Genomic DNA, 57671 nt, shown 5'->3' with positions numbered 1-57671 from the left:
CCGAACCTGCGTCCTTTCGGAAATCAGCCGAGCAATGATCAGCTGGACATTCCGACATTTTTACGCAATCGTTCACGCAATAATAACAACGATTAATACGCAAATCAATTTATTGGAAACCCGGTACTCCTTATGGAGCGACCGGGTTTTTCTGTTTATTTAGATATCATAGCATACAGCAATGAACAAATTCTGAACAAAGGGCCTGAGCAATTCCGACAAAAAAAGTTGGAACCACACCCCCATGATTAGACAGACTTTGAACAGGGGGCTCCGTATACTTGTGAATATGCTCATGAATATCAGGATATCGGGTACCGGTATTTCGATATGTTGCGCGCAGGCAGGTGAAGACTTTGGTTGTTTATGTGGATCTAATTTTTTTGACAAACCTGTGTATTGACGGTGCACTCATCGGAATGACCGCCTGGATGCGCAAGACAAAGCTGGTGTGGTGGCGATGGTTGCTGTCAGCCATTGTGGGTGCATTATACGTGGTCATGATGTTTGTACCGGAGTTTGATTTTATGTTCACCTTTCTGATCAAGTTCGGGTTCTCGCTGGTCATGCTTACGATTGCTTTTGGTTTTAAAGGTCTGCAGGCTTTTGCGAGGACGCTCGGTACCTTCTATGTGATTAATTTTGTCGCTGCCGGAGGTATTCTGGGTGTGCATTACATGCTTCAGAGCTCCGGTGAGTTGTTTAACGGCATTTGGTTCACGGCTTCTGGCGGTATGTCATTTGATCTGAAAATTGCTTTCTGGTTCACGTTTATCGTATTTTTTTCTATCCTGTTTTTATTCAAAGCTGTGCAGAGCTCAAAACGGAAAACGGATCGCATGACGACCTATTTGGGTAAAGTTGAGGTCTGCATCGATGAGGTAGTCATTTCTTGTACAGGCCTTCTGGATACGGGCAATCAACTCACAGATCCCTTATCGCGCATGCCGGTCATGGTAATGGAGGTTTCGTTATGGCAAGACATGTTACCCGCTTCATGGAAGGGTAGACTCAAGGACGAGGCGCCGGACAACCTTATTCTGGAGCTTGATCAGGAAAGTTTTCAGTGGCAGGATCGACTGCGGCTGGTGCCTTATCGGGGCATTAACAAAGGGACTGCGTTTATGCTGGCAATGAAGCCGGACCGGGTGAAGGTGACGATGGAGGAAACATGTTATGAGACGACAAGGGTACTTATTGGGCTGGATGGAGGTGTTTTGTCGTCGGATGGGAAATACCAGGCCGTGATTCATCCTGAACTTGTGCAAGACGCTGCTTCTGCGCAGTCTACGGCTCTCTCTGCGGGAGCAACAGAAAAGCCGCTGAATGTGGTATAGGAGGAACGTACATGCTTGTGAAATGGAAACTGGTGGCGCAGCTGCAATATTACCGTCTGTTATTTTTATTGGGACTCAAAAGTGAAGAGATTTATTATATTGGGGGAAGTGAGGCACTTCCGCCGCCTTTGACAAGGGAAGAGGAAGAATTTTTGCTGCAAAAATTATCCTCGGGAGACTCGGCCATTCGCGCGATGCTTATTGAGCGCAACCTGCGTCTGGTGGTGTACATTGCACGAAAATTTGAAAACACAGGAATCAATATTGAGGATTTGGTCTCCATTGGAGCGATCGGATTGATCAAGGCAGTTAATACATTTGACCCGGAAAAGAAAATCAAACTGGCAACCTATGCTTCACGTTGTATCGAAAATGAAATTTTAATGTACCTGAGACGTAATAGTAAGATCCGAACTGAAGTTTCTTTTGATGAACCGCTCAACATTGATTGGGATGGAAATGAACTATTATTATCCGATGTATTGGGTACTGAAAACGATACAATCTATCGGAATATTGAAGAGCAGGTAGACCGGAAACTTTTGCACAAGGCACTGGAAAAATTAACGGAGCGCGAGCGAATGATTATGGAGCTTCGTTTTGGCCTGACGGATGGGGAAGAAAAGACACAAAAAGATGTAGCCGATCTTCTCGGAATCTCCCAATCCTACATCTCTCGACTCGAAAAAAGAATCATTAAAAGACTCCGCAAGGAGTTTAATAAAATGGTCTGAAATACATCATTGGTCAGAATGGGTATTACTGGCAAGGGTGCCAAGTACGAATAAAAAAGCCTGCCCCGGAGATAATGTACATTAATGTTTCTCCTTGGGAGGTAAATCACGATGACCCGAAACAAAGTCGAGATTTGTGGCGTGGACACCGCAAAATTGCCTGTCCTCACCAACACTGAAATGCGGGAATTGTTTCATTCCCTTCAGCAACACCATGATCGCTCAGCAAGAGAGAAATTAGTGAATGGCAACCTGCGTCTGGTACTCAGTGTCATTCAGCGTTTTAACAATCGGGGGGAGTTTGTCGATGATCTGTTCCAGGTTGGTTGCATCGGCCTGATGAAAGCCATTGATAATTTTGATTTATCCCAGAATGTCAAATTTTCAACCTACGCGGTGCCGATGATTATCGGTGAAATCCGTCGATACCTGCGTGATAATAACCCAATTCGGGTATCTCGCTCCTTGAGGGACATTGCTTATAAAGCACTTCAGGTCCGTGACAGCCTGACGAATAAAAACTCCCGGGAACCGACGATATTCGAAATTGCGGAAGTACTGAATGTGCCGAAGGAAGATGTTGTTTTTGCATTGGACGCCATTCAGGACCCGGTCTCGCTCTTCGAACCGATTTATCATGATGGTGGAGATCCGATCTATGTTATGGATCAGATCAGCGATGACAGAAACAAAGATGTGTCATGGATCGAGGAAATTGCACTTCGTGAAGCGATGCATCGTCTTGGTCAGCGGGAAAAAATGATTCTGTCGATGCGGTTTTTCGAAGGGAAAACCCAGATGGAAGTGGCTGATGAAATTGGCATTTCCCAGGCTCAGGTATCACGTCTGGAGAAATCAGCGATACAGCAGATGCAAAAACATGTAAAGTCATAACACGATGCAAAGGCAGAAGGACGATCAATCGGGGCAGTGTATACCGTTGGTCGTCTTTTTGTTTTGGACCGTTTCCACATTTGATGAAAAACAGGACATTTTTCGCCCCTGAAACATATATTGTATAGAAGCGTGAAGAACGGGCAGAAGAGGAATAACAGGGGGCGGGAATGAATGAAAGTAAATACGAGCGAAGTAGCGGCACGAGGCATGAAAATCTCGGACTTTCAAACAAAGGATGTCATTAACATTACGGATGGTAAACGCCTCGGTCAGATCAGTGATTTGGAGCTGGATCTGAAGCAGGGACGAATTGAAGCGATTGTTGTGCCGGGGTACAGCCGTTTTATGGGTCTTTTTGGCGGGGGAACGGATCTGGTGATTCCCTGGAGAAACATTGTGAAGATTGGTTCAGATGTGATACTGGTGAAGATGGATGAGGTGAAGGAAAATACGTATGACGAGCGTGATCGCGAAGCGCGCCTGTATGATGAACAGCAGCATAACCGCACAGAGCGAGTGGAACGCATTGAACGGTCGGAACGTAATCAGCGTCGAACGATATAAATGAGACAGAATGTGGCTCATTTGGTACACTGGAAGTGGTGAGGTGAGATAATGGAACCCTTTGTATTGGATAAAGAATTACTTGAACGGACCAAGAACCCAAATTCAGATTTCGGTCCTGATCCGTTATTATTATATGTTGAGCCCTGGACACAGCAATTTGAACAGCTGTCAGTCGGGTTTACGACGAGACATGGTGGAGTTGGAAAAGTTCCGTATGCCACGCTCAATTGTGCTTATCATGTGGGGGATGATCCTGAAGTTGTACTTAACAACCGCAGGCTTGTAACCGAGAAGCTTGGCTTTGCAGCAGAAGCATGGACCTGTGGAGAGCAGGTGCATGGCAAACATGTGGCTGTAATTACCGCTGAAGATCGGAGCAGAGGATTACTTGATCGTCAATCTGCGTTGCAGGATACGGATGGATTGGTCACGAATGTGCCTGGTGTGCTGCTGACTTCTTTCTACGCAGACTGTGTTCCGCTTTATTTCTATGACCCTGTGCAGCAGGCGGTAGGTCTTGCTCATGCCGGCTGGAAAGGTACAGTCGCGGGTATCGCTGTATCCATGGTGGAGACGATGGAACGGGAGTATGGCAGCCGTAGGCAGGACATTCGAGCTGCAATCGGTCCGTCGATTGGGGATTGCTGTTATGAAGTGGATGAGGCGGTCATGCAGCATGTACGGGTTTGGTTTGATGATTCCCCGGTTAATGATAAATACAAGGATTCTGCTTCTAAACAAGCATATCGAGCCGTGAATAACGGTAAAACGATGTTAAACTTGAAAGAATGTAATCGACACATTATGATGAAAGCAGGAATAATGCCGGATCATATCGAATGTACAACATGGTGTACAAGTTGTCATCCCGAACTATTTTTCTCCTATCGGAAGGAAAATGGTGTTACGGGGCGGATGGCGAGCTGGATTGGGCTGGAAGAGAGGTGACCCTCTGTGTCATTGGAGGAGCGTATTCAACAGGTAAATCAGAAGATCGAGGACGCATGTCGGCGCAGTAACCGTCATCGTGATGATGTGAATGTGATTGCGGTCACGAAATATGTCTCACTTGAAACAACGGGATCGGTGCTGGATCATGGTCTTGAGCATATCGGAGAAAACCGGTGGCAGGATGCACAGGCCAAATGGGAAGCTTTTGGTCAGCAGGGTACCTGGCACTTTATCGGTCATTTGCAGACAAACAAGGTGAAAGACGTGATTGGCAAGTTTCGTTACATCCATTCACTGGATCGTTTGTCATTGGCGAAGGAGTTGGATAAAAAAGCAGCTTCACTTGGCATCCAAGTGGAAACGTTTTTGCAGGTGAATATTTCGGGTGAAGAGAGCAAGTATGGCTTACAGCCTGAACAGGCAAGTTCTTTTTTGCGTGATATTCGTTCGTTCAACAATCTCAAGGTCGTTGGCCTGATGACCATGGCACCTCATGAGGAAGATCCGGAGCTGACGCGTCCCGTATTTCGTGGATTGCGTGAGCTGAGAGATCAACTGAATGGACAAGCCCTTACAGCAGAACCATTGACTGAACTGTCGATGGGGATGTCCAATGATTTTGAAGTGGCCATTGAAGAAGGTGCAACCTGGGTACGGCTAGGATCGATTCTCGTAGGAAAAGAGGAGGGTTCACGATGGGCGTAATGAATAAATTTATGAATTTCCTCGGACTTCAGGAAGAGGAAGAGATTGTGGAACGTGAACGAATGGCTGCGCAGGAGGAAAATGAGGCTGAACATCAGGAAGCTGAAACCTCCAGTCTCGATAAACGTAGAAACCAAAGGGGGAATAATGTGGTGAGCATTCATTCCCAGAAAAATGTTAAAGTTGTCCTGTATGAACCGCGTTCTTATGACGAGGCTCAGGAAATTGCCGACCATCTGCGTTCGCATCGTACCGTTGTGGTGAACTTGCAACGAATTCGCCAGGACCAAGCGCTGCGCGTTATTGATTTTTTGAGTGGCACGGTATATGCATTGGGTGGCGGTATTTCCAAAATCGGCGGAAACATTTTTCTCTGTACGCCAGATACGGTTGAAATTCAGGGATCAATTACGGAAATACTGGCTGACAGCGAGCAAGATTATAACAGAATGAGGTGAGCCGTTTTTGGAGTCGTTAGTTAATATTTTGGGTTTTGCATATCAAATTTACTTTTACATGGTCATCGTCTACATATTGATGTCATGGCTTCCCAACGCACGGGAAAGCTTTATCGGTGAATGGCTGGGCAAATTAGTGGAACCATATCTAAGTCCGTTTCGCCGATTTATACCGCCTTTGTTCGGTGTGCTGGATATTTCCCCGATTGTGGCGTTGCTTGTTCTTCGACTTGCGCTTGTTGGGTTGATCTCTATACTTGGATATTTTGCATAATAGGGTAGGGTGACATAGATGAGCGGTGAAATTTACGAACATTTTAGCCATGATGAGCGGGATTTTGTAGATAAGGCTTCGGATTGGGTTGAGCAGGCGGGTAAGTATCATGACATGAAGCTAACTGACTTTCTTGATCCAAGACAGGTTTTTATATTACAGACTCTTGCCAATCGCCGTAACGACGTTCAGATTCGTCTGGATGGTGGTTACGAGGCTGCTGAACGCAAGCGTGCGCTGGTTGCACCTGATTATATGTATCTGGATGATGAGGATATGGGTATGCAGGTGCTCAGTATTACGTCTGATGATCAGAAAATCTCGGAGCTGGAGCATGGGGACTATATGGGTTCCCTGCTCGGGCTTGGGATGAAACGTGGAAAGATCGGGGATATCCAAGTGCTGGAGGACGGTTGCCATACAGTGGTGGCGGCGGAAACCGGCGCTTTTTTATCGCTTCAACTGAATCAGGTGCATCGGTTACATGTGTTCACAGAGTTACTTCCTTTGGATCAGATGCGATGGTCAGAGAGTAAACTGGAGACGATGGACATTACGGTCGCTTCGCTTCGTTTGGATGGAATCTGCGCAGATGTGTATCGGCTTAGTCGCAGTAAAGTGCTGGCTCCGATCAAAGCTGGTCGCTGCCGTGTGAACTGGAAAGTTGAGGAAGATCCCTCCAAATCGCTAAAAGCGGGTGATGTCGTATCCATTCAGGGATTTGGCCGCTTCAAGGTTATGGAACAGGATGGGATGACCAAAAAAGGGCGTTGCCGAGTGAAAATCGGCAAATTTGCCTGAGTCTGTTGCAGGAAAATCCGCTTTCTTGTCGAAATGTTTATCATAAAGGTGTAGAAAATACGCGGTGTATCCGATAAACATTAAGTCAAAGCTTTACATGAACGTTGGAGGATGCAATTCTGATCCTGCATTCCGTATACGTTGCCAAGGTTAGGCATCAACGATACGGCCCCTTGGGTGGTACCCATATGCTGCAAACCTTCTCTGGACGGGAAGGAACTTTAACAGGAGGTGGACAGCATGCCATTAACGCCGCTGGACATACACAACAAGGAATTTTCCCGACGTTTGCGCGGGTATGACGAGGATGAAGTCAATGAATTCCTGGATCAAGTCATCAAAGATTACGAAGGCGTCATTCGCGAGAACAAAGAGCTGAGCAATCAGTTGCTGTCCGTTCAGGAGAAACTGGATCATTTTTCTACAATTGAAGAGACGCTTAGCAAAACGATTATCATTGCGCAGGAAGCTGCTGATGATGTGAAGGGTAATGCGAAGAAAGAAGCGCAGTTGATCGTGAAGGAAGCAGAGAAAAATGCAGACCGGATCGTGAACGAATCGTTGGGCAAATCTCGCAAAATTGCTTTGGAAGTGGAAGAACTGAAAAAGCAGGCCTCGATTTATCGTGCCCGTTTCCGTACGCTTGTTGAAGCGCAGCTTGAACTGTTGACTCAGGATGGTTGGGAAGTGCTGGAGAGCCGGGAGCAGGAAGTGCGTGACCGTGAGCGGGAGATGAAAGAAATTTATTAGTCTTTCGCCTGGTTGACTTTTGTCTGCAAAGAGGCTATAACTATATTCATAATGAATAGTGATTCCATGACGGGTTCAGTACGTTATGATCTCATCCCTCAGAGAGTTGGTGGTTGGTGCAAACCAATGGATGAGTTATAGCCGAATATCTCCCCGGAGAAGTGACGCTGAAGCGGTAATTATGATTGCCGTGTGTAAGCCGAACCGTAAGCCGTACGTTATAACGGCACCCTGCAGTAGTTTAGCGGGGCATAAGCGCTGTTGATGACAGAGCATACTCAGGCTTGCCTGGATGTGGTTTGTGATGAACAGAATTAGGGTGGTAACGCGAGTATAGCCTCGTCCCTTTCCAGGGACGGGGCTTTTTTGTGTCCAAAAAAGGCGAACGTCCATGAGGCTCGAAGGGACCTCAAGGAGAGAGCCACCTGCCGGGGGAGCGAAGCACCCGGCACACGGGTTTTGCCAAGGCGAACGCCCATGAGGTCCGCAGGGACCTCAAGGAGAGAGCCCACCCGCCGGGAAAGCAAAGCGCCCGGCACACGGGTTCGCTAAGGCGAACGTCCCTGAGGCCCGAAAGGACCTCAGGGAGAGAGCCACCTGCCGGGGGAGCGAAGCACCCGGCACACGGGTTTCGCTAAGGCGAACGCCCATGAGGCCCGCAGGGACCTCAAGGAGAGAGCCGCCCGCCGGGAAAGCGAAGCACCCGGCAACACCCGCCTCGCGGTAAGGCCATGTGGCGTTCACGCAGGGAACAGCCGCATAATGGCCGCCACTACGCACATCCACCCCTCGCCCATAACCGCCACCGATCCGCCAACGACAACCCATCCCGGGTGTCCAGAGGGCGGAGCGCCTATGGGGTCCCCCTTGGCAAGGGGGATTTAGGGGGATTGAAACGCTTTTTGTGGACGGTCCACAATCCAACCAAAGAAAGGGAAGATAATGATCATGCAACGAGTTGACGTCAAAGAGAAGGCACGTGCCAGAGAATTACGCGTGTTAGATAAATGGAAAACGGAGAATACATTCAAAAGATCCATCGAAAACCGGGAGGGCAAGCCAAACTTCGTATTTTATGAAGGGCCACCTACAGCGAACGGTAAACCACATATCGGTCACGTACTGGGACGGGTAATCAAGGATTTTGTTGGACGGTATAACACGATGAAGGGTTACCGTGTTGTTCGTAAAGCGGGTTGGGATACACATGGTCTGCCTGTAGAACTGGGTGTACAGAAGAAGCTCGGTATCTCCCACAAGTGGGAAATCGAAGATTACGGCGTGGAGAAATTCATTAACGAATGTAAAGCGAGCGTATTCGAATACGAGCAACAATGGCGTGATCTGACAGAAGGTATCGGATATTGGACGGATATGAATAACCCGTATATCACCCTTGATAACAACTACATCGAGAGTGTATGGAATATCCTGGCGACGATCCACGAGAAAGGACTGCTGTATCGTGGTCATCGTGTGAGCCCGTATTGCCCATCTTGTCAGACAACACTGAGTTCCCATGAAGTTGCACAAGGGTACAAAGACGTCAAAGATCTGAGTGCTACAGCGAAATTCAAACTGAATGACAGCGGAGAATTTGTACTGGCTTGGACGACAACACCTTGGACACTGCCTTCACACGTTGCACTTGCCGTGAATCCGGATATGGACTACTCCCGTGTTCGTCAAGGTGATGAAGTGTACATCATGGCAACCAATCTGGTTGAAAAAGTGATGAAAGATACCAAAGGTGAGTATGAGATCATTGGTGCACTGAAAGGTGCCGATTTGGTTGGCAAAACGTATGATCCTCCGTTCAACTACGTACAGGCTGAGAAAGCCAACATCATTCTGGGTGCAAGCTTTGTAACGGATGCAAGTGGTACGGGTATCGTACACATGGCTCCTGCCCATGGTGAAGATGACTACCGTGTATGCCGTGAGAATGGGATCAGCTTTGTGAACATGGTGGACTTGGAAGGTAAATTTGTCGCTGAGGTTACTGACTTTGCCGGACGTTTTGTGAAGGATTGTGATATTGATATCGTGCGATATCTGTCTGAGCATGGACGTTTGTTCAGCAAAGAAAAATATGAGCACAGCTATCCATTCTGCTGGCGTTGTGATACACCACTTCTGTACTATGCGATGGACAGCTGGTTTATCCAAACGACAGCGATCAAGGACCAATTGATTGCCAACAACAGTGAAGTGGATTGGTACCCAGGTCACGTTCGTGAAGGTCGCTTCGGGAAATTCCTTGAGGATCTGGTGGATTGGAATATCAGCCGTGATCGTTATTGGGGAACTCCGCTGAACATCTGGGTGTGTGAGGAGACTGGCGAACAATTTGCACCACACAGCATTGCAGAATTGCGTGCTCGTGCGGTAGGTGATGTGCCAGAGAATCTTGAATTGCATAAACCATATGTGGATGACGTTAAAGTCATGAGCTCTTGTGGCAAATATGAGATGAAACGTACACCGGAAGTGATCGATGTCTGGTTCGACAGCGGCTCCATGCCGTTTGCCCAGCAGCACTATCCATTTGAAAATAAAGAAGTTTTCGAACAGCAGTACCCTGCGGATATGATCTGTGAAGGGATTGACCAGACACGTGGCTGGTTCTACAGCTTGCTGGCGGTTTCCACCCTTTTGACAGGCAAAGCGCCTTACAAAGCGGTTATGGCTACAGGACACGTTCTTGACGAGAACGGACAGAAGATGTCCAAATCCAAAGGTAACGTTATCGATCCTTGGGAAGTAATTGAAGAATACGGTACAGATGCATTCCGCTGGGCTTTGTTGTCTGACAGTGCACCGTGGAACAGCAAACGTTTCTCCAAAGGTATCGTAGGGGAAGCCAAATCCAAAATGGTGGATACGCTGGTCAACACCCATGCATTCCTGACGCTTTATGCTACAATTGATGGATTTGATCCACAGGAGCACCCGTTTCAACTGTCCGCACACAAGCTGGATCGCTGGATTCTGTCGAGACTGAACAGCCTGATCTTGGTTGTAGAAAAAGCGCTGCTGGTTAACGACTATCTGAACTCTTCCAAAGCGATTGAAGCATTTGTTGATGAGTTGAGTAACTGGTACATCCGTCGTTCCCGTGACCGTTTCTGGGGAAGTGGCCTGACAGACGATAAATTGGACGCTTACCGCACATTGACTGAGGTACTGGTGACTACTGCGAAGTTGGTTGCTCCGTTCACACCGATGCTGGCAGAAGACATCTATCTGAACCTTGCAACAGGTGAGAGTGTGCACATGGAAGACTATCCGGTAGCTAATGAAGCGCTGATTGATGCAGGACTGGAACAGGATATGGAGACGGCTCGCCGCGTGGTTGAACTTGCCCGTAACGTTCGTAACGAAACAGGCATCAAGACACGTCAGCCACTGTCCGAATTGATCGTTTCTTTGGATAAAGGGTTTGACCTGGCAAGTTATGAAGAGATCATCAAGGAAGAGATCAATGTAAAAGGAATCCGTACGGAGCATAATGACGCGGAATTCGTTGACTTTACATTGAAGCTGAACCTGAAGGTCGCAGGTAAGAAATACGGTAAAAACGTAGGGTTCCTGCAAAACTTCTTCAAAGGAATGTCAGCCGATGAGACGCGTAAAGTGGTTTCGGAAGGTGTACTGAACATCGTTTCACCGGAAGGCGAAGAGCTGCAAGTGACGAACGAAGAATTATTGGTTGATAAACAGGCCAAATCAGGTTTTGCTTCTGCATCAGGTTACGGTCTGACGGTTGCACTCAACACCGAAATCACGCCAGCATTGGAACAGGAAGGCTGGGTCCGTGAAGTGGTTCGTGCTGTACAGGATACCCGGAAACGACTGGACCTGCCGATTGAGAAAAGAGTACGTTTGACACTGGATGTGGATGCATCCCTTCAGGAAGCTATTCAGGCATTTGATGATGTGTTGCGTGAAAATGTTCTCGTAACCGAAGTTACATTTGGCTCGAATGAATCCATGGAACGCGTTGAAGCCGGAGGCAAATCGATCGGTATTTACATCGAAGCGTAATTCGGAGCATGTCCCATTCAATTAGGACAGAATATAGAGTATAAACAAACGAGCCGCAGAGGCAGGGACATATTCCCTGGTTCTGGGCTCGTTTGTTTTTTAGGCAATAAGGCAATGATTCTATAGTGCAGTCAATCTATATTGATCAAAGGAACTGACCAAAACATGAGCGAACATGACAAGCAAACCGCATCCACTTCACAACAAACAACATCAGATAATCTGAATTCCCATGACAAAATTGAAGAGTTACATACCCTGACAAACCGTCTGGCGAATGAACTGGAACGTTCACGAATTGCGCAATACACAGAATTGCTGAACAGGCCATGGAAATTGATTGGTCTTAACCTGTTGTCAGGAGCCGCACGAGGTGTGGGGATTGCGATTGGGTTTACCTTTTTCGCAGCAACGATCATTTACGTTTTGCAGCTACTTGGGGCGCTCAATCTTCCCATTGTTGGAGATTACATCGCTGATATTGTGCGCATTGTCCAGCGTCAGCTTGATATGAACACTTACTAAGCGATTAGTAATTAAAGGTGAAAGATATCAAAGTACATTTAGTAAATGTCATCCGTCTCCATATCCGGTTCTAACAGACCCTCGCCCTCACGGTTCTCCAGGTACTGACGATATTGCCTATTGCGCACGATGGAGACGTCATGACCATAGATGTCCGTGGCAACAAAACTTTCGTACGCTTCAACGCAGCCTTCCACTTCATCGGTAGCTTCAATCGCCATAACATCATAGCTGTCGATATCGCGTCCTTCAGCCATGGCTGGTGAGTTCGATGTGCCCCAACTTTCAACAATCTGCCAAGTGTCTTCACCATCGAAGCCATTTTGATCATCACGCTCGTCCAGACTGGTTCGACCAAATGCCGGGGCAAGGAATTCTTCCTCTACAGGGCGGTTCTCAGAGACAACGGTTTCTGGTTGATGTTTTTTGCAGTATTTGGTGTAGGGGACAGCTTCCATGCGTTCATAAGGGATGGGTTGCTGACAGACCGCACACGTACCGTAATGTCCTTCTTCGATGGAGTGCAGTGCAGAATCGATTCGTTCCAATTGGAATTCATCATGTTCCAGCAGGGAAATATCTTTCTCGCGTTCATACACCTCCGTGGCTATGTCACCAGGATGATTATCAATTGGTGATAATTCACCTGTCTGTAGTTTAAGGGAGTCTCCAAGGCCATAATGCTCGTTTTCCGACAGTCTATGTTCAATATCGCGCTTATCGGACATCAGTTGGGAACGTAAAAATTGCAGTTGTTCGTTAGTAAAATGTGACATGATTTTCCCCTTTCTGCTTTCATGCTGGAATCCGGATTTTGACTCTATTGTAGGATGTGCCATTGAGGGCAAGATTACAGAAGGGAAATGTTATCGTTTTTGCCATAAGCATTGCGATGTAGCGCGTCGTGGACGATTTCCAAACAGCTGTGCTACAATAAACAAGTCTGGCGTAAGCCTGGTATCGTTTGGAAAAGACAAGAACGGAGTGACAAACAAACGTGGTGTATTATATCCTCGCTTTTATCGTATTTTTATTGGATCAGGGAACCAAGTATCTGATTGCAACCCGGATGGAACTCAGAGAAGAAATTCCCGTCATTGGCAATTTCTTTGTTATCACATCACATCGTAACTCAGGAGCAGCATTTGGCATTCTGCAAGACCAGCGTTGGTTCTTTATCGTGGTTACGTTGATTGTGGTCGTCGCCTTGATTTGGTATTTGCAAAAGGTAAAAGATACCCCGCACAAATTGCTGCCTGTGGCGCTTAGTTTGGTGCTTGGTGGAGCAATTGGCAACTTCCTTGACCGGGCATTGACCGGAGAAGTTGTAGATTTTGTGCAACTTAATTTTGGAAGTTATACGTTTCCCATTTTTAACATCGCCGATTCGGCAATCTGCATCGGTGTAGGGTTGATCATTGTGGAGACGTTGCTTGAAGGACGGCGCGAAAAAGCAGCCGCGAAGATTGAAGGGAATGAACATCATGAGTAATCCGAATAAGGAACAGATTAACGACGAAGAACTAATGAATGGCAATGAACGTATGGAATGGACCGTTGCCGCTGAACATAAAAAAGAACGAATTGACAAATATATTACGGAAGCCGTGGATAACGTATCTCGCTCCCAGGTTCAATTGTGGATCGGAGACGGAATGGTTACGGTAAATGGTGCTGTAGTCAAAGCCAATGCCAAGTTATCCGAAGGGGATCTGGTTGAGTTACAGATTCCAGAACCAGCTGCTGTGGAGATCGTTGCCGAAGATATTCCGCTGGAAGTGGTATATGAGGACAGCGACCTGATCGTGATCAACAAACAGCGTGGTCTTGTGGTGCACCCGGCACCAGGACACACGTCGGGTACCCTCGTTAATGCACTTATGCATCACTGCAAAGACCTCTCGGGTATTAATGGGGAGTTACGCCCGGGTATTGTGCATCGGATCGATAAGGATACATCCGGCCTGATTATGGCTGCCAAGAACGATCGTGCTCATGCATCACTGGCTGCTCAGTTGAAGGAACATACGGTGAACAGACGGTATATTGCGCTTGTTCATGGTCATCTTAATCATGATCAAGGGACCATTGATGCACCGATTGGCCGGGATACCAATGACCGCAAAATGTATACGGTCACAGAACGTAACAGTAAACATGCCGTTACGCATTTTACCGTTACAGAGCGGATTAATGATTACACCTTGCTGGAATTGAAACTGGAGACAGGACGTACTCACCAGATTCGGGTTCACATGAAATTTATTGGTCACCCACTTGTAGGAGATCCAACTTATGGACGGAATAAAGGCATCAAAATGCAAGGACAGGCTCTTCATGCGGCCATTCTTGGATTTGTGCATCCAACAACGGGAGAATACCTTGAATTTTCAGCTCCGATTCCGCAAGATATGGAAGACGTGCTTGCCTCGCTACGCAGTCGTTAACAGCTCCAAGAAAGTACAAATGTTCGGATACTTTGTCCATGGCTTTGATCACGCAAATGCTTCATATTAAAGTGTAGAAATTTGCGTCAAATGAGGAGATGAACAACGTTATGAGTATCGATAAATACCAAGAAACTTACATTCAGACTAATTTTGCCGACCGTATCGGTGGCTCCAACTATGGTAAAGACACGAACATTTATAAATTCGAGAAAATCAAACGTGCCAAAGCTTCGGCCAAAAAAGATTTTCCCGATGTGGAACTGATTGACCTTGGTGTAGGTGAACCGGACGAAATGGCGGATGCAGGCATTGTAGCTGCACTTGCAGAAGAAGCTTCCAGACCTGAGAACCGTGGTTATGCCGACAATGGTATTCCTGAATTCAAAGCTGCTGCTGCTTCCTACCTGAAAAACGTATTCAACGTAGAAGGTATCGATGCAGATACTGAGATCGTGCACTCCATTGGTTCAAAACCGGCTTTGGCGATGATGCCTTCATGCTTCATCAATCCGGGTGATGTGACGATCATGACCGTTCCAGGTTACCCGGTTATGGGTACACATACGAAGTATCTGGGTGGAGAAGTGTTCAACATCCAGTTGACGAAAGAGAACAACTTCTTGCCTGATCTGACGGCTATCCCGGAAGACATCGCAAAACGTGCGAAGTTGCTCTACCTGAACTATCCGAACAACCCAACAGGCGCAAGCGCGACGGTGGAGTTCTTCACTGAAGTCGTTGAATGGGCTAAGAAATATAATGTTGTGGTTGTACATGATGCTCCATATGCAGCATTGACGTATGATGGCAAAAAACCATTCAGCTTTCTCTCGGTACCTGGTGCGAAGGATGTCGGCGTAGAGCTGCACTCTCTGTCCAAGTCTTACAACATGACAGGTTGGAGAATCGGATTTGTAGCGGGTAACCCGCTTGTAGTCAAAGCATTCAGCGACGTGAAGGACAACAATGACTCCGGTCAGTTCATCGCGATTCAAAAGGCTGCTGCTTATGGATTGAATCACCCTGAAATTACGGAAAAAATTGCAGAGAAATATTCCCGTCGTCATGACATGCTCGTTGCCGCATTGAACGATTTGGGCTTCCAGGCTGAAAAACCTAAAGGTTCATTCTTCCTGTATGTAGAAGCACCAAAAGGTGTGGTTGGCGGACGTCGCTTCGAATCCGGCGAAGATTTCTCCCAATTCCTGATTCGTGAGAAACTGATCTCATCCGTACCTTGGGATGATGCGGGTAACTTTGTTCGTTTCTCTGTAACCTTTGAAGCGAAGGGTGAAGAGGAAGAGAAACGTGTTATTGCTGAGATCAAACGTCGTCTGAGCGACGTACAATTTGAATTTTAATCGCATCACCCAATAGTTAAATCATGTACTAACGAAGAGACCGGAAACGGTCTCTTTTTTTATGCCCATATTAGAATTTTTTCATTTACTCCCTTTACAAAATTATACAAGCAACATATGATTAGATCTTTACGTTATTTGTTATATACAGAAGTTGTTGTTGAAGGGAGTTATTACAATTGTTATCATCACGAACAAGTACGGTGTCCTCACCGGCTACAGGAACAGGCAGTACAGTGTCAGGATTATTCAGATTGTTAAGACCCAAACAGTGGACTAAAAATCTGCTGTTATTTGCTGCGTTACTATTTTCTTTTGAGGAGATTCGGACTGAAACCATTCTTGCGACGTTGCTTGGTTTTATTCTATTTAGCCTTGTTGCAGGCTGTGTGTATATTTTAAATGACTTTGTAGACCGGGACAGGGATCGACAGCATCCGGTGAAAAGGTATCGTCCTATGGCTTCTGGGCAGGTGAATCCGAGTCATGCTTTGTTGTTTGGCATTATTCTATTAATCCTTTCCGTAGGAACGGCCTTCATGATGAACCCTCTATTCGGGGTGTTATGTATCGTCTATTTCCTGTTGAATGTATCGTATTCATTTGTGCTGAAACATCTCGTTATCCTGGATATGATGACCATTGCAGCCGGCTTTGTACTTCGTGCCATTGCAGGTGGTGTGCTGATCCATGTGCCATTCACACCGTGGTTTTTGATCTGTACAATGCTGTTGTCGTTGTTTTTGGCCATTGGAAAACGCAGAAATGAACTCACGTTGCTTGAGGGAAACACGGGATCACATCGTAAGGTTTTAGATAACTACTCCATTACGTTACTGGATCAATTCAATACAATTGTGACGACAGCTACGATTATCAGTTATTCCCTGTTCACATTCACTTCAGATCGAACCATTCATCTCATGTGGACGATTCCATTGGTCATTTACGGCATGTTCCGTTACCTGTATCTGATCCACATGAAAAACCAGGGAGGTTCGCCCGATCGTGTGCTGTTTGAGGACAAGCCTATATTAATTACGGTTATGTTGTATGTGATAAGTGTTGTTACAATCTTTGCAATCTTTGAATAAAGGCTGAGGGGGATCAGGGTGAAAAGCACGAAAGTCGCAATTTTTGATATTGATAAAACGATCATACGCAGTGATTCCATGTTTCAATTTGTGCATTACGGTGTTCGCCGTTACCCGTGGCAGGTATGGAGATTACCTGTCATTGCATTACATACCGTGTTATTCAAGGCAGGCTTCATGACGGTTGAACAAGTCAAACGATCCTACTTTCAAGAAATTGAGCGTATGTCTGAAAAAGATCTCGAACATTTCTTTGATACTCGCTTGCGTACGTCCATTTTTGCCGAGGCCAGTGTAGAGATGCAACATCGCAAAGAAGCAGGGTATCATGTCTTGCTGGTAACTGCATCTCCGCATGCCTATATGAAATACTTTAATAATTTTCCCTGGGTGGATCATGTAATTGGAACTGAACTTGTCCGTCATGAGAATGGTTACACATGCAGAGTTGATGGCAGCAATTGCAAAGGGGAAGAGAAGGTACGCCGAATTCAGGCTTATCTGAGTGAAAAGAATATGGTCATTGATTATGACCAGTCATGTTCCTACTCGGACTCCTTATCCGACCTTCCCGTCATGCAACTTGTGAGTCAACGATACTTTATTAACAAGCGTGTTCCGGACATGGAGGCATTAACGTGGGGGAAATAAAATCGCGTCATACTGGTAAATGGTTAATGCTCGTTTCCGCTTTTCTGACAGCAACGGGTCAATTGTTCTGGAAATGGGGACTAACCGAGTGGATTTACCTGGGTGTAGGTTTTCTGTGTTATGGACTTGGAGCGATTTTGATGATTAAAGCTTTTGCTCTGGAAAAACTCTCAGTTGCTTATCCTCTGATGTGTGCCAGCTATGTATTTGCCTTAATCTATGGGTATTTTTTGCTTGGGGAAGAAATTACGGTGCAGAAGCTGGCAGCAGTTGTGTTGCTTGGAATCGGGGTGACACTAACCAGTGTTGATCGATAGCTGGATGGTTGCCGTATTAATTGTCATGACGTTGTGTGGTGCACTGGGTGGGGCCGGACTGAAAGCTTATGCTTCCAGTCGCAATCGTCTGCATGTACTCATGGGACTTGGATTCTACGGAACGGGCGCGTTGCTGAATATTGTATTGCTGAAGTTTCTTCCATTAACCGTAGTGTTGCCTGCAAACGCATTAACATATGTGTGGACTCTTATCATAGCTCGGCTGATATTTAAAGAGACCGTGGGCCCTTTACGCTGGATAGGCGTGGCATGTATTATGGGTGGCCTATGTTTATTGGTATTTTAGAACTTAATTAATCAGGATGTGAAATGAAAGCATGAACTTTTTAGATTACTTATTTTATAATCGCAGAGCCAACTGGACAGCTTTTTACCTGTTTGCGGGATTTGCTCTGTTCTATGGTTTAATGAACGGCTCGTATGTTCTGTACATTGAAAATAATGCAGAGGTGCTTGGGGCGTATACCCCATTTAATACAACGCTGTTTCCAATCAATTTATTCAACTTTGATCCTTCAATGTATTATGGGGACAACAGTTCTTCAGTGATCCATCCGCTGATTTCCTTTCTCGCTGTCACCCTTGCGGCTGTAGCGAAACTGCTGGGAGGCAACTGGTTCTTTCTAATCCTGCAATCGCTGGTGAATGCGGGTTCGGTGGTGCTGGCGTATCTGTTCCTGAGTCAAAAAGAAGATAAACCGACCATCGTACCGCTACTGTTTGCCTTATTGTTTGGTTTCAGTTCCTACTTAATGTTTACTGCATTGATCCCGGATTCGTATCCTTATGTACAGTTCGTTATTCTGTTGTCGGTGGTTTACATGCAGTATACTCGTGAGCGTCAGGACGTACGTTATGTACCCAATGCATTGCTTACATCGATTAACTTTGGACTAACCTCGACCAATATCGTACCATTTGCTGCTGCCACATTCTTCAATATGCATGCATGGCGCAATAAGGCGAATTTGAAAAAATACATCGGTATCATGGCATTAGCGGTTCTGATCATCGTCGTATTAACTGGCGTCCAGTACGTTGCCTTTGGAGGTCGCAGCTGGGTTAGTAACTGGCTGATGGGCATTCAAAATGGTGGAACCAGCTATGCAACGCCATTCCAGTTCGCTGTTCACTGGAAAGCATTGAACATGTTAACTATTAATCCGATGCTGACACCGAAAATGCATTTACTGGACCCGGGCATGGCGGCCTTTGTTACGGATCTATCCCGTTCCAATCCAATCTATGTGCAGATGACAGGTATCTTTATTTTACTACTGGCATTCATGGGCTTCATTAAGGGCATTCGTGAACGTGAAGTATGGACCCTTGTGCCATATATTCTGTTTGCCTTTTTGCTTCATGTCGTCGTGGGCTTTGGTCTGGCTGTATTTCAATACGATATGTACCTGTATGCGGGGCACTATCTGTTTGTGTTCTTCCTGTTGGGTGGAGGTTTTGTGATCAGCCTTCGTCCGGGATTGGGGAAAAAAGTGGTTATAGGCTTGATCATGTTATGTGTTATCGTCACGGCAAGTAACAACATCTATCGCCATGTAGAAACATTAACAACAATCAAACAATCCTATGATCAGTTGGAACAGGAACGCTCAGTGAATTAATCAAATAGTAAATGTATCGATTCATATAATGAAACGAGAAAAGGCCATTGGATGGAAAGTCCAATGGCCTTTTCTTAATTAGTGTTGAGCAAATGAGTTAAGCAATAATTTTGGTCTTCTTGGCATTCTCGGCTGAACGTTTGGTGAGACTGCTGAGTGGACGTTTCAAAGCGAGAGCAACAATGAGACTCAGCGCGATGAACATACACAACCACAGAATATCCTTGATGGCAGTAGACCACAATATGCCGCCGACCGACTCACGCAGCAGACTGATCGCATACGTGAAGGGCATGAACGGATTCAATGCTTGGAAAAAGGGTGATGTCATGCTGATTGGGAACGTACCGCCGGAGCTGGAGAACTGGAACACCATGAAGATAATGGCGATCCCTTTTCCGATATTTCCAAATACGGACAGCAGGGTGTACGTTATGGTGACAAATACGGCACTCACCAGCATGGCAAACAGGACAAACCACAGTTTATCTGCAACATAGGTACCCAGGATTAAGATATCTCCCAGGGTGACACATATCGCCTGAAGTAACCCAATGGTCAGAAAAGTAGCGAGACGTCCAAGATATAACTCATATCCCCGGAACTTGCCCCCTGGATTTTCAGCTTCGGCACGAAGCAGAGAAATCAACAGTGTTGAGCCAACCCACAAGGACAGCACGCCATAAAATGGTGACATGGCCGATCCATAATTCGGAATTGGGTAAAGCTGTTTTTCCTTAATTTGCACCGGACTTGCAAGGAAAGCACTCTCTTCTTCAATATCGCCGCGCAAAAGTTTGGCGAGCTCCGCAAACTGGTTATTACCTTCGACCTCCCGAAGTTTGTCAGCAGCCTTGCTGATGGCACTTTCCAATGCTGGCAGATCATCACGTACAAGCGTGGCAATACGATGTACTCCTTTTTCGACCTCCGGAAGCTGGTTCTGGACAAAATCGGATGCCTTGCCTATCTGTTTCTCGGCAGTAGGCAGATCATTACGAACAAAATCAGCCGCTTCGTTCAGTTTGTTTCCCAGCTTGGGCAGATCGTTTCGAATTAATGAAGACACTGTGTTCAGAGCTTGGATAAAACCTTCACTTTTGTTCGCGAGTGTTTCTGATATCTCATGGATCTTAGATTGTATTTGAGGCAGTTCGCTCTGGATTTTTGTCAACTCGGCCTGCCCAAACGTAATTCCTTCTTTGGCTGATGCAAGAATGTCCGCAATATCCGGAATACGATCTTTTGCTCTTTGCAGAGTTTCTGCTGAAGTGGAGAGGGTAGACCTGAGCTTATCCGCACCAGCTGCAAGTGCAGGCGATATTTCACTTTCATAGGTGTTTAAGATATTGCCACTCCCGCTGCTGATGTCCTTCGAGAGAGTATTTAACTGAGCGATGACGTCTGTTGGTGGAGTTGTATTACGACGCATGGCATCACTGATGATACCAGCCAAGCGGATCTGCAACTGAAGTTTATCTGAAATGGAGTTCAGTTGTGTAATTTTATTGGCAAGTGGTTGGTCTGGGAGCAAGTTATTGATATTGCCCAGTAGTTCTGCCATACTGTCCACGAGTTTTACCCCAATCCCTAAACGTGAAGCAATCCGGTCGAGATCTTCTACTGTAGGAAGGTTATTAAGATCCGAATTTTGCAATTGTGCAAATACGTCTCCTGCAGCGTTAGTAATCTGCTGCACCAGCAGTAGATTTTGGCGGATCGTCGGGCCAATAGTCTGAAACGCTTCTTCACTGGAATCCACAAACTGATCTAATCCCTCTGCAAGCTCAATCCCGTTGCCGGCGATTTGTGATACTTTGTCCAAATCTTGCTCTGCTGCCGTTACGATAGACAGAGCTTTGTTCTTTTTATCCAGCGCCGTTTGGATGACATCTGATACCTCACCAAAGTTTTCATCCACTTCTCGAATGCGTTCTACCGCTTTTTGTATATCCGGTATCCGCCCTTGAATAGCCAGCACTTCGGAAGCCGCATCATTAATTTGTGGCCAATACTCCTGCACCTTGAGCACATAATGTGCTGCTTGATTGATTTCAGGCAGTTTTTTCTCGATTTCAACGATCTTTTGAGCATTTTTTACAATCTCGGGCATGGCTTTTTCTACTTCCAGAACCTTTTGACCTGCGGCTTGAATAGCCGGAAGATTTTTCTCCAACGTAAAAATGCCATTCTCCATTTTGCGTAATGTTGGAAGCTGGGAATTAATCTCAACCCCGGCTTCATTCAATTTGGTTAGAACGGCCTCACTGACGGCTTCAGTGAAATTTTCATTGATTTGTGTTGTTATAGCAGATACACCAGAGCCTGTGATTTTAGGAGCAATGGCATTCACCTTTTCATTAACGGTATAGATTACCTCTGGACGTTCCAGCTTTCCGTCAACGATACCTGTAATTTTGGACGAAAAGTCTCCGGGAATGAGCAGGCTGGCATAATATTCTCCTGTATGTACCCCCCGACTAGCCTCAGCTCGATCTACAAAAGTCCAGCCCAGCTTTTTGTTATTTTTGAGGCTGGTTACCAGTTCGTCTCCAATATTAACATGAGTTCCTTCAACAGTCGCACCAGCGTCCTCGCTTGTCACTGCAATTTTGATCCCCTGGGTATTACTGTATGGGTCCCAGACGGACTTCACGTTGACCCAGTCATACACCCCGGGAAGTAGAATAATAGCCACAATTAAAAATATACCTGTGGGAACCTTCAGAATATGCAACCAGTCTGTTTTGTAAACGTGCCATATGTGACGCATGACTTCCTCCTAAATGTACATAAATGTAGGGATTAACTTATTTCTATGACTCATATTTGTGAATCGTATGTATATCGGCATTATTGCAGTATCTAATAATGGGTTCATGTTTATAAACTGTACCCATTTCACTTGGTACTAATTCAGAGCCTTCATATATTGCGTAAAATGAAACTCACTGTCTGTTCTAAAAAGAAGTGTTTTATCTCTTTTGAGTACAGTACGAGGTTTATTTTGGTTATATCAAATTTCTCATTTGCCTATGGATAAATATGCAGAAATGTTGTATAATTATGAATAACCAATGAGATGTATTGTGCATGGATGTTTTTCAGCCTAACTGCTGATTCTAAGAAGAACGTAGCAGAGGGTTTTCACCTGCGATGGTGAGGTGTTGACAGGGGGTTGTCTTTCTGTCATAATTCATGAAGACAAACGGACATATTGATTACAGAACCCTGTGAGGTCCTGCAATATGAACGACATGAATAGCACCTTTAAATCAGTCCCGTGAGACTGGCAAGGTAACGTGAACGATACATCGTTTTTTTGCTGCGGCAAATGAAGCGATGCATCCCCGAGAGTAAACTTTCTTCAGAGCGGTCTGAAGTTCGGAGACTCCTTGCCAATAAACACGGCAAGGAGTCTTTTTTTTCTCCTCGTCACGGGGCCATGATGCTGAAGGGAAATCCTGAGGAGGCTGAACGCATGAGCACAGAGACACATGTCATTATGGATGAGACGGCGATCCGCCGCGCATTAACACGGATTGCCCATGAGATATTGGAGAAAAACAAAGGAATCGACGATTGTGTGTTGGTCGGTATCCGTACACGCGGGGTTTACCTTGCAGAACGGATTGCCGCCAAGATTGAAGAAATCGAGGGCGCCAAAGTCCCCTGGGGAGAGCTGGATGTGACTCCTTACCGCGATGACCGCTTGGACGAAAATAAAGCGAATCGCAAGGAAATGTTGATTATGACACCTGAATCACTTTCGATCCATAACAAAAAGGTGATTTTGTTCGATGATGTGCTCTATACCGGACGGACGATTCGCGCAGCGATGGATGCCCTGATGGACTGTGGAAGACCGCAGAACATTCAGCTGGCTGTACTCGCAGACCGCGGACACCGGGAACTTCCAATTCGACCTGATTTTATCGGCAAGAATGTGCCGACTTCCAAATCAGAGGAGATCGAAGTTGCACTCATGGAAACGGACGGACAGGATGAAGTCAAAATCACTCAGAACCGGGGGGAGCAAGCATAATGATTACACAGACAGCATTGAGAGACCGAAGCTTGCTTGGACTGAAGGAACTTAGTCGAGGAGAAATCGAGTCCATTCTGAACAGAGCGGCTCACTGGGAAGCACAGAAAGAGAAACTGGTTCCTGTACTGGAATCACGCTTTGTTGCGAACATGTTCTTCGAGAACAGCACACGTACCCGCTTCTCCTTCGAAATGGCAGAGAAACGCCTGGGCGCACAAGTGCTGAACTTTACGGCAGCCGCATCCAGTGTGGAAAAAGGAGAGTCCATCTACGATACGGTACGAACACTTGAGTCGATGGGCATTGATGCAGGCGTGATCCGGTTGAAACCGGCAGGCGTTCTGCAACAACTGGCTCAGAAAGTGAATGTACCACTCGTAAACGCCGGAGACGGCAACAATGAGCATCCTACACAAGCACTGCTGGACCTCTACACGATGAGGAAAGCATTTGGCGAACTGAAGGGCTTGCGTGTCTCCATCATAGGTGACATTCTGCATAGCCGTGTAGCTCGTTCCAACCTGTGGGCACTGCAAAAGTTTGGTGCAGATGTACACTTCTGTGCACCGCAAACGATGCAGGCACCGGAACTCGCAGAGCATGCTTCTTATGTCGGTCTTGAAGAAGCGCTGGATGCAGATGTAGTCATGATGCTTCGTGTTCAACTGGAACGTCATCAACATGGCTTAATTACTTCAGCTGAGGATTATCGCGAACACTACGGATTGACGGAAGAACGGGCATCACGCCTAAAACCAAGCACCATTATCATGCACCCTGCTCCAGTGAATCGCAACGTCGAGGTAGATGACGCGGTTGTGGAAAGTGAAGCATCGCGGATCTTCCCGCAGATGGCAAACGGCGTTCCAATCCGCATGGCGGTTATGGAACGTGCGATGAAACTGTAACAGGGTCTGGCTGTAGGTCATAGGCTGACGGTACGGTAGTTCTTATAGAGCAATAAGAGAGTACACGATAAAGAAAATCAACCGGCTTGCCTGGTAAGCCGGACAGAACCGAAGCGGAGGGCAATTATGCTACAGATTATAAAAAACGCAAACGTCTTGAACCAACAAGGGGAACTTGAACGGAAAACCATCATTATAGATGAAGGTAAAATTAAAAAGATCGCTGGTCTGGAAGACCAAGCCGTTCTGGATGCCGAAAAGTCAGCGCAAAGTGTGACAGACGCATCAGGCAAACTGGTCATTCCGGGATTGATCGATATGCACGTGCATCTGCGTGAACCTGGATTCGAGCACAAAGAGACGATCGAGACAGGTGCCCGTTCAGCAGCACAAGGTGGTTTTACAACAATCGCTTGCATGCCGAACACGAGACCAGTTACAGATACAGCTGAAGTTGTGAAGCTGGTACTGGATAAAGCCAAAGAAGCTGATCTGGTTAAAGTGTTGCCTTATGCAGCCATTACAAAAAATGAACTGGGTCGTGAACTTACCGATTTTGCCGCATTAAAAGAAGCAGGCGCTATTGGATTCACAGATGACGGTGTAGGCGTACAAAACGCTCAAATGATGAAAGATGCCATGAGCCTCGCAGCAAGAATGGATATGCCAGTGATCGCTCACTGTGAAGATGACTCACTGGTTGTTGGTGGATATGTGACGGAAGGTGAGTTTTCGAAGCGCCACGGCATCAAAGGCATTCCAAATGAATCCGAAGCCATTCACGTTGGCCGTGATATCCTACTGGCAGAAGCAACGGGAGTCCATTATCACGTTTGCCACGTAAGTACAGAGCAATCGGTTCGCTTGATTCGTCTAGCGAAGTCCATCGGCATTAAAGTAACTGCTGAGGTATGTCCACACCATCTGGTGTTGTCGGATGAAGATATCCCAGGCATGGACGCCAACTGGAAAATGAACCCGCCGCTACGCTCACCACGCGATGTGCAGGCTTGTATCGAAGGTTTGCTAGACGGCACGCTGGATATGATCGTAACTGATCACGCGCCACACAGTGAAGAAGAGAAAGCCAAAGGCATGGAGCTGGCACCTTTCGGAATCGTAGGATTCGAAACAGCCTTCCCGCTGCTGTACACCAAGTTTGTGGAAACAGGATTGTGGAGCTTGGATTTCCTGGTGAAACGCATGACAGCTGATCCGGCACGTGTATTCCGACTGGATACAGGCAAACTGGAAGAGGGAGCACCAGCCGATATCACGATGATTGACCTGAACGAGGAAAAAGCAGTTGATCCTGCAACGTTTGCAACCAAAGGAAGAAACACACCATTCACAGGTTGGAAGCTTAAAGGCTGGGCCGTACAAACTTGGGTGGATGGCAAAAGCGTGTGGCATAACACGGTACAACAGTAAAACGGTAATTTAGTAAATTGATAAATTAGTAACGCTATATCTTTAACTCTTTAAATCAGCAACAGTAATTCTTAACTCTTAAATCAACAAGTCATTATAACTCTAAATTTACAACTTCTACACAGTAACATCTTTTCAACTAACTCGAGGCAAATTATGCCGAGAGTCTAACATACGAAACAAAGCAAAGTTGAATGTCATGATTTTGAACTTGGACACCAACGTAACTGCGGAGCGGACAGAAAAGACCCGAAGAAGCAAAGCGTTCGCCTTTATCACCGGATTACATCATTTAAAAAATGATAAAAAGTAATCCGGGGATAACAGCGATCAAAGGGTTTTCTGTCAGCGGAGCCGCACGAAGTTTCCAGAAAGTTCAACCCCAATGCATTCAACGTTGATAAACACAGAGGAGTGAAATGGGATGCAGGCACAGGCAAGATTATTGTTGGAAGACGGCACACTGTTCACCGGGAAAGCATTTGGTGCTGAAGGTGAAACTACAGGTGAGGTCGTTTTTAATACGGGAATTACAGGCTATCAAGAGGTGCTTTCGGATCCTTCCTATTGCGGTCAAATCGTAACCATGACGTATCCGCTGATCGGAAACTACGGCATTACGCGTGATGACTTTGAGTCGATTCGTCCATACGTACACGGTTTTGTTGTGCGTCGTCATGAGCCAACGCCGAGTAACTGGCGTGCGGAATACAGCGTAGACAATCTGCTCAAGGAATACGGCATCGTAGGAATCAGCGAAATTGATACACGCATGTTGACTCGCCGGATTCGTCACCACGGCACAATGAAGGGAATTCTCACAACAGGATCGAAGCCTGTGGAAGAACTGCTGGAGATGATGGGAGACACCACCATTGCCGAGCTGCGTAACCAGGTGCCTATGACTTCTACAGAGCATGTCTACAACAGCCCGGGAACGGCTGAGCGTATTGTGCTCGTGGATTACGGTGCGAAAACAGGAATCTTGCGCGAACTCAGCAAACGTAACTGTGACGTTGTTGTTGTTCCACACGATGTAACAGCAGACGAGATTCGTCGCCTGAACCCGGACGGCATTCAACTGTCCAACGGCCCTGGGGACCCGAAAGACGTACCTCACGCGGTTAACATGATCAGTGAATTGCTTGGCGAATACCCGATCTTCGGTATCTGCCTGGGTCACCAGTTGTTCGCACTTGCAGCAGGAGCAGACACGGAAAAACTTAAGTTTGGACATCGCGGAGGAAACCACCCGGTGAAAGAACTGGAGAGCGGACGTTGCTTCATCACATCCCAGAACCATGGATTTACCGTAAACGAAGAGTCTGTGAAGAGTACAGACCTGGAAGTTACACATATCAACAATAACGATAAGACCATTGAAGGTCTGAAACATAAATCATTCCCGGCCTTCTCGGTTCAATATCACCCAGAAGCAGCCCCGGGACCTTACGATAACAGCTATCTGTTTGACCGCTTCATCGAGATGATTCGCGAGCACAAAATCACTAACCCGCAAAAGCCGCGTCAAGCCGTATTGGCAGCCGCAGTGAAAGGAGCACAATAACATGCCGATTAACAAAGATCTCAAAAAAATCCTGGTGATTGGTTCCGGTCCAATCGTCATCGGTCAAGCGGCCGAGTTCGACTATGCCGGTACACAAGCTTGCCAGGCTCTGAAAGAAGAAGGCGTGGAAGTTGTACTTATCAACAGCAACCCGGCGACCATTATGACGGATACAAACATGGCTGACAAAGTCTACATTGAGCCAATTACACTGGATTTTGTAACCCAAATCATTCGTCAAGAGCGTCCAGATGGCTTGTTGCCAACACTGGGTGGTCAAACAGGTCTGAACATGGCTGTAGAGCTGGCTCGTGCTGGCGTGCTGGAACGTGAAAATGTGAAATTGCTCGGAACACAGCTGACATCCATCGAGAAAGCGGAAGATCGTGATCTGTTCCGTGACCTGATGCGTGAATTGGAACAACCTGTACCAGAGAGTGTCATCGTAACGACACTTGAAGAATCACTTGAATTTGCGAATGAGATTGGTTATCCAATCATCGTGCGTCCAGCCTATACACTGGGCGGAACTGGCGGCGGAATCTGTGCGAACGAAGAAGAACTGCGTGAGACGGTGGCAGCGGGAATTCGTTACAGCCCGATTGGGCAATGTCTGGTCGAGAAGAGCATTGCAGGTATGAAAGAAGTCGAGTATGAGGTTATGCGAGACAAAAACGATAACTGTATCGTTGTCTGCAACATGGAAAACTTTGACCCGGTAGGTATTCATACAGGTGATAGTATCGTCGTAGCACCAAGCCAAACATTGTCGGACCGTGAATATCAAATGCTGCGTTCAGCTTCCTTGAAAATCATCCGTGCCCTGAATATCGAGGGTGGATGTAACGTACAGTTTGCACTGGACCCACACAGCTTCCAATACTATGTTATCGAAGTAAATCCACGGGTAAGCCGTTCATCAGCTCTGGCTTCCAAAGCAACGGGTTATCCGATTGCAAAAATGGCTGCCAAAATTGCGATGGGTTACACGTTGGATGAAATTGTGAACCCGGTAACAGGCCAAACGTATGCTTGCTTCGAGCCTACGCTGGATTATATCGTGAGCAAAATCCCACGCTGGCCGTTCGACAAGTTCATCTCGGCGAACCGTAAACTGGGAACTCAGATGAAAGCAACAGGCGAAGTAATGGCTATTGGCCGGACATTCGAAGAGTCGATTCACAAAGCAGTTCGTTCCTTGGAAATTGGCGTACATCGCCTCTACCTGAAGGATGCCGAAACGCTGGACGAAGCTACCCTGAACGAGCGTCTAATCAAAGCAGATGATGAGCGTATCTTCCTGATTGCCGAAGCATTCCGCAGAGGATATACGTTGCAACAGCTACAGGATCTGACCAAGATTGACTGGTGGTTCCTGGACAAAATCGAAGGTCTGATCGCATTCGAAGATCGCATTCGCGAAGAATCCGAATTGTCTTCCGACATTCTGTATCAAGCGAAACGCCTTGGATTCACAGACCGTGCCATTGCTGAACTGCGTGCGCAAGGTCAACCAGGAGGCACATTAACAACTGAAGCGGAAGTTAGAACTCGTCGGGAAGCAGAGAACCTGCGCCCAGTGTACAAAATGGTAGATACATGTGCGGCTGAGTTCGAAGCAACAACGCCATATTACTACTCAACTTACGAGACAGAAAATGAAGTTATCCCTTCAGACAAGAAAAAAGTTGTGGTACTGGGTTCAGGACCAATCCGGATCGGTCAAGGGATTGAGTTTGACTACTCTACTGTACACGCAGTATGGGCATTGCAAAAAGCAGGCTATGAAGCTGTCATTATCAATAATAACCCGGAGACGGTGTCTACGGACTTTAATACATCGGATCGCCTGTACTTTGAACCGCTCTTCTTCGAAGATGTCATGAACGTGATTGAACAGGAGAAACCAGTAGGGGTTATCGTACAGTTCGGTGGTCAAACGGCCATCAACCTGGCAGCACCACTGCGTAATGCAGGTGTAACCATTCTCGGAACGGATCTGGAAAGCATCGATGAGGCGGAGGACCGCAAGAAGTTCGAGCGTCTGCTCTCCCGTCTGGAGATTGCACAGCCAAAAGGTAAAACAGTCATTTCCGTTGATGATGCGGTAGAAACAGCTCAAAGTCTGGGCTACCCTGTCTTGGTTCGTCCTTCTTATGTACTCGGCGGTCGTGCGATGGAGATTGTATACTCCGATGCTGAATTGCTGACATACATGGAACAGGCGGTTAAAATCAATCCAGAGCATCCGGTCCTGATCGACCGTTACATGATGGGTAAAGAAGTTGAGGTTGACGCCATCTGTGATGGTGAAACGGTATTGATTCCGGGAATCATGGAACATATCGAGCGTGCAGGGGTTCACTCTGGTGACTCCATCGCGGTATATCCTCCTCAACATCTGTCCCAGGATTTGAAAGAGAAAATTGTAGAGATTACAATCAAAATTGCGAAAGAACTGAAAACGGTAGGTTTGGTCAACATCCAGTTTGTTATCCATGATGGCCAAGTGTACATTATCGAGGTAAACCCGCGTTCATCCCGTACCGTACCATTCCTGAGCAAAGTAACCAACATTCCGATGGCGAACTTGGCAACACAAGCCATTCTGGGTGTGAAACTAAAAGATCTTGGTTATGTTGACGGGCTGTGGCCTGAATCGGATCATGTATCGGTTAAAGTTCCGGTCTTCTCCTTCGCGAAGCTGCGTCGTGTAGAACCAACCCTCGGACCTGAGATGAAGTCTACAGGTGAGGTTATGGGCCGTGACCCGAATTACGCTAAAGCGTTGTTCAAAGGTCTCATCGGTGCAGGAATGAAAATTCCGGCAACCGGAGCGATTGTTGTAACTGTAGCAGACAAAGACAAGGACGAAGCGGTTCCTTTGCTCGAAGGTTTCTACAGACTGGGTTACAAAATCATGGCAACTGGCGGAACAGCAGCTGCGCTTGAAGCAGCGAACATTCCGGTAACGACTGTGAACAAATTAAGTGAAGGTTCGCCGAACATTCTGGATATGATCCGTAGCGGTGAAGCAAACTTTGTCTTCAACACACTCACCAAAGGCAAAACACCGCAACGTGACGGATTCCGAATTCGTCGTGAAGCGGTAGAGAACGGCATTGTATGTATGACTTCACTGGATACGATTCGTGCGCTGCTGATCATGCTGCAAACGATCAACTTCTCTTCGGAAGCAATGCCTGTCTCTGTAAAATAAATAAGTCTCTGATGAAGGACATCAGTCAGCCTGCGGGCTGGCGGGATGTCCTTTATATCGGGCAAAAACGGAAAAAATGAGCAAGTGGAGGGGAGCGCTGGTGATGAATCAAGCGAGTTTCAATGAAATGGCTGGCCGTCTGATGGTGGCACTGGATTATCCTGGAGCGGAAGAAGCTCAAGAATTGGTACAAGCTCTTGAGGGCATTCCCTGTTATCTCAAGGTGGGTATGCAGCTGTTCTACGCAGCAGGACCTGACTTTATTCGGGAGCTGAAATCCAAAGGGTACTCCGTTTTTCTGGATGTGAAAATGCATGACATTCCCAACACCGTTCGTGGCGGAGCTGAGAGTATCACACGTCTTGGCGTAGACATGTTCAATGTACATGCAGCGGGTGGAGCCCTTATGATGCGTGCTGCACGTGAAGGTGCTGAGGCAGCAATCGCTGCCGATCCTTCCCTTAGCAAGCCCGAGATCATTGCAGTCACCCAACTCACCAGTACAAGTCTGGAAACGATGAATAACGAGATTGGCATCCCGGGAAGTGTGGAAGCTGCGGTGGTCCGTTATGCAGGACTAGCCCAAGAGGCCGGACTGGATGGAGTTGTTGCTTCTCCACTGGAAGTGCCCGCAATTCGGGCAACGTGTGGCAGTGCTTTTCACACCGTTACTCCAGGAATTCGTCCAGCGGGTAGTGGTCTGGGAGATCAGACACGCGTCTTGACCCCAGGTGAAGCCATCGCCAGAGGCAGTCATTACATTGTTGTAGGCAGACCCATTACAGGCGCTCCCAATCCGCGAGAAGCGGTAGAAACCATTTTGAAGGAGATGTTGAACGCATGATCGAACTGAATGAGATTCCGAATCATATTGCTTCCCAACTTTTGAAAATTAAAGCCGTGGCGTTACGTCCGCAGCAGCCATTTACATGGACATCCGGCATCAAATCACCAATATACTGTGATAACCGCTTAACGATGTCCTATCCGGAGATTCGCAACGATATCGCTGAAGCATTTGCAACAATCATTCGGAACCAGTATCCGGATGCAGAAGTCATCGCAGGTACAGCAACCGCAGGTATTCCGCATGCTGCCTGGGTGGCTCAGAAGCTGAATCTGCCGATGGCTTACATTCGCGATAAAGCGAAAGGACACGGCAAGGAGAACCTGATCGAAGGTCTGATTACCGAAGGACAGAAAGTGGTTGTCATCGAAGATCTGATCTCTACAGGTGGAAGCTCGATCAAAGCAGCAGAAGCTGTACGCGTTGCAGGTGCAACACCTCTCGCCGTGCTTGCCATTTTCAGCTACCAGCTGGATAAAGGTGTTAAAGCATTTGAAGATGCTGGAATTCCACTTCAGACGTTGTCCAATTACACGGCGCTGATGGATGTGGCTTTGGCTCAGGGAACGATTCAGGAGAGTGACTTTGAGTTGCTTAAATCCTGGCGTGAAGATCCTTCTTCATTTGGTAAATAATATCATTGATACCTCGAAAACATGTTCAGGAATGAACGGTATCAAAATTGTAATGATTGCCGTCATAGCGGCAAAACCATCGAATATGCAAGAGGCATCCCGCACTTTGGGGTGCTTTTTTTGTTTGTTCATCAAAATATTAACTTTTTCACTCTACCGTTGTAAAAAGCTTGTAACTTTTAGTTGGGATCGGTCGTTTATAATTCAGTGTAGGATGGAACAGATTTCTAATTTTAGGTTTTTTGAAGAAATGAACGGGATTTCAAGAAAGGATGAGCGTGATTGCTGGCATGAAGAATTTATTTCTCAGAAAAAGACCTGCCAAGAGCCAGTCAGGCGATGAACATCAACAGGGGGAAACACCGTTGGAGGCATCGACGGAGTCGGGGGAAAATACATACAACAATGAACATGATTACCCGACGAGTAAACCTCCGTTACCTGAAAGTGAAATCGCTTCAGATGAAGTGGCTGCAGCTGCTGTCATCACTGTTGATGAACCCCAGAAGAAGATCAAACCAAAGAAGGATACGCTGCCTCCATATGATGGACCTGTACTGGAGGTGCGTAACGTGCATCGCAGTTTCCAGACAGGCAGTCGCATTATCCATGTGCTCAAAGGCATTGATATGGAAGTGAATCCGCAACAACTGGTCATGTTGAAGGGGCGATCGGGCTCAGGCAAAACAACACTGCTGAATATGCTCGGTGGACTGGATCAGCCTTCAAGTGGAGACATTCTGTTCTCTGGCCAGCCTCTTCAGGATTGGGGAGACCGGCGGCGGACCGCTTTGCGGCGCAAAGAGATCGGTTTTATTTTTCAGGCGTATGCACTCATGCCCTTATTATCTGCTTGGGAAAATGTAGAACTGTCGCTGCGCATGGCGGACGTTCCGCGAGCGGAGTGGAAGGACAGGGTTGGTCACTGTCTGGATCTGGTTGGACTATCCAAACGGGTGAAGCACCGACCTTTCGAGATGTCCGGGGGAGAGCAGCAGCGGGTGGCTATAGCCAAGGCGATTGCCCATAGACCCAGATTGTTGCTTGCGGATGAACCTACAGCTGAACTGGATTCCAAGATGGGCGCTCAGGTCATGGCCGTATTCCGCAATATTATTGAAGTAGAACAAGTAACAATATGTATGACTACACACGATCCTACAATTTTGGAGGTTGCGGACCATGTTTATGAAATGGCGGACGGCAGATTTATCAAGTAAAGGGGCCGCTCCGAAGAGGGGGAAACGCGCAGCGATTATTGTACTCGGTGCGATAATGGTTGCAACGATGTCCGGCTGCTCATTGCTGCCGTCAGAAACAGAGGAAGAAGTGCTTCCGCCTATTACACCACCAACGATCTCCAAGAAACCGGAATATGAAGTCCGGACGGAAACGTTGGAGAAAAAAGTAAGTGGCAGCGGCAAGATGATGAGTCAGCGGGAAGAGAAGGTGTACTTCACGCTTGATGGCATGCATGTCAAAGAGTTAAATGTTAAACCAGGGGATAAAGTGAAAAAGGGTCAACTTCTTGCTGTCCTCGATGTGGAGAGTGTAGAAAAGGAGATCCGTGGCAAGAAACTGGCTATTCGCAAATCCGAAGTTCAAATGAAGGAAACACTCCGCAAGAAGGATGAGATGGACCCGGTAGAGTTCGAAGAATCAACGATTGCGTTTGAAGAACTACGCCAGGAACTCGCTGATCTGGAGGAACAACTGGGCAAAGCCACGTTGACCGCTCCGTTTGGCGGCACCGTTATTGCAGTGCAGGTAGAGAAGGGTGCAACCGTGAAAGCGTATGATCCGATTGCTACGATTGCGGATACATCGAATCTGGTTGTGGCAGCTACCTTTGCCAAGGAAGATCTGGAGAAGTTCTCGGCCGGTATGAAGGCAGAAGTAGATATTAATGGAGCTGGTAAAGTCGCTGGCAAAATTAAAGTTATGCCTATCGCGGAAGCATCGGGAAGCGGCAGTGGCGAAGGGACGGGTGAAGGCGGTACGCCTCCAACCAAGGAAACGCTGGATAAGTATGTCATCGTTACACTTGCAAAAATGCCAAAAGGCGTCGAACGTGGCACACCACTATCGGTCTCGATTGTAACGCAGCGTACCGAGAACGCGATTGTGATTCCTGTATCCGCTTTACGCTCCATCGGTTCAAGAACGTATGTACAAGTGGTGGAGAGTGATGGCAGCAAGCGTGAAGTGGACGTTGAAGTTGGACAGCAGACATCGACAGATGTCGAGATTCTGAAAGGTCTGACCGTAGGTCAGAAAGTAGTGGGACGCTAATGGGGCTGCCATTGCTTCGGTTGCTGTTCCGCAAAATGTGGAACACGCGCTGGATGACCTTCAGCACACTGATCGGATTGATTGTGGCGGTAGCGTTCACCGTCAGTATTCCAATGTATGCCGATGGTGCGTTGAAACGGGTCGTCGCGCAAACGCTGCAGGATAACAGTGAAGGGTTGCCAGCCGGTTCGTTGCTGATGAGTTATCAGGCACCTGGTGGCGTGAAGACAGACACACGGGGTCTGGATGAAGTAGATCGTTATATTCGTGAGGATGTCCCTCGCGACATCGGGTTTCCTTTTCATACTTATGTGAATTCGAGATCCATTCGCAGCACAGAAGTGAGCCCGGAAGATCCAACCAAAGTGGATGCCAGCAGGGCGCGCAGTATGAGTCTGGGCACGATGAGTGGACTGGATGCACAGGTGAATTACTCTGCCGGGGTGAAACCTGGAAACCAGGTCAAAGATGACACGATCGAGGCAGTCATGTTGGAAGAGGGTATGTACCGTAACGACCTGCATATCGGTGACATTCTGGAATATCCAGTGTATAGCGGTCTTGATATCACGTTACGTGTGAAGATTACGGGTTCCTTCAAGGCAGATGATCCGAACAGCCCTTACTGGGTACAAGGATTTGACGGCATGATGAATGGACTATATGTGGATGAATCGGTTTTTAATGATGTTTTACTGAAGGAAAAAGGGATTCCACTTCAAAATTCACGTTGGTATTATGCCTTTGATCTGAAAGAAATTCAAACCAGCCAGTTATCAGGTCTGACTTCCATGCTGGAAAGGCTGGATATCGATCTGTACCAGCGGCTGAAAGATACAAAAGTGGACATCACCTTTGGTGATCTGCTTAAGCAGTTCCGCAGTCAGAGTCTGCAACTGCAGACCATGTTGTTTACCTTGGCAGCACCGATGATTGCGATGGTCTTTTATTTTATTGCGATGAACGCCAGACAGTCATTACAGAAGCAAGAGAGTGATATTGCGGTATTGCGTAGCCGTGGAGCTTCAGCTCGGCAGATCTTCTCTCTTTACTTGCTTGAAGGTATATTCCTGGGCGTTATTGCGTTGATTATTGGACCGTTTCTCGGTTGGTTTATGGCCAAGAGTATTGGTTCAGCAAGTGGCTTTCTCTCGTTCGTAGATCGGAAGTCTATTCCGATCGGTGTATCAAAAGAAGCTATTCTCCTGGGAGTAGCAGCGGTCCTTGTAGCGATCATCGCATCACTTATCCCTGCGATAACTTATGCACGGGCAACCATTGTATCTGCCAAACGGCGGCAAGCACGAACAGACCGTGCTCCAGTATGGCAGCGCTGGTTCCTGGACGTTGTGTTGCTGGGTCTGGCTGGATATGGATACTACCTGTTCTATGAACGTCAGATGTTGACCTTCCAGACCGGAATGACAACCGATCAGTTGCAGGTACAGCCGTTTCTATTCTTTGTACCCGCACTCGCGATCTTTGCGCTTGGACTATTCTTCCTGCGCTTGTTCCCGTGGATATTAAAGCTTATTCAGTTGATCGGTCGCAAGTTTCTCCCGGTCCCGTTGTATCTGACATTAACGCAGTTATCGCGTTCATCTTCTTCATATTATCCGCTGATGATCCTCCTTGTACTGACACTGGGACTTGGGGTGTACAACTCGGCTGCAGCTCGGACGATTGATCTGAATTCCACTGAGCGTACCTTGTACCGTTATGGTTCTGATGTGATTATGCAGACTGTATGGGAAGGAACACCTGAGGTTAAACCCGGTGGTTCCGGACAGAACGGCGGTACGGGTGGAGGTCAACAAGGTGGCGGTAATGGAGGAGGAGGTTCTGCTGGTGGTGGTTCCGGCGGAGGCAATGGCGGTGGAGGTGCTCCAGGTGGTGGTGGCGGTTCTTCGCAGCCATCCAAAGTCATCTACTCCGAACCTCCATTTGAAGTGTTCCGCAGATTAGACGGGGTTGAACATGCAGCACGCGTGCTACAGACCAAAGGCAATATTATCGTCTCTGGTAAATCGGGCGGACAGGGGATGCTGGTCGGAATTGATAATGTGGACTTTGCTCAAGTGGCATGGTTCCGCAACGATCTGTTCCCGGCACATCCCTACAAGTACCTTGACTTGCTTGGTAAATATGAAGGGGCTGTATTGATCTCTTCCAAATTTGCTGACAAGTTCAAACTCAAAACTGGAGACCTCGTCTCCATGGGTGTACAGGGACAGGCGATTGAATTCGTCGTGTTTGGGATCATACCTTACTGGCCAGCGCAGTATCCGGATCAGATGCCATTTTTCGTGGCGAATCTGGATTATATCTATGATCAGGTGCCTTTGATTCCTTATGAGGTGTGGCTGAAAATGGAACCGGATGCCAAAGTGGCTCCACTAATGGAGAAACTTGCAGCAGAAGGCATTGAGTTATCATCTGTACGTGACGTCCGCACAGAATTGGTATCTCAGGCTAAACATCCGTCTCGAGGTGGCGTATTCGGGATACTGAGCCTTGGATTCCTGGTATCGGTTATTATCTCGTTGATCGGATACGTGCTGTACTGGTTCTTCAACCTGTCCGGACGTGTTGTGCAGTTTGGTGTATTACGGGCCATGGGGTTATCCCGGGCACAACTAAGCGGCATGTTGCTGCTGGAGCAGGTGTTCACAGCAGGTCTATCGATCCTGCTAGGTATTGGGATTGGTCAGGTATCCAGTCGTTTATTCCTGCCATTCCTGCAAACGACGGATAATGTATCTGCCCAGGTACCTCCGTTCCGGATTGTGTTTGAACAGCAAGATATGTTGCAACTGTATGGGGTCACCGTAGTGATGCTGGTCATTGGTGCAACGATGTTGCTCTGGCAGATTCGCAGATTGCGAGTTCACCAGGCAGTCAAAATGGGAGAGGAGAGGTGAACGTGATCCAATGCGAAGGACTTGTCAAAATTTTTAAATCCAGCGATGTGGAAGTCGTTGCCCTTCAGGGTCTCAACCTGACTGTCAATCAAGGTGAAATGATGGCCATCATCGGGAACAGCGGTAGCGGTAAATCCACGCTGCTGAATATTCTGGGCGGACTTGATCGTCCTACAGCTGGTACGGCTGTTGTGGGAGACTGGGATTTGCTGAAAATGACAGATGCCCAATTGGTCGAATACAAACGTCATACGGTAGGTTTTATTTGGCAAAATAACGGTCGTAACTTGCTGCCTTATCTCACTGCACTGGAAAATGTGGAGACTCCCATGATTCTGGGAGGCAAGCGTGATCGTGCTTACGCGAAACAGTTGCTCGAATGGGTAGGCCTTAAGGATCGGATGCATAACAAATTGCATCAATTGTCAGGAGGAGAGCAACAACGGGTAGCGATTGCGATCTCATTATCCAATCGTCCCAAAATTCTGCTTGCAGATGAACCAACCGGTTCGGTCGATTCCGAGACATGTGATACAATCATGGGCATTTTCCGAAGAATGAACAAGGAACTTGGCGTTACGATTGTCATCGTTACCCATGACTTGACGCTTGCTGGTAAGGTAGACCGGATCGTTGCGATTCGGGATGGCTTGACCAGTACCGAGTTTGTGAAGCGCAACCCGAATCTGGATGATGAACACAGCTTGTCCGAGGCGGGTATGCCGGACATTCACGAAGCATTTGTCATTATTGACCGTGCAGGGCGACTTCAGGTGCCTAAGGAGTATCTGGAGGCCTTATCCATTGATAACCGGGCTACATTGGAATTTGACGGTGAACGCATTGTTATTACACCGCCAAGATAATTAAGAGGGGGAACTGGGATATGAAGAACAGTATGTGGGGAAAACGTGTTTTAGCCGTCATGGCTACAGCAACGCTGGCAATGCCGCTGATTGCCGGTTGTACGGCAAGTGAGGCCAAGGATACGGAGCAGCGCGTATTGCGTGTGGCTACGATGTGGGGCGGACAGGATGACAGTTACTTCCGTCAGCAATTTACCGATGCTTTTGAATTGACACATCCTAATGTAACCATCGAAATTGTAGCTGCTGTTGATCAGAGCAGTATGTATGGGTATGGCAACACGGAAGAACAGCCGGAAGTCCCGGATACGATGGAGAGTCTGAAAAAGATTATGACTGGGGATAACCCGGTTGACGTTATCGTGGCCGATACCGCCACAGTGAAATCATTAATACAGGAGAATCTAGTGAAACAGCTGGACCCACTGATGCAGGAAGATAAATTTGATACCAGTGATATCGTGCCTAGTGTACTGGAGGGAATTAAGGACCTTGGGGATCAGAGCATCTATGCATTGACACCAACGTTCTCCTCATCGGCTTTGTTCTATAACAAGGGTATGTTTGAAAAAGCAGGCGTGGAACCGCCAACGGACAACATGACATGGGACGATATTTTCAATCTGGGTACCCGTCTAACGAAAGGTGAAGGTAAAGATCATGTATTTGGTTTCACCTTCACGACATATCAGGGTGGTTCGCCTTACTACTCCATGCAGCAGTACTACAGCGCGTTGCAGCTGAAGACGTTTGATGACAAAGCAGAGAAGATGACAGTAGATTCTCCTCAATGGGAGAAAGTGTGGAGCACCATCAGCAAACTTGCGATTGACAAAGTTATCCCTAAAGGAGACGAACCGCAGGATCAGAATCCGAGTGGACGTTATGATCCAATACAGGGTGACCTGTTCCTGAGCGGCAAGGCAGCCATGGCTATTGGTGATTACAGCTATATTAATCAATTAATTGATGCCAATAAAAATGCGGATAAAATGAAAGACTTTACGAAAGTGGATTGGGATGTGGTAACACCTCCAGTTCACCCGGAAGCTCCTGAAATTGGAGGTAGCATCTACCTGAGCAACCTCATGGCGATTAATAGTGCGGCTCAGAACCCGGATGATGCGTGGGAACTGATCAAGTACATGAACAGTGAGGACTGGGCTAAGATTAAAGCACGCAGCAGCTATGAGATGGTATCACGGAAGAGTTTCATTAAGCCCAAAGACGGCCTGGATTATAACATTCAAGCATTCTATTCGCTGAAGCCGATTCCGCCAACAAATACCAATCTGGATAAAATGTATCAAAAATCCCCAGGTTTATGGCAAGTCAATGAAAAAGGTATGGAATATTTCAACCAGGTACTAGAGAACAAAAAGACACCAAAAGAAGCACTTGGTGAGTGGGCAGCTAAAGGAAACGAGATGCTGGAGAAATTGAAAAAGGATCCTAAAGCTACGTTTCAATGAGATTTGATGTAGTAGTCATACCATAAGTTAAGGATAGCCGCTGAAGATTTTAATCTTTGGCGGCTATTTTTATGAAAATGGGGTATTCTACAAAAAGCAGGAATAAATGACGACTCCGGAAAGGACGAGCGGTATGCACTGGGTATATTTCAGCAAGTTGTATGCAACCAAATTTCAGGCAGGATGTCTGGCCAAACGTATGGAGCAGGATGGATGGATTTACGGTCATAATGAACCAGCAGAAGTAGAAGTTTATCGATCACGTAAAGGACGTTATGGTGTGCGTTTTATTCCCTGACATTACCCCTTGACTTATTGGGATAGAATGGTGTATATTAATTAAGTCGCTGTTTTAATATTTCTTACTGACGCGGGGTGGAGCAGCCCGGTAGCTCGTCGGGCTCATAACCCGAAGGCCGCAGGTTCAAATCCTGCCCCCGCAATTTAGTTTCACTTGGATGATTCACAGCCATCATCTGCACGTTATACATTATGTCTAGGGCCCTTAGCTCAGTTGGTTAGAGCGGTCGGCTCATAACCGATTGGTCACAGGTTCGAGTCCTGTAGGGCCCATACTCTTAAAACCCTTGCCTAGCAAGGGTTTTTTTCTGTCTACATGTAAGCTTTGGAGGAAAAAGTATCTTGTTAATGGTGTCTTTCTAGTATGCCCTTTTTTTCCAATCACGATGTATGTCCATGCCATATCTCAAATCTCGCATATACTACCTTATCCCAACCCATAGGAGGTAGATTTCATGAGTCAATTTCTTGATGCAAGAACATCTCAGAATGCGAGTTTGGCTAACTCTATTGCAATACCAATCCTGGTTATTAATACACCACAATTATTCGGTCAGATTGGTCTGCAAACAGCAGGAGCAGGGGCAAACCCACGGGTACAATTCAAAGGAACGGTGTCTGTGCAACTTCCTTTGGCACTCGTTGGTGTAACTATTACAATTGTTAGGGGGACTTTGGCTACGGACCCTGTGATCTATTCCGCAACGTCTACGTTTAGCTTGAGTGTCCTTGCACCTCAGATTATTACGTTCTCTGCAGATGACTTCAACCCGCCTATCACACCTCAATTGACGTACACTGCATTTATCAGTTCCAACTTGCTCGGTACGATCCGTGTAGGCCCTGAGAACTTTGATGGAGCTGTATATTCCGACTAATGTTGAGCGTCCTTGCCTAAGTAAACTAGATCAATAGTCTTCTTAATTGAAAGGCCTCAAGGACCTGCCCTAAAAAGCAGGTTTTTTTCCTGTTGAAGGGGAAAACTGAACTTCATCGAGTAGGTAGGGTTCTATGATATAATGCATTACAGAGATTGAATGGTATTGGACATCAAATAATACGTGATCATCTGAGAAACGTATGAAATTAGTGATAGAAAGCAGGTTTCCGTTTAATGACGTCAAATGAAAGTCAACGTTTTCGTTACAGTGAAGCTCCGGTCTGGGATTGGCAGAGAGCTTATTATGAACAGAAGGGGCTACAAGCTTGGACAGAGAACCAAGTCCCTCAATATATTACGAGTAATCCGATGATTGCCACGGCGTATGCAGAGATGATCTTTGGCTTTCTTCAGGACCTTTCGAACAAAGGAAAGATTAACGAGACCGTAACCATTCTTGAACTTGGAGCGGGTGTAGGGCGTTTGGCACATCAAGTTCTCCTGAAATTGCTTGAGTTAAAGGAATTTGCTGGAATACCTTTACCGCCTTTCAGATATGTGATGACGGATCTCGTAGCGGAGAATGTGCTGGGTTGGCAGGAGCATCCATCCATGCAATCCTTTATTCAACAAGGTATATTGGATTTTGCGCGTTTTGACGCTGTAGCGGATACGGAATTGAATCTGGTCGTTGCAGGCACGGTTATTCAGCCCGGTGATCTGAAACAACCGTTGTTGTTGATTGCTAATTACTTTTTTGACAGCATTCCACAGGAATTAATCTACATTGGGGATGGCGAGATCTATGAGTGTGATCTGCTTGTACAGTCTCCGGATCGTCGTCTTGATCTTGAGCCCGCTGAGATGCTGAAGAACATGACACTGAGTTATGAGTATCGCCGAGCGCCGGAATACAGTGCGGATAACTATCCATATCAGGAGCTTATTACATTGTACAAAGAGGAACTGGAGGATTCGCACATTCTTTTCCCTGCAATCGGGTTGTCCTGTCTCGAACGGTTGAACAAGCTGTCACAGTCAGGTTATGTGTTGATTACCGCTGATAAAGGGGATCATCGCCTGGATAACTGGAAGTTCGCAGAGCCACCAGAATTTGTTCTTCACGGGAGTTTTTCTCTAACGGCTAACTACCATGCCATTCAATATGTTCTTGAACAGCAGGGCGCTCATACACGATTCACAACACATCATTATAAAGATCTGAATGTTGGGTGTATGTTGATGGTGGACGAACCCATAAGTTATGTGAACACACGTCTGGCCTACCATCGATTTGTTGAACGTTTTGGCCCGGATGACTTTTTCAGCATGAAACAATGGGTAGACTCTCGAATAGAGAGTATGGAGTTAAAGCATATTTTGCCGTTTTGGCGTCTGGGCGGGTATGATGCGGAGTTCTTGATTCACAGTGCGACGCACATTTCCAGTCTTCTTCCTGATGCAAGTGATGAGGAAATGCTTGATATTCAGTCTGGTATTCATACGATGTGGTCGTCCTACTATGTGATGGAGCAGCAAGGAGGTCTCGCATTTCTGGCAGGGCAGCTGTTATATGAGATGTATATGTATGAGGATGCAAAACGGTTTCTGGAGATATCATTGGTTGCAGATCCGAGTAACCATAATCCAGCCGTCTTATACGATTTGGCTGTGTGCTGTTATGAACTTGAACTGGAAGAAGAAACCCTGTCATATACGCATAAAGTATTGGCTCTGGAACCTGATCATGAAGAGGCGGCAACCTTGCTCCAGAGTTTCGAGTTGATCTGAACGGAACAATTTTAGTTTGTCTCCTGTATGTCTAGAAATAGTGATGGTTGTATATAAAATTGAAACCTAATTGGGTTGTAATCGTATTAATGGGATATTCAACCAATCATCTGTTTAAGCAGAAAAGGAGACAGAGTTATGAAGAAAATGTTATCCGTTGCATTATATCCACTTGCTTGGGTGCTGGGGGCACTGAGTATCTTATCTGTAAATGAAAACAGTGTCCTTTTGGTGAAAGATATCGCTACAGATCGAAGCTATGATGGGCAGGCTATATATGATAGTATTGAACGTAGAAATGCCTAACTACATATCATTGAACTGTAAAGGTAATTGTGTCGTCGTGCAATAACATGAGAACCAATTACTCTTGAAGCGAAGTACGGTGAGCAGGAGTTCTGTCCTGTCCGTACAACCTTTAAGCCGGTTTCGTACCTTATTCAGGTATGAACCGGCTTTTATTTATGAATGGGGGATACCAGATGAAGATTATTATTGGACAACCGAGGCTGGAACAGGATTTGCTGCAGCTTGAAGCCGAACTCAAGCAACACCCTGATGCGGATATATTGTTTTTTCCTGAAGGTTATCTGAACCAGAATGTTGAGGAAGCTTGCCGCCTGGCGGCTGAATATGGAACCATGATTGTATCAGGTCATCGCAGGTTGGACGAACGCCCGAAGGACCGATCGATCATCATCAGTACGGCTGGAGAGATTGTATTGGAGAAAGCTAAATATACACCTGCTGAGACGGCTCAGGAACAGGGTTGGGTAATAAGCACTTTGTTGTGTGATGAGCTGGTCCTGCAAGGATTTCGAAATGAGAATATAGGGAATGTGGACATTGTGATGCATTCCATTGGTGTGGGCATGTTCAGTGAAGAGCAGTACAGTGAGTGGGTCGAAGAGGCTCGGCAGATCGCCTTGAAGCATCAATGTATTGTCATGGGGACAAGCCATGCGGATGGTTCGTACCGTGATACCGAGATATCCATTCCAATCGCGTATTGTATAACACCTGATGGAGAGGTTGTTCTGGCATCCCGAAGTGATACACGTACTTTTACAATCCTTCTGGACAGAGGAAATACAGACCCTTCACCTCAGGAGTCAAAAGAAAAACAACTGAAAATCTCCATCGCCCATTCGGTTAAATCAACGGGTATGAATCCCGGATGAATGGGCTGTTGAACTTGCCGATTCGCCCGGTCACTTGCACGGAATACGCATATGTTATGGCATACCTTGAAATTCAAAGGAGGCCAATCAAATGAGTCAAGTTGGATACGGTTGTTGTAATGCTGGTGGCGGATGGACTTCTACAAGTGCAATTCTTGTGCTTTTTATCCTGCTCGTGATCATCACAAAATCTTTCTGGCTGTAAGTCACGTATAGAAACGTGCAAACAGTGGGCTCCGCTGAGACTTCAGCGGGGCTTTTCCTGTTTATAAGAAGCAACATATGCCATCCAAGACATTTGACAACTGAAAACAATGTGCTTAAAATCACATAAGAGACTATTAACAGAGATTGAAGGGATAGCAATGCCGTTTATTCGCTTTAAAGGATTCACAGGTCCTCAGCTAGAGGAAGTTGTACCCCAAATTACAGAGCAGATGGCCCTAATTACTCATATTCCAAGGGAGAGAATGAAGGCAGAGCGTCATGATGTACAAGCGCTGACACCTTCTCCGGCTTCTATAGAGATTCTGATGTTTCAACGTGACCAGGAGATTCATAATCGGATTGCATCGTCGGTGCAAGCTATTTTGGAAGAAGCATATATGCCGGATGTGCACATTTTCTTCAATATATTGTCACCTACTTTGTATTATAAAAAAGGCAAGCCGCTTACAGATTATCGATTGGATTGAGATTATGAGGGACGAGCAGAATGTTGCTCGTCTCTTTTGATTTACATATTTTTCGTATGTTTAGCAATGGGTTGGTTTCTGTGAACTCTGCTCAACGATAATGAGCATATCGCAGATACAATAAACAAGGCCCCACCGATAAGGTATACCCACCGAACGCCCAGTTGATCGGCGACTAGACCAAAGATGACTATGGATACACTCATAACCGTGGATATCAGGACGCCATGGGTGGCGTATACCTTGGTTAGGGATTCGACAGGTACACTGTTCTGAAGCGCTGTCTGCTGAGCCACATCACGAATCTGATGAACTGGACCCATGAGTATACATAACACCAGAGCGAGCCACGGCAGGTTGTTTAGACCATAAACGACGGTCAGCAGGCTGAAGAGAAGAGAACCCATGGTCATACTAGCGATTAGATGTTTCTGAATACGTTTGGCCAGTGCAAGAGCCAGAATACCTCCAAGCATGGTTCCAGCAGCGTAACTCGAGTTCATGAGTCCCCACCAACCTTCTCCTCGTCCCAGAGCTTCTTTTGCAAAGGCCAGCGTAACAGCTCCGATCCAGATGGAACCCGCAAGTGCTTGGGCAATGTCCATAAGCGTAATCAGTCGTAAGGATGGGTTCTTCCAAAGAATACTCCAACCTTCCCTCAATACATTCCGCGATACAGCAGATTTCTGAGGTTGTTCTACATTCCGTGTGAGCGAGCCCATGGCAATCATAAAGATCAGAACGGCCCAGGACAGGCTTGTAGCTGCCCAGAAGGTCTGAGACGCTCCCCAGTTCATCACGGCGAATCCCGTCATGGCGTAACCGACAATGGTTACAGTCTGATTGGAGAAAGATAGTAGGCTATTTGCTTTTATAAGGTCTTCACCTTGAACCAATCGTGGCGTTAAAGTCTTCAGTAACGGAGTTTCCCATCCGTCCAAGAAGGATAGTACAATCACTCCGAGCAATAGAAGCGGCAGTTGTGAAATCAAGTGATTCAACGAAATGGCTATACAGGTCATGATTAATGTTTTGGCTATGGAAATGCTGATCAATAGTCTGGAGAATGGGAAACGGTTCACAAGTAATGGCAAAGTGAGACCGGCTATTATGCGTGCAATGATCTGAATAAGTGGAAACATTGCAGCAGAGAGTACCGATCCAGTGAGACCGTATATAAATGTAGTAATGACTATGATATATATGACATTAATAAGCGAGAGCAGCGTTTTGGCGGCCCAGTACGGATAAAATGCGATGTTCATGCCAATGATGTCCTTTCCGAAACGATATATCTATATTACGGGCATTGTCATCATTGCACCACAAACAAAGTTATCATTTTCCCGTCATTTCATCACAAAAAAACTGCCCAACAGGGCAGTCATCTTCTAATGCCTATAGTTCATGCCATAGCAAGTGTGAAGGCGATAAGCAACATCAGCAGGCTGGTCGTTCTGACCATAGTCATATAAGGCCTGCTGGGTTCGGCTTCGCCCCGGGAAATCCAGCCATAGCGCAGATACCAGCCGAATTTTGGGAAACAGAGATTGATGATACAGAGTACCATGAATATAAAAAAGAGGGTTCTCATACCCATCTTCCTTTCTCACTTACATAACGGATCTCATCTTAACGTTTGCGTCTGGTAAAAAAGACTACAATCAAAATGATAATGATGATAATTAACAGAAATTTCATGTATGTTCCTCCTGATGAGTAGTTAGGTTATTGTGGAATTAGTTATCAACTATTACCCAAGAACCACATGGCTTGAATAACTGTGTTACAATTAAAATATATTGATTTAATATCAACACATTCCGATTGGTTAGTTTTCTCTCCTTATAATGTACGATTGCAGAATATATAAACATTAATGTGTGTGAGATGAAGGAGGAAGGCATGAGCCAACATAATCAACTCTCATTACAATGGGAATTTATCATCTCGAAAGTGAAATCCTCCGTGACGGTGGTCGATGCTACCTTGCCTGAGCTTCCGCTCATGTATGTAAACGAACACTTTACCCAACTGACAGGATACACGTATGAAGAGTCTGTCGGACACAATTGCCGATTTTTGCAAGGGCAGGATACAGACCCCGAAACGGTAATGCAGATTCGTGATGCATTAAAGAAACAACAATCCATTAAGATTGACATTTTAAATTATACAAAAAATGGTCAGAAGTTCTGGAACGAACTGAATATTGATCCGATCTTTAATGAATCGGGAGAATGTTTATATTTTGTAGGCATTCAATACGATATTTCAGAACGGAAGTATGCTGAACAGCAGTTGAAGTTTGCAACTTCCATGGCTGAGATGAACAGCAGAGGGCAATTGGAATTCATCGGCAAGCTGAATCACGAGCTTCGTACCCCGCTCAACGGCATTATGGGCATGATCGAACTTGCCAGTATGGGTGAAACTACGGATGAGCAGAAAGAATATCTGGAGCTTGCACGTCAATCAGGTGAGGCGCTACTTAACATCATTAACAATAGCCTGGATATGGCGAAACTGGGCAGAGGCAAAATGGATGTTGAAACCATTGAGTTTCAACCATTGAAGCTGATTCAACAGATTGTGAAGACACATGAACCTGCGGCACAGAATAAACACATACGTTTGCTCTGTCATGCTGACTTGAATGTTCCTGATGTGCTTATCGGTGATCCGCTAAGACTTCGGCAGGTACTGGATAATTTGCTGAGTAATGCAATTAAGTTCACGGAACAAGGTGAAGTGCAGTTACAGGTGGATGTGAGGCAACAACTGATGGATACCGTTGTATTGGTATTCTCTGTGCGTGATACGGGAATTGGCATTCCTCAGCATCAGATCGAACCATTGTTTGATGCATTTACCCAGACCGACATCTCCCATGCGCGCCGATTTGGCGGAAGCGGTCTTGGTCTGACCATCTGCAAAGAACTGCTGGAACTGATGAATGGTCAGATTTCGGTGGAGAGTACAGAGGGGAAAGGTACACAGTTTGAGGTGACACTGCCCTTGCTGCGCCAACAGGCCATTCCCAATGTAGGATAATCAATCAAGCAGAACAGCCGGGCGGTCTCGGCTGTTTTTTTATTGTATTGGATTGTTTTACGAACGAGCGTTCTGTTATAATGCAAGTGTTGAATGGGGGAGACACAGCATGAGTAAGAGACGCACAAGAAGTAAACGCAAAGGTAAACAAGGTTTCAAAAAGCAGGTTCTGACGCTGGTAGCAATGCTGCTGGTAGCCCTCTATGCCTGGGCTGGGGGCGAATGGCCCGAGGAGATACCTAATGGGACTGATAAAAGTGTAGACCATACCATTACGTTCCCTTCAGAGCGTTATCCCGAAACAGCCAACCATATTAAAGCTGCTATCAAGGCAGGGCATTCGGATGTATGCACCATTAATCGTAATGGAGCGGAAGGCAATCGGGATCTATCACTTAAGGGTGTTCCGGTCAAAAAAGGTAAGGATCGTGACGAGTGGCCCATGGCGATGTGTGCTGAGGGAGGAACAGGTGCAGATATCCAGTACATTACCCCGAAGGATAATCGTGGTGCAGGTTCATGGGTAGGGAATCAGTTAAGTACATATCCGGATGGAACACGAGTGAAGTTTGTAGTGAAGTAACAACAGGATATGGTTGGGCAGAAATAAGGATTGTAAGGCCTTTGTTGTGAGGTCAGTGGTAGCGTGGTACAGGATAAGTAGAAGAGAAAAACCAGACGTGCATGCGTCTGGTTTTTTTGGTGTAAAGTGCTGGCATAAATAGATCTAGTTAACGTATCTATACGGGAACTGGAGTTTCTAGGATTACAGAGCCGACTAAACGAGTTGCATTCCGCTTAAATGATGAGACCGGATGCTTAACAGACGCGTAACATGTTCCACCTCATCAAACGGTATCCACAGACTGCCGTGGACCGTACGTAAGGAAAGAATGGATGTATCAGCGGTACGCTCGGGAAATCCGGTTACCGTCTGACCGCTTGTATTACGAACCATGATCTGTTGCTTGCGCCGGATGGCAATTTCTACCTCTTTTTTCATAAGTCATTGCTCCTGATTATGAGATGTTAAATCCATATGTCAATGTTTTCAATGGTTAATTTGTCTTCTTTATCTAGTCTATCAGAACTAGGCATAGATTTCCAGAAGAGAAATCAACAATCTTCTAGGTGATTTGTCTTAGCTGTGGATGATCCGTTTTTGAATGGGGATTACGGGGTTATATTAGGGTAAAAGGAGGGGAACGGAATGACACAATTGATTATTGGACTGGCCCGTACCGAGAACGAGGCTATAATTATGCTGAATAAGGTCAAAGAGGAAGGGATTAAGGATAAATATTTAGGAGCGGTGGCGAAGGAACAGCTTAATCTGGAGCTGGTGAGCGAAAAGACGGGGCTGCCCAAACCTTTGAAGGGTGCCGGAACAGATGGTGCCTTTGGCGCTCTGAAAGGCATATTGGCTGGTCTGGGGAAGCGAATGGATCAGACGATGTCGATCGGAAATGCAGTCCGTAGACTCGCTGGTAATGAGATTGGGAGTGAGACCGATGATTTGGTGCTTACACTGACTGAAGCGGGGATCTCGGAGGAGGATGCGCGGTATTACGAAGATTGGCTGTTAAAGGACCATATCTTGGTTATCGTGGAGTGCAGTGAGGAAGAAGCGGCTCGTGTTCGACCTATTTTACTTTTTTAGTTTAATTTAAGGCTGATTTTAGGTTTCTTTAATGTTGGGGAGGTATTCTTATCTCACACCTCCCTTAATATAGATTGGTTTACCGGAAGTCCGGGACCGCAACTCGGACTTTCTAGGCACTGTGAGCTGACGCTTGCAGTGCCTGTTTCATTTATATAAGTTGAACTAAAGATTATTTACACTGACACTCCGATGACAGAATAACCTTCTAATCGCTGTTATCCCCAGATTTTTTCGATTCCCTCTTCTCAAGGGAAAATCTGGTGATAAAGGCGAACGCTTCGCTTTTTCAGTTTTTCTGTCCTCTCCGTTATCGTGTAAATCATTAGATAAACTTATAGAGTTAGATTATTTTTAATAAAAGTGTTGCAAAGTTAATTAGTTCATGGTAAGATATTTCTTGTCGCCAAGAAATACATAATCCTGCCGGGGTGGCGGAATTGGCAGACGCACAGGACTTAAAATCCTGCGGTAGGTGACTACCGTACCGGTTCGATCCCGGTCCTCGGCATCTTAAAAAGAAAGATCGTATGACGCTTGTTAACCAAGCTGCATGCGATCTTTTTTTATGTTCTTTAAGATGAATGTCATGTCATAGCTGACCACTTCACCATGCAGTTCATAAACCTAAACGCAGCATAATACATATCAGAAGGTACATTTATCTGACTTTTATGAAGAGACGGAACAATGGTGTATACTATCCGTAGGCATATATTACCTTTACCTTGCTGAACGATATAGGTTCAACTACACATTTACACGATAACGGAGAGGACAGCTGTTGTTCTGTCATCGGAGTGCCCGTGTAAATAAACATATTTGAACTTATGTAGAGTCACAAAACCAATAAAACAATCTTATGGACGGAGGACTCAAGTTTATGTTGAAACAGCTTAAGCCATACAAGGTCTTACAGGAGCGCAGAATCGAAGAACTGAAATCGGATGCGTATCTGTTGGAACATCAGAAATCCGGAGCCAAAATTGTACTTTTGTCCAATCAGGATGACAACAAAGTATTCAGTATCGGTTTCCGCACACCTCCGGAAGATGATACAGGGGTAGCCCATATCCTCGAACACTCCGTGCTCTGTGGGTCCAAGAAATTTCCGGCCAAGGATTCTTTTGTTGAGTTGCTGAAAGGTTCATTGAATACATTCCTTAACGCCATGACGTATCCCGATAAGACGATCTACCCGATCGCGAGTCGTAATGACCATGATTTCCATAACCTGATGGATATATATCTGGATGCGGTATTGAATACGAATATTTATGAGAATGAAAAGATATTTTTGCAAGAGGGCTGGAACTACAATCTGACCTCTGCAGATGATGAGTTAACCTACAACGGAGTTGTATATAACGAGATGAAGGGTGCCTTTTCTTCACCGGAACGAATGGTGCGCAGAGAAGTGCTGAACTCCCTTTTCCCGGATACTACGTACTCCTCCGAGTCTGGCGGGTTCCCGGAAGCTATCCTGGATCTGACTTATCAGGGGTTGCTGGATTTCCACACGAGATACTATCATCCTTCCAACAGTTACATCTATCTCTACGGCGATATGGACATGGAAGAGAAGCTGCAATGGCTGGATGAAAACTATCTGAGTGCATATGATCGAATTGAGATTGATTCGGCCATTCAACTTCAACCTGCCTTTGCAGAACGGGTAGACACGGTTAAGACTTACTCTGCGGGAAGTACGGAATCGGAAGTGGATAACAGCTTCTTAACCTATAACGCGGTGATCGGCACAAGTCTGGATAAGGAACTGAACATCTCGTTCCAAATTTTGTTATATGCACTGCTGAACGCTCCGGGAGCGGTACTGAAGCAGGCGTTGCTGGATAAGGGCATTGCGAAGGACGTCTACGGTTCCTATGATGACAGTCTGTATCAACCTGTATTCACTGTGGGACTGAAGAAGAGCAATCTGTCTAGCAAAGAGGATTTCCTGGGAACGGTCAAAGAAGTGCTTGAGCGTGTGGTAAAAGAAGGTTTTGATCCTAAAGCGCTACTCGCAGGGATTAACTCATATGAGTTCAATCACAGGGAAGCGGACTACGGCAGAATGCCGAAAGGCCTGATCTACGGATTCTCCTCCCTGCAGAGCTGGTTGTACGATGAAGAAGCACCTTTCACCCATTTGGAGGCCAATGACGTATTTGCTGAACTGCGGACAAAAATGAACGAAGGTTACTTCGAGCAACTGATTGAGAAATATATTTTGCAGAACACACATACTTCCTTTGTAGCCCTGACACCGGACAAAGGGTTGAACTCACGCAAAGAAGAAGCGTTGAAAGAACGTCTGAAAACTATTCAGGCTGGTCTTAGTGAGGAAGAAGTTCAGACGTTGATTCAGAAAACGGAAGCACTCGCCGAGTATCAGAATACACCTTCAACCAAAGAACAGCAGCAGGTCATTCCGACGTTATCAATTGAAGATATTGAACCGAAGGCCTCTACGTTGCATCAAACGGTGAACCAGGTCGACGGCACAACTATTCTCCATCATAACCTTTACACCAACGGAATTGGTTATCTGAGACTGCTGTTTGATATCAAAGAAGTGCCACGTCATCTTCTGCCGTATGCAGGATTGCTGAAAAATGTGCTGGGTTACGTGGATACTCAAAACTACTCGTTCAATGAACTGTCCAATGAAATCCATATCCATTCGGGTGGTATTCATAGCGGGATAGGATCTTATGCTAACGCGCATAAGCACAATGAATTCAAGGCTACCTATGAGTTCAACGCCAAAGTGTTGTATGACAAGCTTGGATTTGCCTTTGATATGATCAAAGAAATTGTGTTCACATCCCAATTCGATAATTCGAAGCGGTTGTATGAGATCATCTCTCAGATGAAAGGTAATCTGCAACGTAATCTGATCAATAGCGGACACTCTGCGGGAATTGGCCGGTCTTCGTCCAAACATTCAGCGGTCGCGGATTTCAGAGAAGCTGTGAGTGGTATTGCCTTTTACCAGTGGCTTGAGGATCTTCAGGCGAATTTTGAGGATAGAAAAGAAGAGTTATCTTCCAGTCTGCAAGAGTTGACGGGGTATATATTCAGACCGGAGAACTTGCTTGTTAGTTACACTGCCGATGAGCAGGGATATGAAGGACTGGAGCAACAGGTATCTGATCTGAAAGCGAAGCTGTTCACACATGAGGTTGCCAAGGAAGAATTTACATTCACACCGGCTACTCATAAGGAAGGATTCCGTTCTCCTTCAGAGGTGCAGTACGTGGTGCAAACGGGCAATTATATCAACAAAGGATATCAATACACCGGTTCACTACGGGTCTTGCAGGGAATCCTGTCTTTGGATTACTTGTGGACGAATATCCGCGCCAAAGGCGGAGCTTATGGCTGCATGTCAGGCTTCAGACGGAACGGAGACAGCTACGTTGCATCGTATCGTGATCCGAACCTGGATAAAACGTACAAAGTATATGAAGAAATACCACAGTATTTGAACGATTTCCGGGCAGACGAGCGGGAGATGACGCGTTATATCATTGGTGCGATCCAGGATCTCGATACGCCGAGAACGCCTTATGGCGAAGGAGCATTCTCGCTGGAGTGTTATCTGTCGAATGTGACTGAAGCGGATCTACAACAGGAACGTGACGAAGTGTTAAGCACGAAGGAAAGCGACATTATCGGTTTTGCTGAGCTTTTATCGGCCATACTTGAACAGCAACAGCGCTGCGTAATTGGTAATGAGAACAAGATTGAGGAACAGAAGCAAATGTTTGACGAAACGCTGGATTTAATTAAAAACTAAGCGTTAGTCTCGTTTATTCCACGATCCAATAAGCGTCAAACGCGAAAGGCACTTTTATGAGCTGGTTCAACAGCTTATAGAAGTGCCTTTTCTAGTGGGGAGGGACTGTCTCCATCTCATATGATATGAGAATGTGTGACACGCTGCGTTGTTCAAGTGACAGCAAGCATGTTGTATATTTTCAGGGTCCGCAGATCTTCCTTTGAGATTTTTAATTCATTATATAACTCCTGATTCTCGGGCAGCGGGGTTCTGGAGAATAACATTTTGAGCGCGATAGGCATGAAAGGTCTGAAGGAGACACCAGCCATCAGTCCCCATTTTTTCTCCGATTCCTGAAAAGACGCCAGAATATTAATGTATAGGTTCTCCAGCGGTGTGGCCTGATTTTTCAAAATCAGCGTGGTGAGTGTATCATAATGCTCGGTGTGGCCCCAATACATATTCTCGCATTCTTGGTAGTTCTCAAAATCCTTCACATTCATATACATCACGGTGCGATAACGGTTGGCATCCGACTGAGCCATCATGTCAATGACACAACGAATGAGACTGTTGTTACGCCCATCATAGAAGTAAGAATAGAAACGTGTAGAGTTCTTGAAAAAGCTGGACGGGACCGCATTCATCAGGGGAGATGCATGCCTTGGTTCTTGGTACAAGAGTTGCTCCACCTGAATGTTGAGCGCGTTTGCAATATGATGTAACGTGACGAGATCAAGTGTAATATCTCCGCTCTCATATTTGGATAGCGTGCCTTTGCTTTTGAAGATCTGATCCGCAAGCTGTTGAATGGTCAGCCCCCGCCACTTCCGAAAGTTTCGTATTTTCTTGCCAACTTCCTGATTGATATTGTTCATAACCGGTTCTCCTTATGCCAATGTTTCTTGAGAGTACGTGAAAATGATGAAAGTCATTCATAAAAATGATGTTATATGAGAAATATATCACTTTTTCACGGAAATACCTATTTTGGAGAAACAATAATCTTCATTTGTTTCGTCAGAATAGATTGTATTGCATTTGATGCAATTCCTGCGTCATGAAATAATAGGTGTAATACGACATGAAACGACAATGAAAAGTAAAGCAGATAGAGGAGCAGAAGCTATGAAATATAACTTTGATGAGATTATTGATCGCACAGGAACAAATGCCATGAATACGGATGGTTTCCGTCAATATATTTTTAACGCGTCAGAAGATATGACTTTTCCATTCAAGGATGAAGAATTTATTCGCATGTGGATTGCAGATATGGAATTTGCCACACCTCCAGAGATTCTGGATGCAGTTAAGGAGCGTCTGGACCGTAGAATCATGGGTTACTCTCAGGTATTTGATCCGGCATACTATGAAGCTGTTTCGAATTGGATGAAGAGATATTATGACTGGTCCTTCCCGAAGGAACATTTGGAGACCTCGAACGGGATCATTCCCGCTTTATATGAATTGGTGGAATATATCTGTCAATCGGATGAGAAAGTACTGATCGTGACCCCATCCTATGGTTTCTTCAAGTCAGCTGCGGAGCATAACAATCTTGAACTGGTATGTTCGGATATGATCAACGAGCAGGGGCGTTACTCGATTGATTTTGAGGATTTTGAAGCCAAGGCCAAGGACGAAAAAGTAAGGGTATGTATTTTCTGTAACCCCCATAATCCGTCTGGACGTGTCTGGACAACCGAAGAGTTACAGCGTGTGGGTGAAATCTGCCTGAGGAACAATGTATGGGTCATTTCAGATGAAATTCACTGTGATCTGCTGCGGACTGGAAAAAGACATACGCCACTTGCAAAGCTGTTCCCGGATACGGATCGAATCATTACATGCATGTCTCCGAGCAAAACATTCAACATGGCTGGTCTGATGTTCTCCAATGTCATCATTCCGAATAAGGCACTTCGAGACATCTGGCAGGCACGCCATTATGGTTTCAAAAACCCACTGAGCATCGCTGCCACTCAAGCGGCTTACGAAACGGGTGATGAATGGCTGAAACAATTAAAAGGTTATCTCGACGCCAATTTCGCCTGTGTAGAACAGTATGTGAAGCAGCATCTGCCACGGGCTGTTTTTCACATCCCGGAAGCCACGTATCTGGCCTGGATCGATATTTCGGCATATGCTCCCCAAAATGTAAGATTACCTTTATTCTTCGCTGAGCAAGCGGGTGTATTGCTCGAAGATGGTCATATGTTTGTAGCCAATGGTGAGGGTTGCATTCGGTTGAATCTGGCTTGTCCCCGTTCTGTCCTTCAGGAAGGGTTACGAAGAATCAGCAGTGTGCTTGTGAAAGAAGTCGAAGAGGTACCCGTACAAGTATAAAGTCATCAAGTCACCACGCAATAGCGAGGTGACTTTTTTGTATGAGTATACTGAATGTAGCAAGAATACGATTTATTTCGAGGTGAACGTATACCCTGATGTGCAATTCTGGTCTGCTGTCCCCGGTTATGTTAAAATGGTGGATAGTCTATGAGTTGCATGACATGCGGCTCTCAGAAGGTAGAGCCCAGTAGTTGGGCTGAACGAAACTGCATTCATCAGGGGAAAGGAGCCTATACATATGTTTGGAAACGATTGGGACAAGGTGCTTCAGGAAGAGACGGAAGCTGAATATTTTAACAAGATTCGTTACACTCTCGCCGCTGAGTACAAAACACAGACGGTCTTTCCGCCCAAAGAAGACCTGTTCTCCGCATTGAAGCTGACGCCATATCATCAGGTTAAGGCTGTTATTATTGGTCAAGACCCTTATCACGGAGCGGGTCAGGCTCATGGATTGAGCTTTTCGGTTAGACCGGGGGTGCGCGTACCGCCTTCTCTGAAAAATATATATAAGGAACTTCAGGCTGATCTGGACCTGCCGATTCCGAATCATGGATCTTTGGTCCATTGGGCACAGCAGGGAGTCTTGCTATTAAATGCTGTTCTGACGGTTCGTGAAGGTCAGCCTAACTCTCATCAGGCACTAGGGTGGCAGACATTTACGGATGCTGTCATTCGTGCGCTGAATGAACGTTCAGAGCCGATGGTATATATGCTGTGGGGCAGTCATGCCCAGAAGAAAGGTGCATTTATTAACAGGGACAAGCATCTGGTGCTGGAGTCTACACATCCCAGTCCGCTGGCTGCGCATCGTGGATTCCTCGGCAGTCGTCCCTTTTCCAAAGCCAATGATTTCTTGACCTCCAAAGGTATTGAACCGATTGATTGGAAGATACCTGAAAACTAGACAGATGGAGGTGAGAACATTGCGACATTGGATAGGACGAAAAGTAGCGGTATATCGTGCAACAGGCATACGGGAGCCATTGAAGGGAACGCTGGTTGAGTGGGATGAAGAAGCGGAATGTGTGCGGATCGGACCGAAACGGATTAAGGTATCGTTTGACAATATCGCAATGATCAGACCTCTTCCCGAAGAGAGTCTTCCCTTAAAGAAAGCACGTTCTGAAGTGCACAAGGTTGGATATGTGATGAAAAAGGCGATTCAGTTCGAAAATGCGATCTATTTCAAGTCGCAGGTTATGATTTGGCGCCGGGCCAAAATTGTAGCGTTATCCACGACGATTCTGCGTCATGACGAGGATCAGGTTGAACTTGCAGATGGTCGGGTTCTTCGTAAAGACAAGCATATGTTTGTCGTACGTTCACGCCGTGGGATACGTTAGTTATACGAAGATTTAATATTCATTTCATGCAAAGATCATACGGATTTAATGTTTGGTCTGTATATTAGGTAGTAACAACCCCTTCTAAATTGATGTGTATTGAAATGGGAGCCCGACCGGCTGCAAACGGTCGGGTATTTTTTTGTCCATTGGTTCTGTTAACCTGTTGTACGTTGTACATACCCATAACATTCATGTTATATATTATTAAAATAGATCATGAGAAGGAGTGAGACCCAATGAAACGTATAGCTGTTTTTGCAGGCTCCAATCCGGGAAATCACCCCGATTATACAGAGAAGGCTATTCAACTGGGCAAACAGATTGCTGATAGTGGTTATGCACTGGTCTATGGTGGTTCTTGCATGGGCTTGATGGGTGCAGTAGCCGATGCTGCTCTTGAGCAAGGGGGAGAGGTAATCGGGGTTATGCCTACTGGATTGTTCCGGGGCGAGGTTGTTCATGGAGGGCTCACACAACTGATTGAAGTGGGAACCATGCATGAACGGAAGGCTACGATGGCTGAATTATCCGATGGATTCATTGCACTTCCCGGAGGTATGGGTACATTTGAAGAACTATTCGAGGTGCTGTGCTGGGCACAGATCGGTATTCATCGTAAGCCTGTCGGTTTATTGAATGTCAACGGGTATTATGGACCGCTGATGAAGATGGTAGAACACAGCGTACAGGAAGGATTTTCCAATACTTCCCATCTCAGTCTATGGAGTCTGGAAGCTGATCCGGCTGAACTGATCAAACAAATGTCATCCTATATTCCTGCAGAGCTGACTCAGAAGTGGTCACAACTCAACGGGAAATGAGTGCATAAGAAGACGGGCCTGAACCTACTCGT

Annotated in this window: 54 protein-coding genes, 3 tRNA genes and 1 other annotated feature (1 of these 58 only partly in view); of the genes, 51 read left to right on the top strand and 6 right to left on the bottom strand. The window is 46.2% G+C overall.

Features of this window, described 5'->3' with window-relative positions:
- The 13 genes from ftsZ to MHI48_RS21270 form a co-directional block, all read left to right on the top strand.
- Positions 1 to 96: the end of a cell division protein FtsZ gene (gene ftsZ, locus MHI48_RS21330; protein WP_017687306.1), read on the top strand. It extends 1020 nt beyond the left edge of the window; the window shows 96 of its 1116 coding nt (coding positions 1021-1116); its start codon lies off the left edge, out of view; the stop codon is at positions 94 to 96.
- 260 nt (positions 97 to 356) lie between these two features.
- A complete protein-coding gene (spoIIGA, locus tag MHI48_RS21325; RefSeq protein WP_047843746.1) occupies positions 357 to 1337 on the top strand; it encodes a sigma-E processing peptidase SpoIIGA in 981 nt (326 codons plus the stop codon).
- Positions 1338 to 1348: 11 nt separating this feature from the next.
- Positions 1349 to 2071: an RNA polymerase sporulation sigma factor SigE gene (sigE, locus tag MHI48_RS21320; protein ID WP_017687308.1), complete on the top strand. Its 723-nt coding sequence runs from the start codon at positions 1349 to 1351 to the stop codon at positions 2069 to 2071.
- A 111-nt stretch (positions 2072 to 2182) separates the two neighbouring features.
- Positions 2183 to 2965: an RNA polymerase sporulation sigma factor SigG gene (gene sigG / locus MHI48_RS21315; RefSeq protein ID WP_017687309.1), complete on the top strand. Its 783-nt coding sequence runs from the start codon at positions 2183 to 2185 to the stop codon at positions 2963 to 2965.
- 174 nt (positions 2966 to 3139) lie between these two features.
- Positions 3140 to 3532 carry a YlmC/YmxH family sporulation protein gene (locus tag MHI48_RS21310; protein ID WP_017687310.1) on the top strand — a complete coding sequence of 131 codons (393 nt, stop codon included), beginning with the start codon at positions 3140 to 3142 and terminating at the stop codon, positions 3530 to 3532.
- Positions 3533 to 3583: 51 nt separating this feature from the next.
- Entirely contained in the window at positions 3584 to 4483 is a 900-nt protein-coding gene (gene pgeF / locus MHI48_RS21305; RefSeq protein ID WP_076250764.1) for a peptidoglycan editing factor PgeF, read from the top strand.
- Positions 4484 to 4489: 6 nt separating this feature from the next.
- Positions 4490 to 5191, top strand: a complete 702-nt coding sequence (locus tag MHI48_RS21300) for a YggS family pyridoxal phosphate-dependent enzyme (protein WP_036614854.1) — start codon at positions 4490 to 4492, stop codon at positions 5189 to 5191.
- Complete coding sequence (locus tag MHI48_RS21295; protein ID WP_036614853.1) at positions 5182 to 5649, top strand: cell division protein SepF; 468 nt, start codon at positions 5182 to 5184, stop codon at positions 5647 to 5649. The genes MHI48_RS21300 and MHI48_RS21295 overlap by 10 nt, the downstream gene beginning before the upstream one ends.
- A 7-nt stretch (positions 5650 to 5656) precedes the next feature.
- Positions 5657 to 5923: a YggT family protein gene (locus MHI48_RS21290; protein WP_036614851.1), complete on the top strand. Its 267-nt coding sequence runs from the start codon at positions 5657 to 5659 to the stop codon at positions 5921 to 5923.
- Positions 5924 to 5941: 18 nt separating this feature from the next.
- Positions 5942 to 6724, top strand: coding sequence for an RNA-binding protein (locus tag MHI48_RS21285; protein WP_036614847.1), 783 nt, complete (start codon positions 5942 to 5944; stop codon positions 6722 to 6724).
- A gap of 240 nt (positions 6725 to 6964) precedes the next feature.
- Complete coding sequence (locus MHI48_RS21280) at positions 6965 to 7474, top strand: DivIVA domain-containing protein (protein ID WP_017687316.1); 510 nt, start codon at positions 6965 to 6967, stop codon at positions 7472 to 7474.
- A 57-nt stretch (positions 7475 to 7531) separates the two neighbouring features.
- Positions 7532 to 7824: a binding site (T-box leader), on the top strand.
- Positions 7825 to 8422: 598 nt separating this feature from the next.
- Positions 8423 to 11521: an isoleucine--tRNA ligase gene (gene ileS, locus MHI48_RS21275; protein ID WP_405141691.1), complete on the top strand. Its 3099-nt coding sequence runs from the start codon at positions 8423 to 8425 to the stop codon at positions 11519 to 11521.
- Between the two features lie 165 nt (positions 11522 to 11686).
- Positions 11687 to 12046, top strand: coding sequence for a DUF5665 domain-containing protein (locus MHI48_RS21270; protein ID WP_405141689.1), 360 nt, complete (start codon positions 11687 to 11689; stop codon positions 12044 to 12046).
- 38 nt (positions 12047 to 12084) lie between these two features.
- On the opposite strand, the gene MHI48_RS21265 is transcribed toward MHI48_RS21270, so the two are convergent.
- Positions 12085 to 12822, bottom strand: a complete 738-nt coding sequence (locus MHI48_RS21265) for a TraR/DksA C4-type zinc finger protein (protein ID WP_036614837.1) — start codon at positions 12820 to 12822, stop codon at positions 12085 to 12087.
- Between the two features lie 221 nt (positions 12823 to 13043).
- Between MHI48_RS21265 and lspA the strand changes: the two genes are divergently transcribed.
- The 8 genes from lspA (at position 13044) to MHI48_RS21225 (ending at position 19562) form a co-directional block, all read left to right on the top strand.
- Complete coding sequence (lspA, locus tag MHI48_RS21260) at positions 13044 to 13538, top strand: signal peptidase II (RefSeq protein WP_017687321.1); 495 nt, start codon at positions 13044 to 13046, stop codon at positions 13536 to 13538.
- On the top strand, positions 13531 to 14493 hold the full coding sequence (locus MHI48_RS21255; RefSeq protein WP_370739101.1) for an RluA family pseudouridine synthase: 963 nt from the start codon (positions 13531 to 13533) through the stop codon (positions 14491 to 14493). Before lspA ends, MHI48_RS21255 begins: the two co-directional genes overlap by 8 nt.
- Positions 14494 to 14603: 110 nt before the next feature.
- Positions 14604 to 15857 carry an LL-diaminopimelate aminotransferase gene (locus MHI48_RS21250; protein WP_076250778.1) on the top strand — a complete coding sequence of 418 codons (1254 nt, stop codon included), beginning with the start codon at positions 14604 to 14606 and terminating at the stop codon, positions 15855 to 15857.
- A 203-nt stretch (positions 15858 to 16060) separates the two neighbouring features.
- Positions 16061 to 16951, top strand: a complete 891-nt coding sequence (locus tag MHI48_RS21245) for a decaprenyl-phosphate phosphoribosyltransferase (RefSeq protein ID WP_047844436.1) — start codon at positions 16061 to 16063, stop codon at positions 16949 to 16951.
- An 18-nt stretch (positions 16952 to 16969) separates the two neighbouring features.
- A complete protein-coding gene (locus tag MHI48_RS21240; RefSeq protein ID WP_036614827.1) occupies positions 16970 to 17602 on the top strand; it encodes an HAD-IB family hydrolase in 633 nt (210 codons plus the stop codon).
- Between the two features lie 26 nt (positions 17603 to 17628).
- Positions 17629 to 17919, top strand: coding sequence for an EamA family transporter (locus MHI48_RS21235; protein ID WP_197997836.1), 291 nt, complete (start codon positions 17629 to 17631; stop codon positions 17917 to 17919).
- Positions 17906 to 18226 carry an EamA family transporter gene (locus MHI48_RS21230; protein ID WP_235431595.1) on the top strand — a complete coding sequence of 107 codons (321 nt, stop codon included), beginning with the start codon at positions 17906 to 17908 and terminating at the stop codon, positions 18224 to 18226. The genes MHI48_RS21235 and MHI48_RS21230 overlap by 14 nt, the downstream gene beginning before the upstream one ends.
- 31 nt (positions 18227 to 18257) lie before the next feature.
- Positions 18258 to 19562, top strand: a complete 1305-nt coding sequence (locus MHI48_RS21225; protein WP_405141686.1) for a DUF6080 domain-containing protein — start codon at positions 18258 to 18260, stop codon at positions 19560 to 19562.
- Between the two features lie 97 nt (positions 19563 to 19659).
- Here MHI48_RS21225 and MHI48_RS21220 read toward each other — a convergent pair whose 3' ends face one another.
- Entirely contained in the window at positions 19660 to 22335 is a 2676-nt protein-coding gene (locus MHI48_RS21220; protein ID WP_405141684.1) for a YhgE/Pip family protein, read from the bottom strand.
- A 708-nt stretch (positions 22336 to 23043) separates the two neighbouring features.
- Between MHI48_RS21220 and pyrR the strand changes: the two genes are divergently transcribed.
- The 21 genes from pyrR (at position 23044) to MHI48_RS21115 (ending at position 44616) form a co-directional block, all read left to right on the top strand.
- A complete protein-coding gene (gene pyrR, locus MHI48_RS21215; protein ID WP_017687330.1) occupies positions 23044 to 23607 on the top strand; it encodes a bifunctional pyr operon transcriptional regulator/uracil phosphoribosyltransferase PyrR in 564 nt (187 codons plus the stop codon).
- On the top strand, positions 23607 to 24518 hold the full coding sequence (locus tag MHI48_RS21210) for an aspartate carbamoyltransferase catalytic subunit (protein WP_405141682.1): 912 nt from the start codon (positions 23607 to 23609) through the stop codon (positions 24516 to 24518). The genes pyrR and MHI48_RS21210 overlap by 1 nt, the downstream gene beginning before the upstream one ends.
- A gap of 126 nt (positions 24519 to 24644) precedes the next feature.
- Entirely contained in the window at positions 24645 to 25949 is a 1305-nt protein-coding gene (locus MHI48_RS21205) for a dihydroorotase (RefSeq protein WP_405141680.1), read from the top strand.
- A gap of 424 nt (positions 25950 to 26373) precedes the next feature.
- Positions 26374 to 27516, top strand: coding sequence for a glutamine-hydrolyzing carbamoyl-phosphate synthase small subunit (gene carA / locus MHI48_RS21200; protein ID WP_047843735.1), 1143 nt, complete (start codon positions 26374 to 26376; stop codon positions 27514 to 27516).
- 1 nt (position 27517) lies between these two features.
- The gene (carB, locus tag MHI48_RS21195) at positions 27518 to 30736 is read left to right on the top strand and encodes a carbamoyl-phosphate synthase large subunit (protein ID WP_100527071.1); all 3219 of its coding nucleotides are present in this window, start codon (positions 27518 to 27520) and stop codon (positions 30734 to 30736) included.
- Positions 30737 to 30839: 103 nt separating this feature from the next.
- Positions 30840 to 31580: an orotidine-5'-phosphate decarboxylase gene (pyrF, locus tag MHI48_RS21190; protein ID WP_076250785.1), complete on the top strand. Its 741-nt coding sequence runs from the start codon at positions 30840 to 30842 to the stop codon at positions 31578 to 31580.
- A complete protein-coding gene (gene pyrE / locus MHI48_RS21185; RefSeq protein WP_036674850.1) occupies positions 31577 to 32218 on the top strand; it encodes an orotate phosphoribosyltransferase in 642 nt (213 codons plus the stop codon). Before pyrF ends, pyrE begins: the two co-directional genes overlap by 4 nt.
- A gap of 290 nt (positions 32219 to 32508) precedes the next feature.
- Positions 32509 to 33438: an ABC transporter ATP-binding protein gene (locus MHI48_RS21180; protein WP_405141677.1), complete on the top strand. Its 930-nt coding sequence runs from the start codon at positions 32509 to 32511 to the stop codon at positions 33436 to 33438.
- Positions 33401 to 34510 (top strand): efflux RND transporter periplasmic adaptor subunit, encoded by a 1110-nt coding sequence (locus tag MHI48_RS21175; protein ID WP_036614803.1) that lies wholly within the window; start codon positions 33401 to 33403, stop codon positions 34508 to 34510. Before MHI48_RS21180 ends, MHI48_RS21175 begins: the two co-directional genes overlap by 38 nt.
- Entirely contained in the window at positions 34510 to 37431 is a 2922-nt protein-coding gene (locus tag MHI48_RS21170; RefSeq protein WP_076250790.1) for an ABC transporter permease, read from the top strand. The genes MHI48_RS21175 and MHI48_RS21170 overlap by 1 nt, the downstream gene beginning before the upstream one ends.
- A gap of 2 nt (positions 37432 to 37433) precedes the next feature.
- Positions 37434 to 38297, top strand: coding sequence for an ABC transporter ATP-binding protein (locus tag MHI48_RS21165; protein WP_145323112.1), 864 nt, complete (start codon positions 37434 to 37436; stop codon positions 38295 to 38297).
- A gap of 20 nt (positions 38298 to 38317) precedes the next feature.
- Positions 38318 to 39769 carry an ABC transporter substrate-binding protein gene (locus MHI48_RS21160; protein WP_405141674.1) on the top strand — a complete coding sequence of 484 codons (1452 nt, stop codon included), beginning with the start codon at positions 38318 to 38320 and terminating at the stop codon, positions 39767 to 39769.
- Positions 39770 to 39875: 106 nt separating this feature from the next.
- Positions 39876 to 40067, top strand: a complete 192-nt coding sequence (locus tag MHI48_RS21155; protein ID WP_047843730.1) for a hypothetical protein — start codon at positions 39876 to 39878, stop codon at positions 40065 to 40067.
- Between the two features lie 71 nt (positions 40068 to 40138).
- Positions 40139 to 40212, top strand: a tRNA-Met gene (locus MHI48_RS21150).
- 56 nt (positions 40213 to 40268) lie between these two features.
- A tRNA-Ile gene (locus MHI48_RS21145) sits at positions 40269 to 40342 on the top strand.
- Between the two features lie 182 nt (positions 40343 to 40524).
- Positions 40525 to 40947, top strand: coding sequence for a hypothetical protein (locus MHI48_RS21140; protein ID WP_036614795.1), 423 nt, complete (start codon positions 40525 to 40527; stop codon positions 40945 to 40947).
- 236 nt (positions 40948 to 41183) lie between these two features.
- Positions 41184 to 42740: a tetratricopeptide repeat protein gene (locus tag MHI48_RS21135; protein ID WP_405141672.1), complete on the top strand. Its 1557-nt coding sequence runs from the start codon at positions 41184 to 41186 to the stop codon at positions 42738 to 42740.
- Positions 42741 to 42878: 138 nt separating this feature from the next.
- Positions 42879 to 43046, top strand: coding sequence for a hypothetical protein (locus MHI48_RS21130; protein ID WP_405141671.1), 168 nt, complete (start codon positions 42879 to 42881; stop codon positions 43044 to 43046).
- Between the two features lie 176 nt (positions 43047 to 43222).
- The gene (locus MHI48_RS21125) at positions 43223 to 43921 is read left to right on the top strand and encodes a hypothetical protein (RefSeq protein WP_405141669.1); all 699 of its coding nucleotides are present in this window, start codon (positions 43223 to 43225) and stop codon (positions 43919 to 43921) included.
- A 91-nt stretch (positions 43922 to 44012) separates the two neighbouring features.
- A complete protein-coding gene (locus MHI48_RS21120; protein WP_082219140.1) occupies positions 44013 to 44126 on the top strand; it encodes a YjcZ family sporulation protein in 114 nt (37 codons plus the stop codon).
- Positions 44127 to 44286: 160 nt separating this feature from the next.
- Positions 44287 to 44616: a DUF1904 family protein gene (locus MHI48_RS21115; RefSeq protein WP_036614785.1), complete on the top strand. Its 330-nt coding sequence runs from the start codon at positions 44287 to 44289 to the stop codon at positions 44614 to 44616.
- A 41-nt stretch (positions 44617 to 44657) separates the two neighbouring features.
- Here MHI48_RS21115 and MHI48_RS21110 read toward each other — a convergent pair whose 3' ends face one another.
- Positions 44658 to 45881, bottom strand: a complete 1224-nt coding sequence (locus MHI48_RS21110; RefSeq protein WP_405141667.1) for an MFS transporter — start codon at positions 45879 to 45881, stop codon at positions 44658 to 44660.
- Between the two features lie 140 nt (positions 45882 to 46021).
- On the bottom strand, positions 46022 to 46210 hold the full coding sequence (locus MHI48_RS21105; protein WP_051447369.1) for a DUF6199 family natural product biosynthesis protein: 189 nt from the start codon (positions 46208 to 46210) through the stop codon (positions 46022 to 46024).
- A 311-nt stretch (positions 46211 to 46521) separates the two neighbouring features.
- Between MHI48_RS21105 and MHI48_RS21100 the strand changes: the two genes are divergently transcribed.
- Positions 46522 to 47670 (top strand): ATP-binding protein, encoded by a 1149-nt coding sequence (locus tag MHI48_RS21100; RefSeq protein WP_405141665.1) that lies wholly within the window; start codon positions 46522 to 46524, stop codon positions 47668 to 47670.
- Between the two features lie 109 nt (positions 47671 to 47779).
- The gene (locus MHI48_RS21095) at positions 47780 to 48253 is read left to right on the top strand and encodes a DNA-entry nuclease (protein ID WP_405141663.1); all 474 of its coding nucleotides are present in this window, start codon (positions 47780 to 47782) and stop codon (positions 48251 to 48253) included.
- Between the two features lie 195 nt (positions 48254 to 48448).
- Here the strand turns inward: MHI48_RS21095 and MHI48_RS21090 are convergent, their stop codons facing one another.
- Positions 48449 to 48673, bottom strand: a complete 225-nt coding sequence (locus MHI48_RS21090; RefSeq protein WP_017687353.1) for a hypothetical protein — start codon at positions 48671 to 48673, stop codon at positions 48449 to 48451.
- A gap of 207 nt (positions 48674 to 48880) precedes the next feature.
- Here MHI48_RS21090 and MHI48_RS21085 point away from each other — a divergent pair, with 207 nt between their 5' ends.
- From MHI48_RS21085 to MHI48_RS21075, 3 genes are all read left to right on the top strand, one after another.
- The gene (locus MHI48_RS21085; protein ID WP_047843724.1) at positions 48881 to 49330 is read left to right on the top strand and encodes a general stress protein; all 450 of its coding nucleotides are present in this window, start codon (positions 48881 to 48883) and stop codon (positions 49328 to 49330) included.
- 425 nt (positions 49331 to 49755) lie between these two features.
- Positions 49756 to 49841: transfer RNA gene (locus MHI48_RS21080), tRNA-Leu, on the top strand.
- A gap of 372 nt (positions 49842 to 50213) precedes the next feature.
- On the top strand, positions 50214 to 53135 hold the full coding sequence (locus MHI48_RS21075) for an insulinase family protein (RefSeq protein ID WP_076328070.1): 2922 nt from the start codon (positions 50214 to 50216) through the stop codon (positions 53133 to 53135).
- A 152-nt stretch (positions 53136 to 53287) separates the two neighbouring features.
- On the opposite strand, the gene MHI48_RS21070 is transcribed toward MHI48_RS21075, so the two are convergent.
- Positions 53288 to 53995, bottom strand: a complete 708-nt coding sequence (locus MHI48_RS21070; RefSeq protein WP_017687366.1) for a helix-turn-helix domain-containing protein — start codon at positions 53993 to 53995, stop codon at positions 53288 to 53290.
- Positions 53996 to 54245: 250 nt separating this feature from the next.
- On the opposite strand from MHI48_RS21070, the gene MHI48_RS21065 reads away from it, so the two are divergent.
- The 4 genes from MHI48_RS21065 to MHI48_RS21050 all read left to right on the top strand — a co-directional run bounded on the left by MHI48_RS21065 (position 54246) and on the right by MHI48_RS21050 (position 57639).
- Positions 54246 to 55466, top strand: coding sequence for a MalY/PatB family protein (locus MHI48_RS21065; RefSeq protein ID WP_076328069.1), 1221 nt, complete (start codon positions 54246 to 54248; stop codon positions 55464 to 55466).
- Between the two features lie 241 nt (positions 55467 to 55707).
- Complete coding sequence (ung, locus tag MHI48_RS21060) at positions 55708 to 56376, top strand: uracil-DNA glycosylase (RefSeq protein ID WP_047843722.1); 669 nt, start codon at positions 55708 to 55710, stop codon at positions 56374 to 56376.
- Between the two features lie 19 nt (positions 56377 to 56395).
- A complete protein-coding gene (locus tag MHI48_RS21055) occupies positions 56396 to 56815 on the top strand; it encodes a hypothetical protein (protein WP_017687369.1) in 420 nt (139 codons plus the stop codon).
- Between the two features lie 239 nt (positions 56816 to 57054).
- Positions 57055 to 57639, top strand: coding sequence for a TIGR00730 family Rossman fold protein (locus tag MHI48_RS21050; RefSeq protein WP_076250810.1), 585 nt, complete (start codon positions 57055 to 57057; stop codon positions 57637 to 57639).
- The last annotated feature ends 32 nt before the right edge of the window (positions 57640 to 57671 follow it).

Source organism: Paenibacillus sp. FSL H7-0942, from assembly GCF_045040715.1.
GTDB lineage: Bacteria > Bacillota > Bacilli > Paenibacillales > Paenibacillaceae > Paenibacillus > Paenibacillus amylolyticus.
Note: the sequence above shows the minus strand (reverse complement) of the source record. Positions and strands in the feature narration are given on the sequence as shown.

Excerpts from the sequence above, each read along its gene's own strand:
- sigE (WP_017687308.1), top strand. The coding sequence starts at position 1,349 with ATGCTTGTGAAATGGAAACTGGTGGCGCAGCTGCAATATTACCGTCTG.
- sigG (WP_017687309.1), top strand. The coding sequence starts at position 2,183 with ATGACCCGAAACAAAGTCGAGATTTGTGGCGTGGACACCGCAAAATTG.
- MHI48_RS21310 (WP_017687310.1), top strand. The coding sequence starts at position 3,140 with ATGAAAGTAAATACGAGCGAAGTAGCGGCACGAGGCATGAAAATCTCG.
- pgeF (WP_076250764.1), top strand. The coding sequence starts at position 3,584 with ATGGAACCCTTTGTATTGGATAAAGAATTACTTGAACGGACCAAGAAC.
- MHI48_RS21295 (WP_036614853.1), top strand. The coding sequence starts at position 5,182 with ATGGGCGTAATGAATAAATTTATGAATTTCCTCGGACTTCAGGAAGAG.
- MHI48_RS21285 (WP_036614847.1), top strand. The coding sequence starts at position 5,942 with ATGAGCGGTGAAATTTACGAACATTTTAGCCATGATGAGCGGGATTTT.
- MHI48_RS21280 (WP_017687316.1), top strand. The coding sequence starts at position 6,965 with ATGCCATTAACGCCGCTGGACATACACAACAAGGAATTTTCCCGACGT.
- ileS (WP_405141691.1), top strand. The coding sequence starts at position 8,423 with ATGCAACGAGTTGACGTCAAAGAGAAGGCACGTGCCAGAGAATTACGC.
- MHI48_RS21270 (WP_405141689.1), top strand. The coding sequence starts at position 11,687 with ATGAGCGAACATGACAAGCAAACCGCATCCACTTCACAACAAACAACA.
- MHI48_RS21265 (WP_036614837.1), bottom strand. The coding sequence starts at position 12,822 with ATGTCACATTTTACTAACGAACAACTGCAATTTTTACGTTCCCAACTG.
- MHI48_RS21255 (WP_370739101.1), top strand. The coding sequence starts at position 13,531 with ATGAGTAATCCGAATAAGGAACAGATTAACGACGAAGAACTAATGAAT.
- MHI48_RS21250 (WP_076250778.1), top strand. The coding sequence starts at position 14,604 with ATGAGTATCGATAAATACCAAGAAACTTACATTCAGACTAATTTTGCC.
- MHI48_RS21235 (WP_197997836.1), top strand. The coding sequence starts at position 17,629 with ATGCTCGTTTCCGCTTTTCTGACAGCAACGGGTCAATTGTTCTGGAAA.
- MHI48_RS21225 (WP_405141686.1), top strand. The coding sequence starts at position 18,258 with ATGAACTTTTTAGATTACTTATTTTATAATCGCAGAGCCAACTGGACA.
- MHI48_RS21220 (WP_405141684.1), bottom strand. The coding sequence starts at position 22,335 with ATGCGTCACATATGGCACGTTTACAAAACAGACTGGTTGCATATTCTG.
- pyrR (WP_017687330.1), top strand. The coding sequence starts at position 23,044 with ATGAGCACAGAGACACATGTCATTATGGATGAGACGGCGATCCGCCGC.
- MHI48_RS21210 (WP_405141682.1), top strand. The coding sequence starts at position 23,607 with ATGATTACACAGACAGCATTGAGAGACCGAAGCTTGCTTGGACTGAAG.
- MHI48_RS21205 (WP_405141680.1), top strand. The coding sequence starts at position 24,645 with ATGCTACAGATTATAAAAAACGCAAACGTCTTGAACCAACAAGGGGAA.
- carA (WP_047843735.1), top strand. The coding sequence starts at position 26,374 with ATGCAGGCACAGGCAAGATTATTGTTGGAAGACGGCACACTGTTCACC.
- carB (WP_100527071.1), top strand. The coding sequence starts at position 27,518 with ATGCCGATTAACAAAGATCTCAAAAAAATCCTGGTGATTGGTTCCGGT.
- pyrF (WP_076250785.1), top strand. The coding sequence starts at position 30,840 with ATGAATCAAGCGAGTTTCAATGAAATGGCTGGCCGTCTGATGGTGGCA.
- pyrE (WP_036674850.1), top strand. The coding sequence starts at position 31,577 with ATGATCGAACTGAATGAGATTCCGAATCATATTGCTTCCCAACTTTTG.
- MHI48_RS21180 (WP_405141677.1), top strand. The coding sequence starts at position 32,509 with ATGAAGAATTTATTTCTCAGAAAAAGACCTGCCAAGAGCCAGTCAGGC.
- MHI48_RS21175 (WP_036614803.1), top strand. The coding sequence starts at position 33,401 with ATGTTTATGAAATGGCGGACGGCAGATTTATCAAGTAAAGGGGCCGCT.
- MHI48_RS21170 (WP_076250790.1), top strand. The coding sequence starts at position 34,510 with ATGGGGCTGCCATTGCTTCGGTTGCTGTTCCGCAAAATGTGGAACACG.
- MHI48_RS21160 (WP_405141674.1), top strand. The coding sequence starts at position 38,318 with ATGAAGAACAGTATGTGGGGAAAACGTGTTTTAGCCGTCATGGCTACA.
- MHI48_RS21155 (WP_047843730.1), top strand. The coding sequence starts at position 39,876 with ATGACGACTCCGGAAAGGACGAGCGGTATGCACTGGGTATATTTCAGC.
- MHI48_RS21140 (WP_036614795.1), top strand. The coding sequence starts at position 40,525 with ATGAGTCAATTTCTTGATGCAAGAACATCTCAGAATGCGAGTTTGGCT.
- MHI48_RS21135 (WP_405141672.1), top strand. The coding sequence starts at position 41,184 with ATGACGTCAAATGAAAGTCAACGTTTTCGTTACAGTGAAGCTCCGGTC.
- MHI48_RS21130 (WP_405141671.1), top strand. The coding sequence starts at position 42,879 with ATGAAGAAAATGTTATCCGTTGCATTATATCCACTTGCTTGGGTGCTG.
- MHI48_RS21125 (WP_405141669.1), top strand. The coding sequence starts at position 43,223 with ATGAAGATTATTATTGGACAACCGAGGCTGGAACAGGATTTGCTGCAG.
- MHI48_RS21120 (WP_082219140.1), top strand. The coding sequence starts at position 44,013 with ATGAGTCAAGTTGGATACGGTTGTTGTAATGCTGGTGGCGGATGGACT.
- MHI48_RS21115 (WP_036614785.1), top strand. The coding sequence starts at position 44,287 with ATGCCGTTTATTCGCTTTAAAGGATTCACAGGTCCTCAGCTAGAGGAA.
- MHI48_RS21110 (WP_405141667.1), bottom strand. The coding sequence starts at position 45,881 with ATGAACATCGCATTTTATCCGTACTGGGCCGCCAAAACGCTGCTCTCG.
- MHI48_RS21105 (WP_051447369.1), bottom strand. The coding sequence starts at position 46,210 with ATGAGAACCCTCTTTTTTATATTCATGGTACTCTGTATCATCAATCTC.
- MHI48_RS21100 (WP_405141665.1), top strand. The coding sequence starts at position 46,522 with ATGAGCCAACATAATCAACTCTCATTACAATGGGAATTTATCATCTCG.
- MHI48_RS21095 (WP_405141663.1), top strand. The coding sequence starts at position 47,780 with ATGAGTAAGAGACGCACAAGAAGTAAACGCAAAGGTAAACAAGGTTTC.
- MHI48_RS21090 (WP_017687353.1), bottom strand. The coding sequence starts at position 48,673 with ATGAAAAAAGAGGTAGAAATTGCCATCCGGCGCAAGCAACAGATCATG.
- MHI48_RS21085 (WP_047843724.1), top strand. The coding sequence starts at position 48,881 with ATGACACAATTGATTATTGGACTGGCCCGTACCGAGAACGAGGCTATA.
- MHI48_RS21075 (WP_076328070.1), top strand. The coding sequence starts at position 50,214 with ATGTTGAAACAGCTTAAGCCATACAAGGTCTTACAGGAGCGCAGAATC.
- MHI48_RS21070 (WP_017687366.1), bottom strand. The coding sequence starts at position 53,995 with ATGAACAATATCAATCAGGAAGTTGGCAAGAAAATACGAAACTTTCGG.
- MHI48_RS21065 (WP_076328069.1), top strand. The coding sequence starts at position 54,246 with ATGAAATATAACTTTGATGAGATTATTGATCGCACAGGAACAAATGCC.
- ung (WP_047843722.1), top strand. The coding sequence starts at position 55,708 with ATGTTTGGAAACGATTGGGACAAGGTGCTTCAGGAAGAGACGGAAGCT.
- MHI48_RS21050 (WP_076250810.1), top strand. The coding sequence starts at position 57,055 with ATGAAACGTATAGCTGTTTTTGCAGGCTCCAATCCGGGAAATCACCCC.